This window comes from Bradyrhizobium sp. Kon58, from assembly GCF_055807455.1.
Genome location: NZ_JBVVOT010000002.1, coordinates 107081 through 162427, shown reverse-complemented (window position 1 = coordinate 162427; position 55347 = coordinate 107081). Strand labels below are relative to the sequence as shown.

General features: G+C 63.2%; 58 protein-coding genes and 1 tRNA gene (1 of these 59 running past the window's edge). 41 read left to right on the top strand and 18 right to left on the bottom strand.

Translation table 11 applies throughout. The annotated features are described in order from the left end of the window. A protein-coding gene (locus tag AC0L20_RS04500) for an SDR family NAD(P)-dependent oxidoreductase (protein ID WP_473287585.1) crosses the window boundary here: on the top strand, positions 1 to 575 show its 3' portion. The gene continues 193 nt to the left of window position 1, outside the view; the window shows 575 of its 768 coding nt (coding positions 194–768); its start codon lies beyond the left edge, outside the window; the stop codon is at positions 573 to 575. Positions 576 to 740: 165 nt separating this feature from the next. On the opposite strand, the gene AC0L20_RS04495 is transcribed toward AC0L20_RS04500, so the two are convergent. Next, positions 741 to 1994: a serine hydrolase domain-containing protein gene (locus tag AC0L20_RS04495; RefSeq protein ID WP_473287584.1), complete on the bottom strand. Its 1254-nt coding sequence runs from the start codon at positions 1992 to 1994 to the stop codon at positions 741 to 743. 162 nt (positions 1995 to 2156) lie between these two features. On the opposite strand from AC0L20_RS04495, the gene AC0L20_RS04490 reads away from it, so the two are divergent. Next, positions 2157 to 2232: transfer RNA gene (locus AC0L20_RS04490), tRNA-Trp, on the top strand. Between the two features lie 66 nt (positions 2233 to 2298). Here the strand turns inward: AC0L20_RS04490 and AC0L20_RS04485 are convergent. The 16 genes from AC0L20_RS04485 to AC0L20_RS04410 form a co-directional block, all read right to left on the bottom strand. Next, positions 2299 to 3333 carry a Gfo/Idh/MocA family protein gene (locus AC0L20_RS04485; protein WP_473287583.1) on the bottom strand — a complete coding sequence of 345 codons (1035 nt, stop codon included), beginning with the start codon at positions 3331 to 3333 and terminating at the stop codon, positions 2299 to 2301. A gap of 3 nt (positions 3334 to 3336) precedes the next feature. Beyond that, positions 3337 to 4542, bottom strand: a complete 1206-nt coding sequence (locus AC0L20_RS04480; protein ID WP_473287582.1) for a class I SAM-dependent methyltransferase — start codon at positions 4540 to 4542, stop codon at positions 3337 to 3339. After that, positions 4535 to 5752 carry a class I SAM-dependent methyltransferase gene (locus AC0L20_RS04475; protein WP_473287581.1) on the bottom strand — a complete coding sequence of 406 codons (1218 nt, stop codon included), beginning with the start codon at positions 5750 to 5752 and terminating at the stop codon, positions 4535 to 4537. Before AC0L20_RS04475 ends, AC0L20_RS04480 begins: the two co-directional genes overlap by 8 nt. After that, positions 5749 to 6366 carry a WbuC family cupin fold metalloprotein gene (locus AC0L20_RS04470; protein WP_473287580.1) on the bottom strand — a complete coding sequence of 206 codons (618 nt, stop codon included), beginning with the start codon at positions 6364 to 6366 and terminating at the stop codon, positions 5749 to 5751. The genes AC0L20_RS04475 and AC0L20_RS04470 overlap by 4 nt, the downstream gene beginning before the upstream one ends. After that, positions 6344 to 7009: a class I SAM-dependent methyltransferase gene (locus tag AC0L20_RS04465; protein ID WP_473287579.1), complete on the bottom strand. Its 666-nt coding sequence runs from the start codon at positions 7007 to 7009 to the stop codon at positions 6344 to 6346. The genes AC0L20_RS04470 and AC0L20_RS04465 overlap by 23 nt, the downstream gene beginning before the upstream one ends. Positions 7010 to 7034: 25 nt before the next feature. Further along, a complete protein-coding gene (locus AC0L20_RS04460; protein WP_473287578.1) occupies positions 7035 to 7427 on the bottom strand; it encodes an LIC12192 family sporadic carbohydrate cluster protein in 393 nt (130 codons plus the stop codon). Next, the gene (locus tag AC0L20_RS04455; RefSeq protein ID WP_473287577.1) at positions 7420 to 8226 is read right to left on the bottom strand and encodes a sporadic carbohydrate cluster 2OG-Fe(II) oxygenase; all 807 of its coding nucleotides are present in this window, start codon (positions 8224 to 8226) and stop codon (positions 7420 to 7422) included. Before AC0L20_RS04455 ends, AC0L20_RS04460 begins: the two co-directional genes overlap by 8 nt. Beyond that, positions 8223 to 9341, bottom strand: a complete 1119-nt coding sequence (locus tag AC0L20_RS04450) for a DegT/DnrJ/EryC1/StrS family aminotransferase (RefSeq protein WP_473287576.1) — start codon at positions 9339 to 9341, stop codon at positions 8223 to 8225. Before AC0L20_RS04450 ends, AC0L20_RS04455 begins: the two co-directional genes overlap by 4 nt. Further along, positions 9331 to 10437 (bottom strand): DegT/DnrJ/EryC1/StrS family aminotransferase, encoded by a 1107-nt coding sequence (locus AC0L20_RS04445; RefSeq protein WP_473287575.1) that lies wholly within the window; start codon positions 10435 to 10437, stop codon positions 9331 to 9333. The genes AC0L20_RS04450 and AC0L20_RS04445 overlap by 11 nt, the downstream gene beginning before the upstream one ends. Before the next feature lie 8 nt (positions 10438 to 10445). Continuing rightward, complete coding sequence (locus tag AC0L20_RS04440) at positions 10446 to 11405, bottom strand: transketolase family protein (protein WP_473287574.1); 960 nt, start codon at positions 11403 to 11405, stop codon at positions 10446 to 10448. A 10-nt stretch (positions 11406 to 11415) separates the two neighbouring features. Further along, positions 11416 to 12264, bottom strand: a complete 849-nt coding sequence (locus AC0L20_RS04435; RefSeq protein WP_473287573.1) for a transketolase — start codon at positions 12262 to 12264, stop codon at positions 11416 to 11418. Beyond that, on the bottom strand, positions 12261 to 13289 hold the full coding sequence (locus AC0L20_RS04430) for an aminoglycoside phosphotransferase family protein (RefSeq protein ID WP_473287572.1): 1029 nt from the start codon (positions 13287 to 13289) through the stop codon (positions 12261 to 12263). The genes AC0L20_RS04435 and AC0L20_RS04430 overlap by 4 nt, the downstream gene beginning before the upstream one ends. Beyond that, a complete protein-coding gene (locus AC0L20_RS04425; protein WP_473287571.1) occupies positions 13286 to 13897 on the bottom strand; it encodes an HAD family hydrolase in 612 nt (203 codons plus the stop codon). Before AC0L20_RS04425 ends, AC0L20_RS04430 begins: the two co-directional genes overlap by 4 nt. A gap of 5 nt (positions 13898 to 13902) precedes the next feature. Then, positions 13903 to 14904 carry an NAD-dependent epimerase/dehydratase family protein gene (locus tag AC0L20_RS04420; protein ID WP_027567501.1) on the bottom strand — a complete coding sequence of 334 codons (1002 nt, stop codon included), beginning with the start codon at positions 14902 to 14904 and terminating at the stop codon, positions 13903 to 13905. 27 nt (positions 14905 to 14931) lie between these two features. Next, positions 14932 to 16503 (bottom strand): PfkB family carbohydrate kinase, encoded by a 1572-nt coding sequence (locus AC0L20_RS04415; protein ID WP_473287570.1) that lies wholly within the window; start codon positions 16501 to 16503, stop codon positions 14932 to 14934. An 83-nt stretch (positions 16504 to 16586) separates the two neighbouring features. Then, entirely contained in the window at positions 16587 to 17615 is a 1029-nt protein-coding gene (locus AC0L20_RS04410) for an SDR family oxidoreductase (protein WP_473287569.1), read from the bottom strand. A gap of 161 nt (positions 17616 to 17776) precedes the next feature. Between AC0L20_RS04410 and AC0L20_RS04405 the strand changes: the two genes are divergently transcribed. The 13 genes from AC0L20_RS04405 (at position 17777) to AC0L20_RS04345 (ending at position 37979) form a co-directional block, all read left to right on the top strand. Beyond that, on the top strand, positions 17777 to 18364 hold the full coding sequence (locus AC0L20_RS04405) for an SIS domain-containing protein (protein ID WP_473287568.1): 588 nt from the start codon (positions 17777 to 17779) through the stop codon (positions 18362 to 18364). Between the two features lie 52 nt (positions 18365 to 18416). After that, entirely contained in the window at positions 18417 to 19709 is a 1293-nt protein-coding gene (locus tag AC0L20_RS04400; protein WP_473287567.1) for a methyltransferase domain-containing protein, read from the top strand. Positions 19710 to 20085: 376 nt separating this feature from the next. Then, the gene (gene secE, locus AC0L20_RS04395) at positions 20086 to 20277 is read left to right on the top strand and encodes a preprotein translocase subunit SecE (protein ID WP_007602984.1); all 192 of its coding nucleotides are present in this window, start codon (positions 20086 to 20088) and stop codon (positions 20275 to 20277) included. Next, positions 20277 to 20831, top strand: coding sequence for a transcription termination/antitermination protein NusG (gene nusG, locus AC0L20_RS04390; protein WP_007602985.1), 555 nt, complete (start codon positions 20277 to 20279; stop codon positions 20829 to 20831). Before secE ends, nusG begins: the two co-directional genes overlap by 1 nt. A 130-nt stretch (positions 20832 to 20961) precedes the next feature. Then, positions 20962 to 21390, top strand: coding sequence for a 50S ribosomal protein L11 (rplK, locus tag AC0L20_RS04385; protein WP_007602986.1), 429 nt, complete (start codon positions 20962 to 20964; stop codon positions 21388 to 21390). A gap of 6 nt (positions 21391 to 21396) precedes the next feature. Then, positions 21397 to 22089: a 50S ribosomal protein L1 gene (rplA, locus tag AC0L20_RS04380; RefSeq protein WP_007602988.1), complete on the top strand. Its 693-nt coding sequence runs from the start codon at positions 21397 to 21399 to the stop codon at positions 22087 to 22089. A gap of 88 nt (positions 22090 to 22177) precedes the next feature. Continuing rightward, on the top strand, positions 22178 to 23125 hold the full coding sequence (locus tag AC0L20_RS04375) for a 2-hydroxyacid dehydrogenase (RefSeq protein ID WP_473287566.1): 948 nt from the start codon (positions 22178 to 22180) through the stop codon (positions 23123 to 23125). A 577-nt stretch (positions 23126 to 23702) separates the two neighbouring features. Next, positions 23703 to 24221, top strand: coding sequence for a 50S ribosomal protein L10 (gene rplJ / locus AC0L20_RS04370; RefSeq protein WP_026233178.1), 519 nt, complete (start codon positions 23703 to 23705; stop codon positions 24219 to 24221). 54 nt (positions 24222 to 24275) lie between these two features. Then, positions 24276 to 24653 (top strand): 50S ribosomal protein L7/L12, encoded by a 378-nt coding sequence (rplL, locus tag AC0L20_RS04365; protein WP_007602994.1) that lies wholly within the window; start codon positions 24276 to 24278, stop codon positions 24651 to 24653. Positions 24654 to 25135: 482 nt separating this feature from the next. Next, positions 25136 to 29251 (top strand): DNA-directed RNA polymerase subunit beta, encoded by a 4116-nt coding sequence (gene rpoB / locus AC0L20_RS04360; protein ID WP_007602996.1) that lies wholly within the window; start codon positions 25136 to 25138, stop codon positions 29249 to 29251. Between the two features lie 128 nt (positions 29252 to 29379). Then, entirely contained in the window at positions 29380 to 33576 is a 4197-nt protein-coding gene (gene rpoC / locus AC0L20_RS04355; RefSeq protein ID WP_456769430.1) for a DNA-directed RNA polymerase subunit beta', read from the top strand. Between the two features lie 191 nt (positions 33577 to 33767). Further along, positions 33768 to 35828 (top strand): FAD-dependent oxidoreductase, encoded by a 2061-nt coding sequence (locus AC0L20_RS04350; protein WP_473287565.1) that lies wholly within the window; start codon positions 33768 to 33770, stop codon positions 35826 to 35828. A 132-nt stretch (positions 35829 to 35960) separates the two neighbouring features. Then, complete coding sequence (locus AC0L20_RS04345; protein ID WP_473287564.1) at positions 35961 to 37979, top strand: ABC transporter ATP-binding protein; 2019 nt, start codon at positions 35961 to 35963, stop codon at positions 37977 to 37979. Here the strand turns inward: AC0L20_RS04345 and AC0L20_RS04340 are convergent. Continuing rightward, positions 37910 to 39145: an FAD-dependent oxidoreductase gene (locus AC0L20_RS04340; protein WP_473287563.1), complete on the bottom strand. Its 1236-nt coding sequence runs from the start codon at positions 39143 to 39145 to the stop codon at positions 37910 to 37912. The genes AC0L20_RS04345 and AC0L20_RS04340 overlap by 70 nt on opposite strands. A 640-nt stretch (positions 39146 to 39785) precedes the next feature. On the opposite strand from AC0L20_RS04340, the gene rpsL reads away from it, so the two are divergent. From rpsL to secY, 26 genes are all read left to right on the top strand, one after another. Beyond that, on the top strand, positions 39786 to 40157 hold the full coding sequence (gene rpsL, locus AC0L20_RS04335; RefSeq protein WP_007603006.1) for a 30S ribosomal protein S12: 372 nt from the start codon (positions 39786 to 39788) through the stop codon (positions 40155 to 40157). A 15-nt stretch (positions 40158 to 40172) separates the two neighbouring features. Continuing rightward, positions 40173 to 40643 carry a 30S ribosomal protein S7 gene (gene rpsG / locus AC0L20_RS04330; protein ID WP_007603009.1) on the top strand — a complete coding sequence of 157 codons (471 nt, stop codon included), beginning with the start codon at positions 40173 to 40175 and terminating at the stop codon, positions 40641 to 40643. Positions 40644 to 40673: 30 nt separating this feature from the next. Continuing rightward, a complete protein-coding gene (gene fusA / locus AC0L20_RS04325) occupies positions 40674 to 42746 on the top strand; it encodes an elongation factor G (RefSeq protein WP_027518591.1) in 2073 nt (690 codons plus the stop codon). A gap of 40 nt (positions 42747 to 42786) precedes the next feature. Beyond that, entirely contained in the window at positions 42787 to 43977 is a 1191-nt protein-coding gene (tuf, locus tag AC0L20_RS04320; RefSeq protein ID WP_018456453.1) for an elongation factor Tu, read from the top strand. 82 nt (positions 43978 to 44059) lie between these two features. Further along, complete coding sequence (gene rpsJ / locus AC0L20_RS04315; protein ID WP_002712302.1) at positions 44060 to 44368, top strand: 30S ribosomal protein S10; 309 nt, start codon at positions 44060 to 44062, stop codon at positions 44366 to 44368. A gap of 53 nt (positions 44369 to 44421) precedes the next feature. Next, positions 44422 to 45135 carry a 50S ribosomal protein L3 gene (rplC, locus tag AC0L20_RS04310; RefSeq protein ID WP_007603016.1) on the top strand — a complete coding sequence of 238 codons (714 nt, stop codon included), beginning with the start codon at positions 44422 to 44424 and terminating at the stop codon, positions 45133 to 45135. Position 45136: 1 nt separating this feature from the next. Beyond that, positions 45137 to 45757, top strand: a complete 621-nt coding sequence (gene rplD / locus AC0L20_RS04305) for a 50S ribosomal protein L4 (RefSeq protein ID WP_007603018.1) — start codon at positions 45137 to 45139, stop codon at positions 45755 to 45757. Next, on the top strand, positions 45754 to 46056 hold the full coding sequence (locus tag AC0L20_RS04300) for a 50S ribosomal protein L23 (protein ID WP_007603019.1): 303 nt from the start codon (positions 45754 to 45756) through the stop codon (positions 46054 to 46056). Before rplD ends, AC0L20_RS04300 begins: the two co-directional genes overlap by 4 nt. Before the next feature lie 12 nt (positions 46057 to 46068). Continuing rightward, complete coding sequence (rplB, locus tag AC0L20_RS04295) at positions 46069 to 46902, top strand: 50S ribosomal protein L2 (RefSeq protein WP_473287562.1); 834 nt, start codon at positions 46069 to 46071, stop codon at positions 46900 to 46902. 12 nt (positions 46903 to 46914) lie between these two features. Beyond that, on the top strand, positions 46915 to 47193 hold the full coding sequence (gene rpsS / locus AC0L20_RS04290) for a 30S ribosomal protein S19 (protein WP_007603021.1): 279 nt from the start codon (positions 46915 to 46917) through the stop codon (positions 47191 to 47193). Between the two features lie 10 nt (positions 47194 to 47203). After that, positions 47204 to 47590, top strand: a complete 387-nt coding sequence (rplV, locus tag AC0L20_RS04285) for a 50S ribosomal protein L22 (protein WP_007603022.1) — start codon at positions 47204 to 47206, stop codon at positions 47588 to 47590. Positions 47591 to 47608: 18 nt separating this feature from the next. Beyond that, positions 47609 to 48334, top strand: coding sequence for a 30S ribosomal protein S3 (rpsC, locus tag AC0L20_RS04280; protein ID WP_007603023.1), 726 nt, complete (start codon positions 47609 to 47611; stop codon positions 48332 to 48334). 32 nt (positions 48335 to 48366) lie between these two features. Then, the gene (gene rplP / locus AC0L20_RS04275) at positions 48367 to 48780 is read left to right on the top strand and encodes a 50S ribosomal protein L16 (protein WP_007603024.1); all 414 of its coding nucleotides are present in this window, start codon (positions 48367 to 48369) and stop codon (positions 48778 to 48780) included. A gap of 5 nt (positions 48781 to 48785) precedes the next feature. Then, positions 48786 to 48992 (top strand): 50S ribosomal protein L29, encoded by a 207-nt coding sequence (rpmC, locus tag AC0L20_RS04270; RefSeq protein ID WP_473287848.1) that lies wholly within the window; start codon positions 48786 to 48788, stop codon positions 48990 to 48992. 13 nt (positions 48993 to 49005) lie between these two features. Next, a complete protein-coding gene (rpsQ, locus tag AC0L20_RS04265; protein ID WP_279662106.1) occupies positions 49006 to 49254 on the top strand; it encodes a 30S ribosomal protein S17 in 249 nt (82 codons plus the stop codon). Positions 49255 to 49337: 83 nt separating this feature from the next. After that, positions 49338 to 49706 (top strand): 50S ribosomal protein L14, encoded by a 369-nt coding sequence (gene rplN, locus AC0L20_RS04260; protein WP_007603030.1) that lies wholly within the window; start codon positions 49338 to 49340, stop codon positions 49704 to 49706. Continuing rightward, on the top strand, positions 49706 to 50020 hold the full coding sequence (gene rplX, locus AC0L20_RS04255; RefSeq protein ID WP_007603031.1) for a 50S ribosomal protein L24: 315 nt from the start codon (positions 49706 to 49708) through the stop codon (positions 50018 to 50020). Before rplN ends, rplX begins: the two co-directional genes overlap by 1 nt. Continuing rightward, entirely contained in the window at positions 50013 to 50570 is a 558-nt protein-coding gene (gene rplE / locus AC0L20_RS04250; protein WP_007611607.1) for a 50S ribosomal protein L5, read from the top strand. The genes rplX and rplE overlap by 8 nt, the downstream gene beginning before the upstream one ends. Before the next feature lie 46 nt (positions 50571 to 50616). After that, complete coding sequence (gene rpsN / locus AC0L20_RS04245; RefSeq protein WP_456769434.1) at positions 50617 to 50922, top strand: 30S ribosomal protein S14; 306 nt, start codon at positions 50617 to 50619, stop codon at positions 50920 to 50922. A 14-nt stretch (positions 50923 to 50936) separates the two neighbouring features. Next, positions 50937 to 51335 carry a 30S ribosomal protein S8 gene (gene rpsH, locus AC0L20_RS04240; RefSeq protein WP_007603034.1) on the top strand — a complete coding sequence of 133 codons (399 nt, stop codon included), beginning with the start codon at positions 50937 to 50939 and terminating at the stop codon, positions 51333 to 51335. A 16-nt stretch (positions 51336 to 51351) separates the two neighbouring features. Continuing rightward, positions 51352 to 51885 carry a 50S ribosomal protein L6 gene (gene rplF / locus AC0L20_RS04235; protein WP_007603035.1) on the top strand — a complete coding sequence of 178 codons (534 nt, stop codon included), beginning with the start codon at positions 51352 to 51354 and terminating at the stop codon, positions 51883 to 51885. Positions 51886 to 51896: 11 nt separating this feature from the next. Continuing rightward, entirely contained in the window at positions 51897 to 52259 is a 363-nt protein-coding gene (gene rplR / locus AC0L20_RS04230) for a 50S ribosomal protein L18 (protein ID WP_007603036.1), read from the top strand. 47 nt (positions 52260 to 52306) lie between these two features. Then, positions 52307 to 52894 carry a 30S ribosomal protein S5 gene (rpsE, locus tag AC0L20_RS04225; RefSeq protein WP_007603037.1) on the top strand — a complete coding sequence of 196 codons (588 nt, stop codon included), beginning with the start codon at positions 52307 to 52309 and terminating at the stop codon, positions 52892 to 52894. 25 nt (positions 52895 to 52919) lie between these two features. Next, positions 52920 to 53126, top strand: a complete 207-nt coding sequence (gene rpmD, locus AC0L20_RS04220) for a 50S ribosomal protein L30 (RefSeq protein WP_007603038.1) — start codon at positions 52920 to 52922, stop codon at positions 53124 to 53126. A 73-nt stretch (positions 53127 to 53199) separates the two neighbouring features. After that, positions 53200 to 53685 (top strand): 50S ribosomal protein L15, encoded by a 486-nt coding sequence (rplO, locus tag AC0L20_RS04215; protein ID WP_027518586.1) that lies wholly within the window; start codon positions 53200 to 53202, stop codon positions 53683 to 53685. A 152-nt stretch (positions 53686 to 53837) separates the two neighbouring features. After that, complete coding sequence (gene secY / locus AC0L20_RS04210; RefSeq protein ID WP_027518585.1) at positions 53838 to 55169, top strand: preprotein translocase subunit SecY; 1332 nt, start codon at positions 53838 to 53840, stop codon at positions 55167 to 55169. Positions 55170 to 55347: the final 178 nt, after the last annotated feature.

Below are 55347 nucleotides of genomic sequence, written 5' to 3'. Positions count from 1 at the left end.
CCGCCAACATCTCCTCGAAGGAAAACCTGCAAAACCTGATCGACGAGAGCAACCGCGCCTTCGGCAAGATCGACGTGCTGGTCTGCAACGCCGCGTCGAACCCGTATTACGGCCCGCTCGCCGGCATCTCCGACGATCAGTTCAGGAAAATTCTGGACAACAACATCGTCGCCAACAACTGGCTGATCTCGATGGTGGTGCCGCAGATGATCGAGCGCAAGGACGGCTCGATCATCATCGTGTCCTCGATCGGCGGACTGAAAGGCTCGACCATCCTCGGCGCCTACGCGATCTCGAAAGCCGCCGACATGCAGCTCGCGCGCAACCTGGCCTGCGAATACGGCCCGCACAACATCCGCGTGAACTGCATCGCGCCCGGCCTGATCAAGACCGATTTCGCGAAAGCATTGTGGGACAATCCGGAGAACCTGAAAGCCTCGACCGCGCGTTCGCCGCTGCTGCGCATCGGCATCCCCGACGAAATCGCGGGCGCTGCGGTGTTCCTGGGCTCGAAGGCCGGCGACTTCATGACCGGCCAGACCATGGTGATCGACGGCGGCGCCACGATCAGTTGAAGCCCCAGTAGGTGTCATCGTCCGCGAAGGCGGACGATCCAGTACTCCGCGGCCTTCGTTGGAGAGCTCGCTCTCACCACATCCGCCACGGAGTACTAGATGCCCCGCCTTCGCGGGGCATGACAGAGAGTGTGGAGGTGCGACGCTGCGACCCAGGCGAAGCCCTTAATCGACCGCCGCGTACACCAGATCCCGCACCAGCGTTCGCGTAAAATCGCGCTGCCCCGGGCCCTGGCTCATGAACACGACGAACAGATCCTCCTTCGGATCGATCCAGAAGAACGTCCCCGCGATGCCGCTCCAGAAAAACTGGCCGACGCTGCCGGGGAAGGGCGCGATGCCGGCCTCGCGGCGCACCGCGAAGCCGAGCCCGAAACCATGGCCGGGCGACAGCAGCGTGCCGTTGGTCACGACGTGAGGTCCGAGATGATCGGAGGCCATCAGCTCCAGCGTCTTGCGGCCGATGATCCTGTTGCCGTCGAGCGTGCCGCCATTGCGTAGCATCAGCGCGAAACGGGCATAGTCCATGGTGGTCGAGACGAGGCCGCCGCCGCCGGACTCCATGATTGGCTGCTCGAGCATGTTGAACAGCGCGACCTTGTCGCCGGTCCAGGGATCGGCCGCGAACGGCTCGGCGAGCCGGCCGACATTGGCCTCGGCTGTCGCAAAGCCAGTCTCGGCCATCTGCAAGGGCGTAAGAATGCGCTCAGCGAGGTACGCGCCGAGCGACTTGCCGCTGACCACCTCGATGATGCGACCGAGGATGTCGGTGGAGCGGCTGTAGTTGAACTCGTCGCCGGGATGGCAGACCAGCGGGAAGCTCGCCACCAGGGCGGCGTGCTCGGCATTGGTGATCTTGCGGCTGCGCACCCGCGAGTCCTGGTAGATCTTGTGCACGGGGCCGTCGCCCTGGTGCTCGTAGGTCAAGCCAGAGGTGTGGCGGAGCAGGTCCTGCACCGTCATCGGGCGCTTCGGCGGAACCAGTTCCAGTTTGCCGCCGCTGACCACGCCGACCTTTTGGTCGGCGAACTCCGGAATGAATTTCGCGACGGGGTCGCCAAGAATCAGATGGCCGTCCTCGACCAGCGTCATGATGCCGACCGACACGATCGGCTTGGTCATCGAGAAGATGCGGAAGATCGAATCATGCGCCATCGGCGCCGCGCCCGTCGGGCTCTGCCTGCCGAGCGCCTCGAACCAGCCGACCTGGCCGTGCCGTGCCACCAGCACGGTGACGCCCGGAACGGTTCCCTTGTCGATCTCGCGCTTGAAGGCGTCCGACATGGCCTGGAGGCGAGGGCGCGACAGCCCCAGCGTCTCGGGGCGGGATGCCGGGAGAGGCGGGGTCTTCGGCGAGGTCGAGGGGCGGTGGTCGGCCGTCGCGGACGCTTGGGCAGTCGCAGAGGCTTGGGCAGTCATGGGTACTCCCGGTGCTTATTATTGTTCGGAGCGGACTGTGGCCCAGAAGGCGCGGCACTAACAAGCGAAGCCAGCGCGCTTCACCCTTGCAATCCGGCCTTGCAATCCGGCCGCCCCCTGTGCTTCAAAGCGGCCTGATCCGGGCGGCAACGCAGGGTCCGTAGGAGTGTAGCTCAATTGGTAGAGCACCGGTCTCCAAAACCGGGGGTCGCAGGTTCGAGCCCTGCCACTCCTGCCAGCGAAATCAAACACTTAGCTAGAACGTGGGCGATCAGCCATCGCCCGGATATTGCTGGCGTGAGCCCTAGCCGCTGACCTGCCGTTGCCAGATCGCCTCCGCAAGGGCGATGTCGGCCACGGAATCCTCGCCGGACGCCAGCGGCGTCTTCTGTTCCGCGATATCGGCGACGAATGCATCGGCTTGACGCCGAAAGGCCCAGCTCGTGTCGCGCGACAATCGCGTGCGTTGTCCTTGCTGATCGAGGATGACCTCCGCCTCCTGCTCGGCAAAAGGCGGGGGCAATTCGATGGTCAGTGCGCCCCGTTCGAATTCGATGCTCAGCCCCTCGCGCCAGAGACCTTCGGATCCGTTCGCGAGTTGCAGCGCGCAGGCGAGGCCGTCGAAGTCGAGTGTCGCGGTCGCCGCGCCGGAGGTCTCGACGGTGCTTTCGGCGACCGTCGGCGACGGTCCGAGCATGTAGCGCGCGAGGTTGATGATATGGCTGAACACGTTCAGAAAATTGTCGTAGCCGGGTCGCATCGCGCCCGGCATCCAGTCGGGGCCGTCCTGCCAGAGCTCGAGCCCGTCCGGCCGCACTTCGCCGGTCATGACGAAATTGTCCTGCGACCGGCCAGTGCTGCCGCCGAAGCACCAGCCTCGCGCGCCGACAATGCGTCCAAGCGACTGATCTGCTCGCAGGCGCGCCAACTCGGCAATCGCGCGCGCCACTCCGGCGTCGTGCCGCTTCATGTAGCCGATGCTGTAGACGAGGTCTTGCCGTCGCGCCGCCTCGGCCAGTGAAACGGCCTGAGCCGTGGTGTAGGCCATCGGCTTTTCCGAGAGCACATGGCGACCGCTGTTCAACGCATCCAGCACGATCGGGCCGGTGGCGCGCCGCTTCGTCACGACGACGACGGCGGACACCTCGCTGTCCGCCAGCAATTCCCGGTGCGTACCGTAAACCCGGGCGATGTCGAATTTCTCCGCCGCTGCGGCGGCGAGATCAGGCCTGAGATCCGCAATCGCGACAACGCGGCAGGTGGGGTTGGCGGCGAAATTGGCGAGGTGGCACATCTGACCGACCATGCCCGTTCCGATGATGCCAATGCCTGGCCTCACTTGCTAGGACCCCTCGAAGCGTTTCCGGAGAACGAGGAAATGCGCCGGCTGTCCCCAGGTGTTGATGAACGCCTGATCGGATTGGGTGAGGGCGGTGACTGTGGACACGTCCCTTCGTTCGATCGCGACAAAGATACGATGGAAACTGTCGAGGGTCGCAATGATGGCGTCGATGTCGGACGCATCGTCGGCAAGAATGTCTGTCGCCGGTATCGCCTCGCGCAGTGACGCGAGGCTCGCGATCGCACGGGGCAGGCTGTCGCCGAAGGGATCGTCGATCATCGCATCGACATCGAGAACCAGTGTCTCGATCGAAGCCGAAATCGCGTCGACCGCTTCGGTCTTGCCGGCCAGATAGAGCTTCCGTCCGCCGAGAAAGCTCAGACGGCTGCGGCCGAGGTGGCGTGTCGCGCGCCGCAGCTTCTCGTCGTCGGACAGGACCTTCTTGTGCCAGTAGACGTCCAGGCTGTCGCGATAAGCGGGCCAAGCCGAATGGATATCGAATCCCTGCTCGTGCGCCGCCGTGCACAAGGCGCCCGCGTCGAGGAAGTAGCGGTGCCGGACGAAAGGATTTTCGAGCACGTCCATCAGCCAGGATTCGAAGCTGCGCGTGTGCGGGATGCTGTTCCATTTCGCATCGAACAGCAGCTTCGCCGTTTCGAGTCCGGGACGGCCCGTCAGTGCCTTGCCGGCCGCATGAATCGCCTTGAGCGCGAGCTCGAAGAAGCCGCCGTAGCGCTCGTAGTAGGAAACGACGGCGTATCCGTCCGGATTGAGCAGCCGGTGAAAGATGCCGAGCCAATTTTCGCTCGGCTGCACCGTGTAGATGAACCCTTCGGCATCGATGATGTCGAAACGACGATCGCTGCGAAAGCCTTCGACATCGGACGACACGAGTTCGCGGAGACGTTGGGCCTGGCTGAAATGCGCGAAGTAAGCCTGGATTTTCGCGTGCGCATGCCGGTTCGGCTCGGCGAGAGTCATGTTCGCGCCCCAGCCGGCAAACACCAATGCGTTCTCGCCGGAATCAGGGCCGAATTCGAGCACGTCCGCGTCGCGGAACAACCGCGGCGGCAGCACCAGCTTGTCGGAAAACAACTCGCGCCGCAGGCCGGCATAGGCTTCGAGTTCGGCGGCGGATTTGAAATTCCCGAACGTCGGCAGGACGTCCTGACGTTCGTAATAGTTGAAGAGCTTGTCCTCAGCCATGCCGCGACCCTGCGGCGGCCTCGAGGCGATCGAGCTCGCTCCAGATGTCCGATGGCGCGAAGATTGAAACGATGTGGAGCGGACGCTTCACGTTTTCGCGCAGCCGGCTGCTGACCTTGTCTTCGTTCTCCTGGTTCACCGCCAGAAGACAAACGAGCGGATCCGACTTGCCGGTGAGGTCCTCCGGCGGGCGGATCGGAATGCCGGTGCCTGGCAGGAACAAGCCCTGGCGCTCCTTCTGGTCGTCGACCGAGAGGTCGACGAGATCCGCGAGTTCATGGGCATTGGTGAAGGTGCAGGCGCGGCAGCCGGCGCCGTAGATGGCGATCTCGGCGCCATTGGCGCGGGCCTTGGCGAGGATCGGGCGAAGACGCGCGCCGTACTCCCTGGCGCGCCGGCCGAATTTCTCGCCGGCGCCGGACGGCGCGGATGGGGCCGTCACGTCGTGCGCGGCGCGTCGCGCTGCGATCGCGAGGCTGCCGCCGCTGAAATTGTATTTCTTCACCGAGACCGCGTCGAAGCCGTGGCGCGCCAGCAGCGCGAGCAGCGTCGGCTCGGTGAAGTAGCTGACGTGCTCCTCCCACAGGACCGAGAGATCACCCGCCGTCGAGCCGGGTGCGAAATCAGGCACGTCGATGAACAGCAGCCCGTCGTCGCGCAGCGCGATTTTCACGCAGTCGAAAAAGTTCTCGAAATCGACGATGTGCTCCAGCACCTGTCGCGAGACGACGAGGTCGAACTTGCCGGCCTTGGCAACCGCGTCGTGACACAGCGCCGGGCTGATCATGTCGGCATAGACCTTGACGCCACGCTCGCGGGCGATCTTGCCCGACACCGGGTTGGGCTCGACGCCCACCAAAACCTTCGCACCGCGTTCGCGAAGCTTGTCCATGAACAGGCCATCGTTGCATCCGATCTCGAACACGGATTGGTGGGCCGAGAATTTGGCGATGGTATCGAGTTCGTCGACCTGGTGCGGCTCCGGCTTCCAACTGCTGAAATTGTAGTTGAACTGCCGGTACAGAATGTCGGGATCGATCGGCTTGACGATCTGGGGTAGGCCGCATTCGCCGCAGGCGAACACCTCGAACGGATACCGTTCGTCCTGTTCGTCGCGGCTGTGCCGAAGCCGATGCGCAATCGGCATCTGTCCGAGGTCGATGACCGGGCGCAAATTGGTCGAATGGCAGAGGCGGCAATGATCAGTCATCGAATAGGAACCTCTGCTGGAATGGCTCGTGAGGCATGGCGATGGGCCAGATGCTCCGCGGCGAGCGCACCGGTCCTAGTGACATAGACCTGCACTTCCGCGGCATCGCCGCCATCCGGTGCCCAGTCGGGAAACGCCGTGCGGGAGGGATCGAACGGACCGGCGGTGGTTTCGTGAAACACCAGCCACTCCGAGGTGATCAGGATCGAGTGAAAAACCTGCTCGGGCATCCGGTAATAGCAAAGCGCGCCCCGGCCGTACGGCGCCATCTCGAGCACGTCGCGAATGCGGCCGTCGTCCTCGAAGATCACGACCTGCGCAGTGCCTTCGATCAGGTGAAACGATTCAGGTTTGCCAAAATGCCTGTGAGGCCGCACATAGGCCTCGCGGTGATGCACGATCAGCATCTCGTGCAGGCCGGACGAAGGGTCGGGATGCGTGCACAGCCGGCTGCGCAGACGCGGATTGCCTGCGGCGATGCGCTTCAGCTCCGCGATCGTGGCGTCGTCCGCCGTGACGATGGCGTCGTCCGAATAATACACTTCGGGATTTTGCGCCCGCAACGAGGCCGGTCGGCGCAGGCCCGTTGCTTCATTCGAAGAAGATGAACCCATGGTCGCCCCGGTAGCCGCATTTGTCGTAGATCCAGGCCCACGTCTCCGGACCATGGAAACTCAGGCAGGTGAGCTGCCAGTACAGCAGGTTCGCCTTCTCGCGCTCGTCGCGGAACGATTCCACCATCAGATATTTCGAGGCGCCGCGTCCCACGCGCTCGATCTCCGACACGGCGCGGAAGACGTCCTCGAGCGGAAGATTGTGGAGCACGCCGAGCGACACCACGAGATCGAAGCTGTGGTCGGGGTAGGGGAGCTCGACGGCGCTGCCGACCTTCAATTGCGGTCGCACCTCCTCCTTGGCGTTGGCGATGCCATAATCCGAGATGTCGATGCCGGCGATGGTGAGGCCGGGTACGAGCTGGGTGAATTCGTAGAGCAGATAGCCCTTGCCGCAGCCGACATCGAGCACGCTCATCCCGGATTTGATGCCATAGCGGTCGATCAGGGTCTGCGCGAGCGGGCGCCAGCGTCCGTCGTAGCGGTAACCGCCGTAGCCATAGCGGCGATCGCCGTCCCAGTAGTCGTGTCCCCATTGCCGCGCGACAGTGGCGGATTCCGCCTTGTCGTGCTCGACGACCCGCTGAACATAGTTCCGCTTGGTCGATGCGTGCATCGGCTGGAGCAGGTTGATCTCGGTCATTGTCCTCAACCGGTCCGCGGCGTCGTCACAGGATGGTCGCGAATTTGTTGACGAGCAGGATGTCCTCGACGGCCTGGATGTCGTCGCGCGAGGACAGCGTGATCTCCTCGACGGCCGCGTGCAGGTCGCAGCCCTCGCTCAGCACGCGGTCATAGATCTCCCGCCGCCGTGCCTCGTCGGGCGGCAGCATGAAGATGCTGTAGAGAATCAGGCCGCGCAATCGCGGCAGCTCGTCCAGGATGTCCTCGAGCACCATGTAGCTGCCGGGCATGGTGTGCTCGGCGGCGCTGAGCAGATAATGCAGATTCTTCCGCCGCGCATAGTCGCGGATCACGATGTTCTGGACGTGCTGCGGGGTGCGGCTGCCGTTCAGCGGCCGGGCGCCGATATAGCCGCGATGGCCGGCTCGCTCAGCCATGGAAGCCTCCCGGGAGCTTGTATTGCATGCCGACGCGTGTCGCCGGACGCAGCAGGATCGGTTCGAAGAATTCGCCGAATCGCTTGTCCGCGTAGGGCGACATGATGCTCTTGAAGCGGCAGTTCATGCTCCAGCGCGAGCCGGCTTCCTCGTTGACGCGATTGCCGTGCATCAGGGTCTGGTTGAACAGCATCACGTGACCGTAGGGAATCTCGATGAACGTCGCGTGCGGCTTGATGCTCTGGTAGAGTTCCTCGGCGCTGCGCAGGCTGGCCATCCGGTCCTGCATGTCGCCGTTCAGGGATGGCGGCAGCAGATACATCGATTTGGTGCGGTGGACGTCGACCAGCGGTACCCACACCACGACCTCGAACGGCGAGTCGCCCGACCAGACGTCGGAATGGGTGGCGAGGAGCGACGAATCGTCGCCCGGCAGCTGGATGCTGAGATTGACGCGGCGCTGCATGCAGAGCTCGTTGCCGACGATGGTCTCGATCGTCGAGCGCGCCAGACGGAAATAAGTCGGCCGGAACCAGGGCTCGGCGTTGAGGCCGTTGAAGACGTGCAGCCGCAGGCCGTTGAGATCATCGACGCTCACCCGCGTGTGGATGGTGTCGAGCATTGCGTAGGGGTCGTTGCCGTGTGGCAGCTTCAGATAATCCGCCGCGAGCTCGGCGGCGCGCCGCTGGATCCGGTCGAGCCCGGCGCGATCGTCGGCCGGCGTGGTGACGAAGCCGTCGTCGATGAAGCGTTGCGCCAGTGCCTGCTCATCGGCCTCGAGGAAAGCCGTGTCCGTCATGCAAAATACTCCCGGGCCGTCGCGCAAACATAGCTGATATCCGACGCAGAGAGGAACTGGTTGATGGGAAGCGTGAGGATCTGATCCGCCTGCCGCTCGGTCACCGGGAACGCGCCGCGACCGTGACCCAGATGCGCCGCCGCCTCCTGGAGGTGGATCGGTACCGGATAGTGGATCGCGGTCTCGATGCCCTTGTCGGCAAGATATTTCTGGAGGTCGTCGCGACGGTCCGTCTGCACGACGAAGGTGTGGAAGGTGTTGAACTCGATGTTGCGGCAAACCGGGATGAACAGGGGAAGGCCGGCGAGTTCGGCGCGGTATTGCGCGGCGTTGCGGCGCCGGCGTTCGATGACGGAGGGCAGGTGACGCAAGCGAATCCGGAGCACCTCGGCCTGGACCGTATCGAGGCGTGACACGATGCCCCATTCCTGAACGTCACTGCGATTGATCAGACCGTGATTGCGCAGGCGGCGAATTCTCGCGGCAAGCTCGGCGTCGGCGGTGACGACGAAGCCGGCGTCGCCCGCGGCATTGAGGTTCTTCAGCGGGTGGGCGGAGAAGCAGCCGAACGTTCCGATGGTTCCGCTCATCCGCCCGTCATAGGTCGAGCCGACGGCCTGCGCGCTGTCCTCGATCACGGCGAGAGCATGCTTGGCGGCGATCGCCATCAGCGGGTTCATGTCGGCCATGCGCCCGGTCAGGTGCACCGGCATGATCGCCCTGGTCCGCGGGGTGACGGCGGCCTCGACCGCGGCCGGATCGATATTCTGGTCCGGCAGCACGTCCGCAAATACTGGCGTGGCGCCGACGGCGATGATGGCGGCGGTCGACGCCACGAACGAATTCGGCGGGGTGATCACCTCGTCCCCGGGACCGATGTTGAGCGCCCGCAACGACAGGATCAGTGCATCGGTGCCGGAATTCAGCGTCACCACATGCGGCGAGCCGAGATAGTTGGCGAGCTCCTCTTCGAGCTTCGCAACGGCCGCGCCGCCGATGAAATCGCCGCGCCGGAACACGCCCTCGACCGCCTGCATGATCTCAACGCGCTCTTCCTCGAATTGCGCGGGAAGATTGACGTAACCGATGCGCCGGCGGCCGGTGTCAGCGTCCATGGCAGAACTTCCGAACGATCTCGATGACGCGGTCCTGCTGGGCGCGCGTCAGATGCTGGTCGACGGGGAAGCTGATGACTTCCTGGGCGTGGCGGTCGGTGACCGGGAAGGTGCCCGGCGCGTAGCCAAGGTGCTTGAGGCCTTCCTGCTGGTACAGCGGGATGGGATAGTGGATCTTCGCTTCGATGCCGTTGTCCAGGCAGTATTTGTAGAGCTCGTCGCGGCGCTCGGCGAACACCATGTAGAGATGGTAGACGTGCTTCACGTTGGGCCGGCGCGGCGGAATCCGCAGGCCGGGCAGGCCGGCAAGGCCGGAATCGTAATAGGCCGCGTTCTCGATCCGGCGGCGCGTGATCTCGCTGGTCTGGCCGATCAGCCAGTTGCCGACGACCGCCTGGAGGGAGTCCAGACGCGAATTGCAGCCGAGGATCGCGATCTCGTCGCGATTCTTCATGCCGTGGTTGCGGATCAGGCGAAGCCGCTCGTTCATCCCGTCGTCGTTGGTGACGACGACGCCGGCATCGCCCCAGACGTTGAGGTTCTTGAGCGGATGCAGGGAGAAGCCGGCCGCGATACCGTGGGTGCCGGACCGTTTTCCCGCGAACTCCGACAGGATGCCCTGGCAGGAATCCTCGACCACGGGGATGTTGTGACGCTGGGCGATCGCCATCAGCTTGCCCATGTCGGTGACCTCGCCGGTCAACTGAACCGGCATGATCGCCTTGGTCTTCTCGGTGATCGCGGCTTCGACGTAGTCGACGTTCATGCAGAAGGAGTCGTCGCAGTCGACCAGCACCGGCGTCGCGCCGGTCTCGGCGATGGCGCCGACCGTGGCGATGAAGGTGTTGGCGGCCGTGATGACCTCGTCGCCATGGCCGATGCCGAGCGCCTTGAGCGGCAGCTTGAGCGCATCGGTGCCCGATCCGACCCCGATGGCGTGACGCACGCCGATCAGCTCGGCAAAGCGCCGTTCGAATTCCGCGACCGGCTTGCCCAGGGTGAAGTCACCCGTCGCAACCAGTCGGCCGATCTCGGCCAGGATCGGTGCCGGGTCGGAGAATTGCTCGAGCAGATAGGAATATCGAACGTCGTGCATGGGGCCCGTCAGGTGGAATGAAGTTGCGGAGAGGAGATGAGCGAGGCGGGGAGCGCGCGCGCGATCGAGGTCGCAATGGCGTCGGCGAAAAGTCCGTGCTTCTTCAGCAGCGAGTCCTGCGATCCGTAATTGTGCATGAACCGGTCCGGCAGCGACAACCGCAGCATCGCGGGCAGGCCAGAGCCGAGCTTGTCGATCAGCGCCTCCGCGACCGCGCTGCCAAGGCCGCCCGAGGGCACGTGCTCCTCCAGCGTCGCTACCAGCCTGGTGCCCCGGATCGCTTGCAGCAGCGCCTCGGTATCGAGCGGCTTGACGGTGTGCATGTGCAGGATGCCGGCGCGAATGCCTTGCGCGGCCAGCAAGTCGGCCGCAGCGAGTGCGCGCTGGAGCATGATGCCTGTCGTGACCATGACGACGTCGCCGGGCGGCCGCATCAGGATGGCCTTGCCGATCTCGAAGCCGTGCTCGGCCTTCGAGACCACGGCGTCGCCACCTTTGCCGAGCCGGATGTAGATCGGCCCGGTCCAGTCGAGCGTTTGCTCCATCAGCCGCGCCGCCTCGTCGGCGTCGCACGGGCAGACCACCGTCATGTTCGGCAGCGCCCGCATGATGGCGATGTCCTCGATCGCCTGGTGGGTGGGGCCGAGCGGCGCGTAGACGAGCCCGCCGCCATTGGCGATCAGCCGCACCGGCAGATTGTGCAGGCACAGATCGACCGCGACTTGCTCGTAGCAGCGGCGGGTGAGGAATGTGGCTATGGTGTTGACGTAGGGCACGAAGCCTTCCATCGCGAGACCGGCCGACATGCCGATGATGTGCGCTTCCGAAATGCCTTCGATCAGGTGGCGCTTGGGAAACTCCTTGCTCATCGCGCGCAAGGTACCTGCGCCGGGATCGGAGCCGATGTAGAGCACACGCTCGTCGCGCGCGGCGAGCTTGTGGACCATGTTCATCGCGGTGTTGCGCATGAGGACCCGATCAAAAATCCCCGACGGCGACGCGGATGGCGTCGAGCTCGCTGTCGGTGAGCTTGTTCTTGTGATGCCAATCGGCGTTGGATTCCGCGGCCGGCAGACCCTTGCCCTTGACGGTATGGCAGATGATCGCGGTGGGTTTTCCCGGAACGGCTGGGACCTGCTTCAGGACGTTGCGCAGGGCGCCGACGTCGTGGCCGTTGAGCTCCTGGACGGCAAAGCCGAAGCTGCGCCATTTGTCTGCGAGCGGCTCCAGCGGCAGGACGTAATCGGTGGGCCCGTAGCTCTGCAGCTTGTTGTAGTCGATCAGCGCGACCAGATTGTCGAGCCCGTGCTTGGCCGCGCCCATGGCGGCTTCCCACACCGATCCCTCGTTGATCTCGCCGTCGCCGAGCAGGACGAAGGTGCGGTAGCTGCGCTCGCGCATGCGCGCGGCGAGCGCGAGGCCGACACCGATCGACAGGCCGTGTCCGAGCGCACCCGTCGAGGCCTCGACCCCCGGCACCATTCCGTATTCGGGATGTCCGCCCAGAATGCTGTCGGGGCCGCAGAAACCGTCCAGCTCCGACAGCGGAAAGAATCCGCGATCGGCCAGCAGCGCATAGAGCGCCAGACACCCGTGTCCCTTGCTGAGGATCGCGCGGTCGCGGGCCGGATCGCGCGGGTTGTTCGGATCGATCCGCAGCACGTCGTCGTAGAGCACGCGGACCATCTCGATCAGCGACAACGCCGGACCGACATGTCCGCGCCCCGCGGAGCGGACAGAACTGAGCACCAGTCGGCGCAGATAAAGGCTACGCTCGTCCAGCGTGCAGGTGAGGGCGGCTTCAGCGTGGGGCGAGATCTGGGTCACTTCGGTAAATCGGTTGGGCGAATCGTCTGGTGAAGCCGGCGGGCTTTGTCGAGCTGACCGGCGAGGCGGATCCTAACATCGCCACCTTGCGCAGCGATTGCGCGCCGGGAGCGGCTGTCCGGCAAATAGGCGTTCAGGACAATCAGGCACCAGATTCCCTTGAACACAGGATACAGTACGTCACGGCGGATCGCAAACGCGTCATCGCTCGACTCGAAGGCGCGCGACAGCCGTTCGATCAAGCGATTCGCGCTCGCTTCCGGCAGGTCACTGCCGGGGTGAATGGCGGTGTCGGACACGAGCTTGACCGGGTCGTCCCAGCCAAAATATTCGAAGTCGATGAATCGCAAGCGCCCGTCTTCGGCGCGCAACGCGTTGTGCAGTCCGAAATCGGACGGACTTAGCGCGCGATGGATGGGCGCAAGGTCCGCCGTTGGATCCCAGCCGAGTTCCGCGTAGCGCCGACGGAGCTGCCGAATCGCGACGTCAACGCTGGGAACCAGGCTGCCTTCCATGAACGCGCGCAGGTCGGGATGATCATCCGAGGCTCGCCTCAAAGCGTCCAGGCGCTGTTCGTACTGGGCGATGGCCGCCTCGGGCGAGAAGATGCTGGCTGAGGCGTTGCGCAAAATTTGCGCGCCTTCGGCTTTGCGCAGCTTCTGCAGCTCTATGAGGAAATCGGCGAGTTGGTCGGCGTCGTCGCCCTGGGGACGCAGCGCCGCGGCCTCGCCGTCGAACCATTGGTACAGCGCGCAGAATGCATCTGCGTCCTTCGCGACTGGCTGCGGTGTCGACGTGATGCCGTGGCGCGCCAGGAACGAGAGTGCATCATACTCCTGTCCCAGGCGATCGCGTCCGTCGGACGGATAATGCTTGAGGGCGAGGGGCGGTCCATCCACCATCTCCAGCCGAAACACCCTGTTGTTGCCGCCGGATCGTGCCGGCTGGGCGGACGCAACACGCGCATCGGCCAGGCGGCTGCCGATCGCCATCGCATCCGGCGCGGTGATGTCGGTCTCGCTCATGCCGCAAACACCTCACGGCGGATATCGGCCCATGTCGCGATCGGCTTGCAGTGTTCGGGGTGGGGCGGCCGCGACTGCGTGAACAAGATCGATCGCGTGGCCTTCGGAAAATGCGGTTGCTCGAAGACGTCGATGAGGTCATCGATGAAGACGTCGAGCTTCAGGCTCACGAGCCTCTCGACCTTGGCGGGCAGTGTGTCCTCGAAATAGACATCGCCGATAGCCAGCGCCGCATCCGCAGCGTCGACCAGGTTGGCCCCCCGCAGCCAGCTGCGCGCGGCGTCACGCAGGTCGGTGCGGTCGGGGTCCTGATGACCGAATCGGGTCTTGTGGCTGACGATGCAGACCTTCGCGCCGGCCTCCTTGCACGCCGCCAGGAATTCCCGCACTCCCGGATAGATTTCGGCGCCGCCAATTCCCTTGCCGTAGACGAAGCCTTGCAGTCCTTGCCAGGCGAGCTCGCCGCCCGCGCGGGACCGGAGATGATCCCGTAGGTCGGTCTTAAGCCCCTCCCACCCTTCCGGCACCAGCCCACGCTCACGTGCGACGGCAGCAAAGACCTTGTCGTAGCAGATGATCGTGTTGTCGAAATCGATGCCGATCCGCACGCCGCTCACTTCAGGCTGATGTTCTGCATCATCTTGATGTTGAAGTACCGGGGGTCGTTGAGCGAGTTCGGCAGGCGGCCGCCCTTGAAGGCGTTGACGAGGCCGGACACGGCCTGCTCGATCGTGTGGGTCGGCGCAAAGCCGAGCTCGCGGCGGATCTTCTCCGACGAGACGTGGTAGGAGCGGAGATCGTCGGTCGGCTCGACGACGACGTCGACATTGCTGCCGACCACCGACTTGACGATGTCGGCGATCTTCATCAGCGAATGGTTTTCGTAGCCGATATTGTAGGTCTTGCCGTCGATCTTTGCGTCATCCTGCTGGAGCAGGAACAGATAGGCCGCTGACATGTCCTCGATGTGCAAATTGGGCCGGCGCTGCGTTCCGCCGAACACGCGGATGCGGCCGGTGTTGACCGCGAGATTTGTCAGGATGTTGACGACGACGTCGAGCCGCTGCCGCGGTGCGTAGCCGCAGACGGTGGCGGGACGAACCGTGCAGGTGACGAAACCGGACGCGGCCTCGTCGGCAAGGTCGGTCTCGCACATCGCCTTGAACTTCGAGTAGTCCGTGAGCGGCTCGCAGGATAGGTCCTCGGTCACCTCGGCTTCGTCCTTGATGCCGTAGACGCTGGACGAGGAGGCATAGATGAAGCGCTTGATGCCCGCCTTCTTGGCGGCGCGTACCATCGGCCGGAAGCAATCGTAATTGATGGACTTGCCGAGCCCCGGGTCCAGCTCGAATGACGGGTCGTTGGAGATGCAGGCGAGGTGAATCACGGCGTTGTTGCCGCGCAGGGCCTCGTTGATCGCGGCTTCGTCACGGATGTCGCCCTTGATCAGGCGCAAATCGGGATTGCTGCGGACGGCATCGAACACGTCCTCGCCATACATGAACAGGTCGAGCACGGTGACCTTGTGGCCCGCAGCGAGCAACTGGGGAACCAGCACGCTGCCGACATAGCCGGCACCACCGGTGACCATCACATTCCATTTTTGACCAATCACTGTCGTTCTCCAGTATCTGCCGTCGCGCTACTTCAGCAACGCGGTGACGAACTTGACCAGCGGCACCTTTTCGACCGAGCTGCGGTGGCCGACAATCCCGACCTTGATCGCGCCGGCCGCGTTGCCGATGAAAGCGACGTCCTCGATATTGCCGCCGGCGGCGACCAGCGGCGCGGTGATCGTCAGGAAGGCGTCCCCCGCGCCGACGGTGTCGACGACGGTCTTGGTGAAGGCGGGGACGCGCGTGACGCCGGTTTTCGACGAGAAGGGGTAACAGCCGAAGGAGCCGTGCGTGATAATCATGTTGTCGCAGTCGATCTTGCCATGCAGGCCGGTCTCGATCACGGACGCGATGTCGCTGAACTTGTCGGTTGCAGCCAGACGCGCCTCTGGCGCGTCGATGCAGATGTAGTCGGCCCGCGGATACCTCGTGATCAGGTTGTAGCCGTGATTGCCGCTGTTGCTCTGGGCATTGACCGCCAGGAATCTGGAGTTGGCGATCAGGGTGTCGATCGTGCTCGACGCGATCATGCCGTGACCGAAATCAGTGGCGATCACCACGTCCGCGCTACGCACACGCTCCGTCGTGATACGGTCGATTTCCTTCCGATCGGCCTCGTCGAGCGGCGTGTCGTCCATGGTGTAGACTTCGAAGAGCTTGTGCAGATATCCCAGCTCGACGTACCGCGATTTGCGGGTCGTCGGACGGCCCTGAAGGCGGATCGGCGTCAACGTGACGTTCGGGCGGACATGCGCCCGAATGAACTCCTCGGGGTAGTCGTTGCCACCCAGCGTCGTGACGACCTCCACCGACTTGCAGAAGCTCGCGACATGGTTCGCTGCGGCGATGACGCCGCCGGCAAATTGCTCGCCGCTCTTGAACAGCGTGGCGACGATGTTTTCCTTCGAGGCTTTTCCGAGCGCCGTGACGTACTGGTATTCGTCGATGATGGTGTCGCCGACCAGCACGACGTGCATGTCCTGCACCTTGTCGATCAGCTTCAGCAGGCGATCGGCGCCGCCACCTTCACGGACCTTTTGCAGGTAGTCGCGGAGCGGCGGATCGTAGATGTCGAAATACCGGTTCACCAGCGACGAGGAGCTGAATGTCACGTCACGGGTGAACACGATGCGTCCGCCGTGACGCTCGACGACGTCGCGCTCGCTCCGGATCTTGCCGGTCACGTCGTCTTCGGGGTTTTCGTAGTCGGACCCCTTCACATAGATGTCCGGCCGCACCGTATCCAGGATCGGCTCGGCGCTGGAGGTATGATTGATGCCGACCCAATCCACGGTCGCGAGCGAGGCCAGCATCTCGGCCCGCATGTTTTCGGGGAAGATCGGCCGACCGGGTCCCTTGTTGACGTAACGGTCGGCGGTGATCGTCACCATGACGACGTCGCCCTCGTTGCGCGCCGCCTGGATGTGTCTGATATGGCCGAGATGCACGAGGTCGAAGACGCCGTGGCAGAGTGCAACCTTCCGGCCCCGCGCTTGCGCGGACCGCGCGATCTCGCCCAGTTCCTCGATTGTCTTGATCTTTTCGTGCGCCGCCAGTTGGTCGTTCAACGCGGGAGTGTCGGTCGGAATATTGCCCATGTGAATAACCCAAAGCGCCAGCCGGCCTCAGCCGGGCGGCCCGGAATTGATCGATTCGCGGCAACGATACCCGGCTAACCTGTTCACTGGCTTTCCTTCTGCGGCGCGCCGGACGCCGCGTCGTTGTTGTCCCCGAGATATTTGAACCAGTCCTTCGTGGCGTCCGCGATCTTGTCCACTGTCCATAAGGGGGCGTCCTTGTACTGATCCATCGACTTCAGCATCGTCGCGACCCCGTCCTCAAATTTTACCTTCGGCGTCCATTTCAGGATCCGCTTGATCTTGGTGATGTCGGCATAGGTGCAGTCGGGCTCGCCGGGACGTTTGGGAATGTGGACCTTGTCGCCGCCGAGAAGCTCGACTAGCCGGTTGACACTGTAGGTATTGTCGGAGCCGACGTTGAAAATCTCGTTCGAAACATCGGAGCGCGCGGCGGTCACGAAAGCGTCGGCGACATCGCTGACGAAGGTGAAGTCGCGGGTCTGCTCGCCGTCGCCGACCACCGTGAAGGGCTTGCCGGCGAGCTTCTGCGCCATGAACACGCCGAACACGGCGCCATAGGTGCCCGTGGTGCGATGGCGCGGCCCGTACACGTTGAACAGGCGCAGCGCGACCGCGGGCAGCTTGTAGACCTGGCACCAGTGCATGACGCACTGCTCGCCGAGATTCTTGGTGAGGGCATAGGGATACATCGGCCGGATCTCGGCGCTCTCCGGCGTCGGGTAGACGTCGGGAATTCCGTAGCAGGACGACGACGCGGCATAAATGAAGCGGCTGACGCCCGCCTGCCGTGCAGCCTCGAGAACGTTGACGGTGCCGTCGACGTTTGCGCGGTGATACGGGATCGGGGACTCGATCGAGGGAACGATGTCGGCCAGCGCTGCGAGATGGAATACCCAGTCGATGCCGTCGAAATGCGGCTTGATCGATTCGAGCTCGGTGACGTCGGCCCGCACGATCTTCAGTCGATCAGAATCGACGCGCGAGGCCAGATTTTCAGGGCGTCCGATCACGAAATTATCGAGCGCGATGACCTCGTGGCCATCGTCGAGGAGGCGGTCGACGAGGTGACTGCCGATGAAGCCGGCGCCACCGGTAACGATGCATTTCATAGGAACATCCGTGATGCGAATGCCCAGCGAAACAGGCCCGCCAATGTTGAGTGAAGGTGGAAACCGAATCGGCTGCTGGTCGACTTCGAAGGTAATATACCTTTGCAATCGCTGGTGATAGCCGGTATCAGGGCGTCATGTCGCCGTCGAGCCGCGAGCCCATGCCTGCCGAGTCCGTCGATCCCGATCACAAGGCTTTCCTTGACGACTACGTAGGGCGCCTCCATCGTGCGACGGCAATTGACGACGGGGTTTTCGCCAGGATTTCCGCCACCCGCACGGCCTGGTTGCGCGCGCGCGAGCAGGGCGGCCGCGTCATCTTCATCGGCAATGGAGGCTCGGCCGGCATCGCCTCCCATCTCGCAATCGATCTGGCGAAGAACGCATCGGTGCCCGCACTCTGCTTCAGCGATGCGAGCATGATGTCGTGCCTTGCCAATGATTACGGTTTCGAGGACTGGATTGCGCATGCTGTGAGGTTGAGCGCCCGCGCCGGCGATTGCCTCGTCGCGATCAGCTCGTCGGGACGCTCGAAGAACATTCTCAATGCGGTCGCGCAGGCGCGGGCGATGAATCTCGATGTGATCACGCTGTCGGGCATGAACGCGGGGAACCCGCTGCGCAATCTCGGCGACGTCAATTATTACGTCGACAGCCGCAGCTACAACATTGTCGAGACCACGCATCAGTTCTGGATGATGGCCGCGATCGACCTCATCATCGGTCGCGCGGAATATCCGGCCTCCTGAGGCGGTGCCCTCGATCTGATCACCACGGGATGAGCTTGCCTCGCCCGCTCGCATGTCTCCGTTTTACGGTCCTACGATGAAAAACCTGTTCTACGTCCGTCATACCTGCCGCCTCTGTCATTCGGACAAGCAAGAGCTTGTCGTCCCGATGGCAGGCATGCCCATTGGCACGCCGAACTTCCAGGTGCCGGATGCAAGCGTCGACGATCCCGTCTTTCGGGCCGCGGTGCCGATGGCGCTGCACCTGTGCGCGGACTGCGGCCATCTGCAGATTCTCCACGTCGGCAATCCAGAGATCCAATACCGAAACTACGTTTATACCACCTCGCTCTCGCTTGGCCTGCGGGAGCACTTCGCGGGCTATGCCAACGACGTCGTCAGCCGATTCGCCATCGCGCCGGGCTCGCTGGTCGTCGAGCTCGGCAGCAACGACGGATCGCTGCTCGGTTTCTTCAGGGAGCGCGGCATGCGGGTGCTGGGTGTCGATCCCGCCGTCGACATCGCGCGGCGTGCGACGGAAGCGGGAATCGAGACCATCGGCGATTTCTTCACCGATGCCATCGGTCGTCGCATCCTGCAAAGCCACGGCGCGGCCAGGGTCGTGATCGCCAACAACATGATCGCCAATGTCGACGATCTCGACCCACTGGTGATCGGGGTTCGCGACGTGCTTGCGCCGGACGGGCTGTTCGTTTTCGAAACGCAGTATGGCGTCGACGTCACCGAGAAGAACCTTCTCGACACCGTCTATCACGAGCATCTGTCGTATTTTAACATCAAGCCGCTGACGCGCTTCTTCGCGCGCCTCGGCATGGAAGTGATCGACGTCCAGCACATCGAGACCAAGGGCGGCTCGATCCGGGTGACGGTGCAGCGTGCCGGCGGCGCGAAGAAGCCGTCCGCGGAAGTCGCGCGCTTCATTGCAGAGGAAGACCGGCTCGGCGTCGACCGGCCGGCCTACTATGTGCCGTATGCGAAGAGGATCGCCGCCATCCGCGACGAGCTGGTCGCGATGGCCGATGCCGCCCATGCGCGCGGCCAGCTCGTGGCCGGCTACGGCGTCTCGGTCGGGACCACGACCCTGCTGCCGCAGTTCGGCCTGGAGAACAAGATCGACTTCCTGGTGGACGACGACCCCAAGAAGGGGAACGTGATGGCCGGCCCCGGGTACGACATCCCGATCCTGCCGCCCGCCGCCCTTTACGAGCGCAAGCCGGCGTTCGTCGTCGTCTTCGCCTGGCGCTATGTGGATCCGATCCGGGCCAAGCATGCCGGCTATTTCGCAGAGGGCGGAAAGTTCGTTGTGCCGTTGCCGGGCATTTCGACGATCGACCGGGCCGACTGACCTTGAGGGGTCGCCAAAGGGGCTGCAGGTGAGGGGGGCCCCGGTGGTCTCGTTCTGCGAGGAACCGGCTGAGGCCCTGGGGCGGCGCTTTGCAGGCGGCAGATAAGCCCTTGATCGGCCTGATCTCTAATCGGTCGCCCGCGGAGGTCGGTTTACCCGCGCGGGCCCTCTCTATCTTGACCTTTGGTCCCATCCGCAGTAGATACCGCGCACTCGCAGCCGGCCCGTTAGACGCGGATTTCCGGCGCGGCTTTGAAATCCCCGAACAATCGAGCCCGATTTCCGGCTCATCCTTCGACAGAGGGCTGGGCCAACGGCGGCTGTTCGGATCCCTGAAATTCATTCGCGTCTGTCGACGGACGTTGGACATCAAACGATGGCAGTCAGCCCGTTCAAGTTCTTGCAGGAAGTCCGCTCGGAGACCGCCAAGGTCACCTGGCCGACCCGCCGCGAGACCACGATCACCACCATCATGGTGTTCGTCATGGTCGCCGTGGCCTCGATCTTCTTCTTCGCCGCCGACCAGATCATCCGCGTCCTCATCACCTTCCTTCTGGGCATTCACTGATGGCAACAGCAACGGCTCAATTGTCTGACAAGCGCTGGTACATCGTCCACGCCTATTCGAACTTCGAGAAGAAGGTCGCCGAATCGATCCGCGAGCAGGCCAAGCAGCGTGGGCTCGAGGAGCTGTTCGAGCTGGTGCTGGTTCCGACCGAGAAGGTCACGGAAGTGCGCCGCGGCCGCAAGATCGACGCCGAGCGCAAGTTCTTCCCGGGCTACGTGCTGGTGAAGATGAAGCTGACCGACGAGGCGTTTCATCTGATCAAGAATACGCCGAAGGTGACCGGCTTCCTCGGCGCGGAAAACAAGCCGATGCCGATCTCGGAAGCCGAGGCCATGCGCATTCTGCACCAGGTGCAGGAGGGCGTGGAGCGGCCGAAGGCGTCGGTGTCGTTCGAAATCGGCGAGAACGTGCGCGTGGCCGACGGCCCGTTTGCCTCGTTCTCGGGTGTGGTCGAGGAAATCGACGAGGCGCGCTCGCGCGTGAAGGTCGCGGTGTCGATCTTTGGCCGCGCCACGCCGGTCGAACTGGAATTCGGTCAGGTCGAGAAGGTCTGATCGAGTAGGCGTGAGGCTTCGGTCTCGCGCAACAAGAGGCCGTGGGAGGGAGAGGGCGGTTGCCAGCCGCATCCGACCCAGACCACGAACCTGAAACCGCCGGCCCAGGCCGGCCCAACAGGAGTGATACATGGCAAAGAAAGTGACCGGATACCTGAAGCTTCAGGTCCCGGCCGGTGCGGCGAATCCTTCGCCCCCGATCGGTCCCGCGCTCGGTCAGCGCGGTCTCAACATCATGGAGTTCTGCAAGGCGTTCAACGCCCAGACCCAGAAGGAAGAGAAGAATACCCCCATTCCCGTCGTGATCACGATCTACGCCGATCGTTCGTTCACGTTCGAGATGAAGACGCCGCCGATGTCCTTCTTCCTCAAGCAGGCTGCCAAGATCCAGTCCGGCTCCAAGGCGCCGGGCCGTGACAAGGCTGGCGCGGTGACCAAAGCGCAGGTGCGCGAGATCGCCGAGAAGAAGATGAAGGATCTCAATTGCGACTCGATCGAGTCGGCCATGAAGATGGTCGAGGGCTCTGCCCGTTCGATGGGTCTGGAAGTGGCGGGGTAAGGGCTCATGGCAATCGGAAAGCGTTTGAACAAAGCCCGCGAAGGTATTGATCGCGAAAAGCTTTACCCGCTCGCGGACGCCATCAAGATGGTCAAGGAACGCGCGAAAGCGAAGTTCGACGAGACCATCGAGGTCGCGATCAATCTCGGCGTCGATCCGCGTCACGCCGACCAGATGGTCCGCGGTGTCGTGACCTTGCCGAACGGCACCGGCCGTACGCTCCGCGTCGGCGTGTTCGCCCGCGGCGCCAAGGCCGACGAGGCCAAGGCTGCGGGTGCCGATGTCGTCGGCGCCGAGGACCTGGTCGAGAAGGTGCAGAACGGTACGATCGATTTCGACCGCTGTATCGCAACCCCCGACATGATGCCGCTGGTCGGCCGCCTTGGTAAGGTGCTCGGCCCGCGCGGCCTGATGCCGAACCCGAAGATCGGCACCGTGACCATGGACGTCACCGGCGCTGTGAAGGGCGCCAAGGGCGGTTCGGTCGAGTTCCGCGTCGAAAAGGCCGGCATCCTGCAGGCTGGCGTCGGCAAGGCCTCGTTCACCGAGGAAAAACTGGTCGAGAACATCAAGGCTCTCGCTGACGCTGTCTCCAAGGCCAAGCCGGCCGGTTCCAAGGGCACCTACATCCAGCGCGTTGCGGTGTCCTCGTCGATGGGTCCCGGCGTGAAGGTCGAGCCGGGCACCATTCTCGGCTAAGGTTTGGAAATGACATGAGGCGAGGGGCGGAATTGGGCAACCGATTCCGCCCCTCGTCGTTTGACGGCGTTCACCGGAAACAAGAACAATGACTGACAAGGTCCTGATCTACTCGCGCTTTCCCAAGACGATGATGGCGCGCTTCGCCGAGCGGTTCGAGCTGCTCGACACCGGCGGCAAGCCGGCGCGGGAGATGTTTTCGGCCGATGAGCTCGGCGGCATCCGCGCGGTGCTCACCGCCGGCGGCACGCCGCTGGGCGCGGAGGCGATGGACCTGTTTCCGAAGCTCGGCGCCATCGTCTGCTACGGCACTGGCTATGACGGTGTTGACCTGAAGGCCGCTGCTGCCCGCAACATCGCGGTCGGACATAGCCCGGGCGCCAATGCGGCCTCGGTCGCCGACATCGCGATGACCCTGATGCTCGGGACGACGCGGCGAATCCTGGTTGCCGACCAGTACGTCCGCAGCGGCGATTGGGCGGCGTCAAAGCCCTCGCCGATGATGCGCCCGCAGGCCGGGATGCCGGGCCGCCGCATCGGCGTCTACGGCATGGGCGAGATCGGCCGCAAGATCGCAGCGCGCTGCGCATCCTTCGAGAGCGAAATCGGCTATTTCAACCGCAGCAAATACGATCTGCCCTATCAATATTTCCCGACGCTGGAGGCGCTGGCCGACTGGTGCAGCGTGCTGATGATTGCGGTGCGGGCAGGAGCCGAGACCCAGCATGCCGTCAGCGCCGACATCCTCAAGCGCCTCGGGGCGGACGGCTATGTCGTCAACATCTCCCGCGGCTCGGTGATCGACGAGAAAGCCCTGGTGGCGGCGCTCACCGAGAGGACCATCGCCGGAGCCGGTCTTGACGTCTACGACAAGGAACCGCACGCCCCGGACGCGCTGACGGCGCTGCCCAACGTCGTGTTCGCCCCCCATATCGGCGGCCACACCCTCGAATCGCACGTCGCAATGCAGAGCTGCGTGCTGGCGAACCTGACCGCGTTTTTCGAAGGCAAGCCACTGCCTTACGGGGTCAAATGAGCCTGAATCGGCCCTTGTCGGCCCGGGTCAAGCGCCTGCGGCAACGGATTGGAACTGGTGTGAATTTTGCTCTTGGCAAGCAGGCCCCGAGCGGTTAAAGAACCGCTTCCGGACGTGCCGGCCTCGGCTGGCGCGTTCGTGCACGCATTCCGAAAACAAGCGATGGAGATCATTCCTTTTCAGGGCGTCCGTGAGGATTTGCCGGAAAAGGAGGGAAACCCGTCGGGTGTGGGATGCGGGCAGAGGTCGGGCGGTTCGCCGGCTGACCTTGTCCTGTCCAAGACTGCAGGCGCCCGCGGGGAATTTCGATTTCTCAACGGCTTAATCGCATGGCCTGCATAGACGGGTGAAGACCGAATTTCACGTCGTGACCGCCTTAGGGTCGGTTGCGGAATGGGTTTGGTTCGGACCTCGACACGCCGTGGGCTCCAACGAGCTCCCGGAGGGCAGGCTTTGAATTGTCGTCTTGCCCGGCGTGTCCGATGGGTTTGGCCCTGAGGTTCAGGTTTGGGCGGGACGATGGGTGCAACCCGGCGGTCCCGCTTTCGCGATGGCCGCCAACCGGAAAGAGCTTGCTGTGGAACGAGCGGCAAAAAAGGAAGCGGTCGAACAGCTCAATGGGGTCTTCAAGACCACGAGCGTCGCGGTCGTTGCCCAATATTCCGGCCTGACCGTTGCCCAGATGCAGAAACTGCGCTCGCAGATGAAGCAGGCTGGCGCCTCGGTGAAGGTCTCGAAGAACCGTCTCGCCAAAATTGCTCTTGAAGGCACTGACGTCGTTGCCATCGGCCCCATGCTGAAGGGACCGACCGTGATCGCCACTTCGGACGATCCGGTAGCGGCGCCAAAGGTCGCCGTCGAATTCGCCAAGGCGAACGAAAAGTTCGTCATCATTGGTGGCTCGATGGGAACGACCGTCCTGAATGTCGACGGTGTGAAGGCACTTGCCTCGCTGCCGTCGCTTGACGAACTGCGCGCCAAGATCGTCGGCCTGCTTGTGGCCCCGGCGACCAAGATCGCTCAGCTCGCCAACGCGCCCGCGGGCAAGCTCGCGCGCGTCATCCAGGCTTATGCCTCAAAGAGCGAAGCGGCCTGACGCCCTTCGCAAAACTCAAACCCGAACCAGACTTACATTCAAGGAAACTGAACAATGGCTGACCTGCAGAAGATCGTTGACGACCTCTCGAGCCTCACCGTGCTCGAAGCTGCCGAACTCGCGAAGCTCCTCGAAGAGAAGTGGGGCGTTTCGGCTGCCGCGGCTGTCGCCGTGGCCGGCCCGGCTGGTGGTGGCGCTGCCGCTGCTCCGGCCGAAGAGAAGACCGAGTTCACGGTCGTTCTTGCCGCCGCCGGCGACAAGAAGATCGAGGTCATCAAGGAAGTCCGCGCCATCACCGGCCTGGGCCTGAAGGAAGCAAAGGACCTCGTCGAGGGCGCGCCGAAGCCTGTCAAGGAAGGCGTGAACAAGGACGAAGCCGAGAAGCTCAAGGCCCAGCTCGAGAAGGCTGGCGCGAAGGTCGAGCTCAAGTAAGCAGCGCTTACTGGCACGAGATCCCGGTCAGCATCATCGCAACCGGGATCTCGGTCCACTCCCTGAAGGGGTGGGCCAGATGCAAAAGGCGTGCGACGGAACGACCCGACGCAGGCCGAACACGAAAAAGTGTGGGGATTTGAGGGTTTGTCCCTCGAATCTGCACTAATGTCGCCCCATATCGGGTCGGCAGCACGAAAGCGCGGTGGGCAGGGATGCCGCATTCCCTGTAAGCCGTTGGGAGAGCAAGCTATTTCGGGCTTTTGCAGTCCGTGAAGAGGTTGGTTGTGACGGGCGGGCGCGCTCCTGCGCCCCGCGCGTCGTTTTGCGTTTTGAAGGTCTGAAGAACAGATTCAGGACATTCCTGCCTGAAACTGAGTCTCCGGCCCCCAAGACGGGTTCGAAAAATTCAACCCGGGGAGCGGCGGTCGCCGCGTTCCGGAGGGCGCGCCCAAATCGGGCGACGAAAATGAGAGGCCACGATGGCGCAGCAGACATTCACCGGTCGCAAACGCGTTCGCAAGTTCTTCGGACACATCAAGGAAGTGGCCGAGATGCCGAACCTCATCGAGGTTCAGAAGGCGTCCTATGACCAGTTCCTGATGGTCGACGAGCCCCAGGGCGGGCGGTCGGACGAGGGCTTGCAGGCGGTATTCCGCTCGGTGTTCCCGATCTCGGACTTCTCGGGCACCTCGATGCTGGAATTCGTCCGTTACGAGTTCGAGCCGCCGAAATACGACGTCGACGAGTGCCGCCAGCGTGGCATGACCTTCGCGGCCCCCCTCAAGGTGACGCTGCGCCTCATCGTGTTCGATATCGACGAGGAAACCGGCGCGAAGTCGGTCAAGGACATCAAGGAGCAGGACGTCTACATGGGCGACATCCCGCTCATGACGATGAACGGCACCTTCATCGTCAACGGCACCGAGCGCGTCATCGTCTCGCAGATGCACCGTTCGCCGGGCGTGTTCTTCGACCACGACAAGGGCAAGACCCACTCGTCGGGCAAGCTGCTGTTCGCCGCCCGCGTGATCCCGTATCGCGGCTCCTGGCTCGACATCGAGTTCGACGCCAAGGACATCGTCTATGCGCGTATCGACCGTCGCCGCAAGCTTCCGGTGACGTCGCTGATGTTCGCGCTCGGCCTCGACGGCGAGGCGATCCTCAGCACCTTCTACAAGAAGATCCAGTACAAGCGGATCAAGGAAGGCTGGCGCGTTCCGTTCGACGCCAATCGTTTCCGCGGCTACTCGACCATCAACGACCTGATCGACGCCGATACCGGCAAGGTCGTGCTCGAAGCCGGCAAGAAGCTCACCGTGCGCGGTGCGCGTCAGATGCAGGAGAAGGGGCTGAAGGCGCTGCGCCTGTCGGACGCGGAGCTCGTCGGCAACTACATCGCCGAGGACCTCGTCAATCCCAAGACCGGCGAGATCCACGCGGAAGCCGGTGAAGAGATCACCGACAAGTCGATGAAGGCTCTCAACGAGCAGGGCTACAAGGAGCTGCCGCTGCTCGACATCGACCACGTCAATGTCGGCGCCTACATCCGCAATACGCTCTCGGCCGACAAGAACATGACGCGTGAGGACGCGCTGTTCGACATCTACCGCGTGATGCGTCCGGGCGAGCCGCCGACGCTGGATTCGGCGCAGGCGATGTTCCAGTCGCTGTTCTTCGACGCCGAGCGCTACGACCTCTCCGCGGTCGGCCGCGTCAAGATGAACATGCGCCTCGACCTCGATGCGCCCGACACCCAGCGCACGCTGCGCAAGGAAGACATCCTCTCCGTCATCAAGACGCTGGTGGATTTGCGCGACGGCAAGGGCGAGATCGACGACATCGACCATCTCGGCAACCGCCGTGTGCGTTCGGTCGGCGAGCTCATGGAGAACCAGTATCGCATCGGCTTGCTCCGCATGGAGCGCGCGATCAAGGAGCGCATGTCTTCGGTCGACATCGACACGGTCATGCCGCAGGACCTGATCAACGCCAAGCCGGCGGCCGCCGCCGTGCGCGAGTTCTTCGGCTCCTCGCAGCTCTCGCAGTTCATGGACCAGACCAACCCGCTGTCGGAGATCACCCACAAGCGCCGCCTGTCGGCACTTGGACCGGGCGGTCTGACCCGCGAGCGCGCCGGCTTCGAGGTGCGCGACGTGCATCCGACGCATTACGGCCGCATCTGCCCGATCGAGACGCCGGAAGGTCCGAACATCGGCCTGATCAACTCGCTCGCGACCTTCGCGCGCGTGAACAAGTACGGCTTCGTCGAGACGCCTTACCGCAAGGTTAAGGACGGCCGTGTCACCGACGAGGTCGTGTACCTCTCGGCAATGGAAGAGGGCCGCTACACGGTCGCGCAGGCCAACGTGCCGCTCGATCCGAAGGGCCGCTTCACCGAAGATCTCGTGGTCTGCCGTCACGCCGGCGAAGTCTTGCCGGTGACCCCGGACAAGGTCGACTACATGGACGTGTCGCCGAAGCAGCTCGTTTCGGTCGCGGCCGCGCTGATCCCGTTCCTCGAGAACGACGACGCTAACCGCGCGCTGATGGGCTCGAACATGCAGCGCCAGGCGGTGCCGCTGGTTCGCGCCGAAGCGCCGTTCGTCGGCACCGGCATGGAAGGCGTGGTTGCGCGTGACTCGGGTGCTGCGATCGCGGCGCGCCGTTCGGGCGTGATCGACCAGATCGACGCAACCCGCGTCGTGATCCGCGCCACGGAAGATCTCGATCCGACCAAGTCGGGCGTCGATATCTACCGGCTGATGAAGTACCAGCGCTCCAACCAGTCGACCTGCATCAACCAGCGTCCGCTGGTGAAGGTCGGCGACATCGTCAAGAAGGGCGACATCATCGCCGACGGTCCGTCGACCGATCTCGGCGAGCTCGCGCTCGGCCGGAACGTGCTCGTCGCGTTCATGCCGTGGAACGGCTACAACTTCGAAGACTCGATCCTGCTCTCCGAGCGGATCGTGAAGGAAGACGTGTTTACCTCAATTCATATCGAAGAATTCGAGGTGATGGCCCGCGACACCAAGCTCGGGCCCGAGGAAATCACCCGCGACATTCCGAACGTCTCGGAAGAAGCGCTGAAGAACCTCGACGAAGCCGGCATCGTATACATCGGCGCGGAAGTGCGCGCCGGCGACATCCTGGTCGGCAAGATCACGCCGAAGGGCGAAAGCCCGATGACGCCGGAGGAAAAGCTCCTGCGCGCCATCTTCGGCGAGAAGGCTTCCGACGTCCGCGACACCTCGCTGCGCGTTCCTCCGGGCGTGCAGGGCACCATCGTCGAAGTGCGCGTGTTCAACCGGCACGGCGTCGACAAGGACGAGCGTGCGCTGGCGATCGAGCGGGAAGAGATCGAGCGTCTGGCCAAGGACCGCGACGACGAGCAGGCGATCCTGGACCGCAACGTCTACAACCGCCTTGCCGAGCTGCTCGAAGGACGGCAGGGCATCGCCGGTCCGAAGGGCTTCAAGAAGGACACCAAGATCACCCGTGCGGTGCTCGAGGAGTACCCGAAGTCGCAGTGGTGGCTGTTCGCTTCGCCGAACGACAAGCTGATGGCCGAGATCGAGGCCATGCGGAAGCAGTACGACGAGTCGAAGAAGGGGCTGGAACAGCGCTTCCTCGACAAGGTCGAAAAGCTTCAGCGCGGTGACGAATTGCCGCCCGGCGTGATGAAGATGGTCAAGGTCTTCGTCGCGGTGAAGCGCAAGATCCAGCCCGGCGACAAGATGGCCGGCCGCCACGGCAACAAGGGCGTGGTGTCGAAGATCGTGCCGATCGAGGACATGCCGTTCCTCGAAGACGGTACGCATGCCGACATCGTGCTCAATCCGCTCGGCGTGCCCTCGCGCATGAACGTCGGACAGATCCTCGAGACCCATCTCGGCTGGGCCTGTGCCGGCCTCGGCAAGCGTATCGGCCAGACGGTCGATGCCTATTTGTCGAAGCAGGACATCCGGCCGCTGAAGGAAACCTTGAAGAAGGTCTACGGCGAGGACGAGACGATCAAGTCGCTCAACGACAACGAGTTGATCGAGCTCGGCCACAATCTGAGCCGCGGCGTTCCGATCGCGACGCCGGTGTTCGACGGCGCCAAGGAAGCCGACATCGAGGAGATGCTGAAGCTTGCCGGTCTGGACGCTTCGGGCCAGTCGACCGTCTATGACGGCCGCACCGGCGATGCCTTCGATCGCAAGGTGACGGTGGGCTACATCTACATGCTCAAGCTGCACCATCTCGTCGACGACAAGATCCACGCGCGTTCGATCGGTCCGTACTCGCTCGTTACCCAGCAGCCGCTGGGCGGCAAGGCGCAGTTCGGCGGCCAGCGTTTCGGCGAAATGGAAGTGTGGGCGCTCGAGGCTTACGGCGCGGCGTACACGCTCCAGGAGATGCTGACCGTGAAGTCGGACGACGTCGCCGGCCGTACCAAGGTGTACGAGGCGATCGTGCGTGGCGACGACACCTTCGAGGCCGGTATTCCGGAATCGTTCAACGTGCTGGTCAAGGAAATGCGCTCGCTCGGCCTCAACGTCGACTTGCACAATTCCAAGGTCGGACCGGGGACGGCGGAAGCGGCCGAGTAATACGACCCTCATGCCCGGCCTGAATGGCCGGGCATCGGCGCCCAGTCCTCGAATCGCGAGGGCAGGGCGCCCCGCATAGTGATTTTCGAATTTGCTGCCGGAGGCGACCGGCACGCGAGGAGAAGACGATGAACCAAGAAATTATGAATCTCTTTAATCCGACGACGCCGGCTCAGGTCTTCGACCAGATCCGGATCTCGATCGCGAGCCCCGAGAAGATTCTGTCCTGGTCGTACGGCGAGATCAAGAAGCCGGAAACCATCAACTACCGTACCTTCAAGCCCGAGCGCGACGGCCTGTTCTGCGCCCGCATCTTCGGGCCGATCAAGGACTACGAGTGCTTGTGCGGCAAGTACAAGCGCATGAAGTACAAGGGCATCATCTGCGAGAAGTGCTCGGTCGAGGTCACGCTGTCGCGCGTCCGGCGCGAGCGCATGGGCCATATCGAGCTCGCGGCCCCCGTCGCCCACATCTGGTTCCTGAAGTCGCTGCCCTCGCGCATCGGCCTCCTGCTCGACATGACGTTGAAGGATCTCGAGCGGATCCTCTACTTCGAATATTACGTCGTGCTCGAGCCGGGCCTCACCGCGCTGAAGGACCGTCAGCTCTTGTCGGAAGACGAGTATCTGAAGGCGCAGGACGAGTATGGCCAGGATTCCTTCACCGCCATGATCGGCGCGGAAGCGATCCGCGAGCTGCTCAAGGGCATGGATCTCGAGAAGCTCGAGCTGACCTTGCGCGCGGAGATGCAGGAGACCGACTCCGACATCAAGCACAAGAAGCTCGCCAAGCGCCTGAAGATCGTGGAAGCGTTCCGCCACTCCGGCAACAAGCCGGAATGGATGATCATGACCGTGGTCCCGGTGATTCCGCCGGACCTGCGTCCGCTGGTGCCGCTGGACGGCGGCCGCTTCGCGACCTCGGACCTCAACGACCTCTACCGCCGCGTCATCAACCGCAACAACCGCTTGAAGCGGCTGATGGAGCTGCGCGCGCCGGACATCATCATCCGCAACGAGAAGCGCATGCTTCAGGAGGCGGTCGACGCGCTGTTCGACAACGGCCGCCGTGGCCGCGTCATCACCGGTGCCAACAAGCGTCCGCTGAAGTCGCTCGCCGACATGCTCAAGGGCAAGCAGGGCCGGTTCCGTCAGAACCTGCTCGGCAAGCGCGTCGACTATTCGGGCCGTTCGGTGATCGTGGTCGGTCCCGAGCTGCGCCTGCATCAGTGCGGCCTGCCGAAGAAGATGGCGCTCGAGCTGTTCAAGCCGTTCATCTACTCGCGGCTTGACGCCAAGGGCCTGTCCACCACCGTGAAGCAGGCGAAGAAGCTGGTCGAGAAGGAGCGGCCCGAGGTCTGGGACATCCTGGACGAGGTCATCCGCGAGCATCCGGTGCTGCTCAACCGCGCACCGACGCTGCATCGCCTCGGCATCCAGGCGTTCGAGCCCGTGCTGATCGAGGGCAAGGCGATCCAGCTCCACCCGCTGGTCTGCGCCGCGTTCAACGCCGACTTCGACGGCGACCAGATGGCCGTGCACGTCCCGCTGTCGCTGGAAGCGCAGCTGGAAGCGCGCGTCCTGATGATGTCGACCAACAACATCCTGCATCCGGCGAACGGCCAGCCGATCATCGTGCCGTCGCAGGACATCGTGCTCGGTCTCTACTACGTCTCCATCATGCGCGAAGGCCTGCCCGGCGAGGGCAAGATCTTCGGCGAGATGGCGGAGCTCGAGCACGCGCTGCACGCGAAGGTCATCCACCTCCACACCAAGATCAAGTACCGGTGGGAAGGCATCGACGATACCGGCAAGATCTCCAAGCGTTGGATCGAGACCACCGCTGGCCGCGTCATGCTGGGCAATCTGCTGCCGAAGAACCCGCGTGTTCCCTACGAGATCATCAACAAGCTGATGACCAAGCGCGAGATCTCCGGCGTCATCGACCAGGTCTACCGCCACTGCGGTCAGAAGGAGACGGTGATCTTCTGCGACCGCATCATGGCGCTCGGCTTCTACAACGCGTTCAAGGCCGGCATCTCGTTCGGCAAGGACGACATGGTCGTGCCGCACTCCAAGTGGAAGATCGTCGAGACCACCCGTACGCTGGCGAAGGATTTCGAGCAGCAGTACAACGACGGCCTGATCACCCATGGCGAGAAGTACAACAAGGTCGTCGACGCCTGGTCGAAGGCCACGGAAGAAATCGCCAAGGCGATGATGAAGGAGATCTCCTCGACCAAGAAGACGGCGAGCGGGGCGGATGCCGACATCAACTCGATCTACATGATGGCTCACTCCGGTGCCCGCGGTTCGCCGGCCCAGATGCGCCAGCTCGCCGGCATGCGCGGCCTGATGGCCAAGCCGTCGGGCGAGATCATCGAGACGCCGATCATCTCGAACTTCAAGGAAGGCCTCTCGGTGCTCGAGTACTTCAACTCGACCCACGGCGCCCGCAAGGGCCTCGCGGACACCGCGTTGAAGACCGCGAACTCCGGCTACCTGACCCGTCGTCTCGTCGACGTCGCGCAGGATTGCATCATCACGCAGGACGATTGCGGCACCAAGCTCGGCATCAAGATGCGCGCCATCGTCGATGCCGGCACCGTGGTCGCTTCGCTCGGCTCGCGCATCCTCGGACGCACGGCCTGCGAAGACGTGCGTGACAGCACGGGCAAGGTGATCTTCAAGCGCGGTACGCTGATGGAAGAGAGCCATCTGGATGCCATCCATCAGGGCGGCGTCCAGGAGGTGAAGATCCGCTCGGCGCTGACCTGCGAGCTCGTCAACGGCATCTGCGGCAAGTGCTACGGCCGCGATCTCGCTCGCGGCACGCCGGTCAACCACGGCGAAGCGGTCGGCGTCATCGCGGCGCAGTCGATTGGCGAGCCTGGCACCCAGCTCACCATGCGCACCTTCCACATCGGCGGTGCGGCGCAGCTGAACGAGCAATCTTTCGTCGAATCCAATTTCGACGGCAAGATCGTGATCAGGAACAAGGCCATCGCCCGCAACAGCGACGGCCACCTGGTCGCGATGGTTCGCAACATGGTGATCGCGATCGTCGATGCCGACGGCACAGAGCGTGCGACGCACCGTATTCAGTACGGTTCGCGCCTGCACGTCGACGAGGGCGACATGGTCAAGCGCGGCCAGCGTATCGTCGAATGGGATCCCTACACCCGTCCGCTCCTCACCGAGGTCGAAGGCACCATCGGCTTCGAGGATCTGGTCGAGGGACAGTCGATCTCGGAAACGCTCGACGAGGCCACCGGTATTGCCAAGCGCGTGGTCATCGACTGGCGCTCGATGCGCGGCGGCGGGGACCTGCGTCCCGCCATCGTGATCAAGGGCAAGGACGGCAAGGTGCTCAAGCTCGCCCGTGGCGGCGATGCTCGCTACATGCTGTCGGTCGACGGCATTCTGTCGGTCGATGTCGGCGCCAAGGTCCAGGCCGGCGACATTCTCGCCCGTGTCTCGACCGAAAGCGCCAAGACGCGCGACATCACCGGCGGTCTGCCGCGGGTGGCGGAATTGTTCGAGGCTCGGCGTCCGAAGGATGCGGCGATCATCGCCGAAATCGCGGGCACCATCCGGTTTGGGCGCGACTACAAGAACAAGCGTCGCATCTCGATCGAGCCGATGGACAAGACCGACGAAGCGCGCGAGTACCTGATCCCGAAGGGCAAGCACATCCACCTTCAGGACGGCGACGTCGTCGAAAAGGGCGACTTCATCGTGGAAGGCAACCCGGCGCCGCACGACATTCTGGCGGTCAAGGGCATCGAGGAACTCGCGGCCTATCTGGTCAACGAGATCCAGGAGGTCTACCGGCTCCAGGGCGTGCTCATCAACGACAAGCACATCGAGGTGATCGTCCGTCAGATGCTCCAGAAGGTGGAAGTCACCGACCAGGGCGACACGGACATGATCTCGGGCGAGCAGATCGACAAGATCGAGTTCGACCAGATCAACGCGAAGGCCAAGGAAGAGGGCAAGAAGATCGCCACGGGAACGCCGGTTCTGCTCGGCATCACCAAGGCGAGCCTTCAGACCCGCTCCTTCTTCTCGGCGGCCTCGTTCCAGGAGACCACCCGCGTCCTCACGGAAGCGGCGGTCAACGGCAAGGTCGATCCGCTGGAAGGCCTCAAGGAGAACGTCATCGTCGGCCGGCTGATTCCGGCAGGCACCGGCGCCTCCATGGCGAAGATCCGCGAAGTCGCCGTGAAGCGCGACAAGATGATCCTCGACGAGCGCGAGAAGCAGGCGGCGGTCGTGCCGCCGGCGCCGGAAGTGGAGCCGATGGCGCTGCCACCTGCGGAATGATCGTTCATCCGTAGGAATACCGAGGACACTGAAAAGGCCGGCGAAAGCCGGCCTTTTTGCTGCTTTGTTTCCCTGTTGCGGTGCAGGATCAACCTTTGTTCATCTTTCCTTCAGGCGCAAAAGCGCTTCTGCTAGGGGAGCTTAGACCGGTGGTCCCGTGAAGGGGGCGGGCCGGAGACCACGGAATTCTCATGCTTGATCTCGCAATCGTAGGCGGCGGCCCCGGCGGGCTGATGAGCGCTTGGTATCTGAAGCGCAAGCTCGGCGACCTCTGCCGCGTCACCATCTACGAGGCATCCGACCGGCTCGGCGGCAAGATCGTCACGCGCAAATTCGATTCCGCGCCCGCGATGTACGAGGCCGGCGTTGCCGAGATCTACGACTACTCGATGACCGGGCCGGATCCGTTGCGCGAGTTGATCCAGCATTTCGGCTTGCAGACCATTCCGATGGATGCCGAGCAGGTGCAGTTCGGCGGCGAGCTCCTCAACGACGTCGCGGGCATGCGCCGCAAATACGGTGCCAAGACCGCAGCCGCGATCGAGGCGTTCCGTAAGCGCTGCGCCGAGACGATGACGCCGATCGAGTATTACGAGGGCGTCGGCGCGCACGACAACGAGAACCCCTGGGCCTACAAGACCGCCGAACAGGTGCTCGACGAGGAGGTCGAGGACGACACCGCAAAGCGATTCTTCAAGGTGATGGCGCGCTCGGACCTCGCGACCGAGAGCCACAACACCAACGGGCTCAACGCGCTCAAGAACTACCTGATGGATGTCGACGGCTATATTGGCCTCTATTCCATCCAGAACGGCAACGAGCAGCTCATCGAGTGCCTCCAGTCCGAGGTCAATGCCGACATCCAGCTCAATCACCGCGTCCTCACGGTCGGCAAGGCGCCGACCGGCCGCTATCAGCTCAAGATGATGAACGGCAAGGGGCCGGAGACGCGCGACTTCGACCTTGTGCTGGTCTGCTTGCCGCATTCCTGGCTCGGGACCGTCGGCTGGGAGGGCGAACAGCTCCGCAAGTCGATGGTCAAGCACGTCTCGTACTTCGACCGTCCCGCGCACTATCTGCGTGTCTCGATCCTGTTCGACACGCCGTTCTGGGGCGACAAGATCGCCGGCGCCTGGTTCATGTCGGAAGCCTTTGGCGGTTGCTGTGTCTACAACGAGGGCGCGCGCCATGATGTGGGCAAGCACGGCGTGCTGAACTGGCTGATTCCCGGCTCCGACGCGCTGGCCTTTGCGAATCTCTCCGACCGGGAGCTGATCGATGCCGCACTGAAATCGCTGCCGGCATCGCTCGGCGATGCGCGCGCGCATTTCATGGAAGGCAAGATCCACCGCTGGCTGTCATCGGTGAACGCGATTCCGGGCGGCTTGCCCGTGCGCGATGTCATGACCAATCACCGGCCGGAGCCGAAGGAACATCCCGGAATCGTGGTGGTCGGCGACTATCTGTTCGACTCGACGCTGAACGGCCTGCTCGATTCCTCGGACGCGGCGACCGACATCATCTTGACCGAGATGATGCGCCTGCGTCGCGAGCGTTCGCAGGACGACAAGCCGCTCTCGGACAAGATCGATCGCGACTATTTCGACAATTATCGCGGCCAGGGTCCCTACAGCGAAGTGTGGCAACACTTCACGGATCCCGACTATCTCACAAAACTGATCGGCATTGTCTGGGGCAAGGCCAAAGGCACGAAGCTCTTGATCGCGGGCTCGGCCAGCGGCGAGCTTGTCGGCGCGCTGCGCGATCGCGGCATCGATGCCTGGGGCATCGAGAACAACCGCACCATTCACGCCAGAACGCCGAAGGCGCTGAAGAGGTACAACAAGCTCGGTTCGATCACCGACATGCCGTTCAAGGACGGTGCATTTGACTTCGTGTTCGAGACCAGCCTCTGCCATGTTTCCCCGAGACAGGTGGTCCGTGCGATCAGGGAGCTGAACCGTGTGGTCAAGACCGGGCTCGTGTTCGGGTCGGTCACCTCGGACATGGCGCCGGCACTGATCGACCGCTACGACCTCCTGCGTGGCGTCAAGAAGCTCGGCACCTGGTGGGAATGGTCCGAACTGTTCTTCGGCAACGGCTTCGAGCTGTCGATGCACCGCAAGGACTGCACCGACGCGCTCTGGGAGACGACGCTCGCCGCCAACAAGGGGCCGGGCCAGTGGTACGCCGACGCCGATTCCCTGCGCTATTCCTTTTTCGACAAGGTCGAGGACGGGGAAGACGACTAGCCGCCTGAAACGGACGCCTTCGCCAATTGTTTTGCCGAATTCATCCTGATCGCATAGAATCGATGCAATAGCGGTTTCCGCTATTTCCTTCTTTCTCTACGGTCATGCCGGCCGTCAGCATCGGTTGGTTTCATGGCGTCCAAGCCCCTCCCGCCCGACAAACAGAAGCTCGCCGCGGAAAAGGCGGCCGAGCTTGACGACAAGCTCGTCCCCACCGTCAAGCCGGACCTCGAAGACGACGAGGACGATGAAGACGAGGAGGATGGCGGGCTGGAGCTCGATGACGATGATGAGGACGAGGACCTCGTCGTCTTTACCGCGCGCGAAGCCGCCGGCGCGCTCGCGACCATCCTGGGCTTCGTCAAACCCTTCCTGGTCAACTACAAGCAGATGCTGTCCTTCGTGGCGTTCGGCGTCTTCGTCGAGACGCTCTTCAACGTCATCATGCCGCTCAGCCTGAAGTACCTGATCGACGACGCGCTCGGCGAGGAGGATTTCCAGGCGCTGTACAAGATCCTCGGCGTGCTCGCGGTCGCGGGCATCTTCACCTCGATCGTCGCGGTCTGGTACGAACGCTGGGATGCGAGGCTCGCGGCGTGCATCATCTCCGACGTCCGCAAACGGCTGTTCGAGCACGTCCAGGACCTGCCGGCGGCCTATTTCGGTCGCACCAAGCGCGGCGAGATCCTGTCGCGCTTCTCCGTCGACCTCGCGGCCTTCGAGGGCTCGGTCAAGACCTTCGCCAACAGCGCGGCATTGCCGTTCCTGGAGTTGATCGCGGGCATCATCCTGATGGTGTTCCTGAACTGGCAGCTCGCCGCGGTTGCGCTGCTGGTGTTTCCGATCACGCTGATCGGTCCCCGCATGCTCACACCAAAGGCTGTTCAGGCGAATTACGAGCAGAAGCTCAACGAGTCCGCGCTGCTCGGCATGGTGCAGGAGAACGTGGCGGCGCAGGCCGTGATCAAGGCGTTCAGCCTGCAACGCAGGATGTTCGGGTTCTTCAAATTCCGCAACGACGAGACGCGAAACAAGATGGCCTCGGCGGCGTTCCTGTCGACCATGGTGGAGCGGACGGTCACCATCTCGGTGCTGCTCCTGCATCTCGTCGTGCTCGCGATCGGCGCGTATCTGGCGACCAAGGGTCAGATCACGATCGGCACCTTCGTCACCTTCGAGAGCGCGTTCTGGGAGGTGTCCTACAATATCGCCCATGTGATGCATTTCATCCCGGTGTCGATCTCCTCGGCAGCCGCGATTCGTCACATGCAGGAGCTGCTCGACGAGCCCACGCGCAGCGCCGATCGTGCCGGCGCGCCCGATCTGCCGCGCATCACCAACGACATCACCTTCGACCACGTGACCTTCCAGTACGAACGCAGCCAGACGCCGGTGCTGGACAATCTCAGTCTCAAGCTCAGTGTCGGCAAGCGCATTGCCATCGTCGGTCCCTCGGGCTCCGGCAAGAGCACGCTGCTGAATCTGATCCTGCGGCTCTATGTGCCGGACGAGGGGCGCGTCGCCATCGACGGCGTCGACGTCCGCAAGGTGACGCTGGATTCGCTGCGCCGGAGCATGGCGGTGGTGTTCCAGGAGAACATGCTGTTCAACATGTCGATCCGGGAGAACATCCGGCTCGGCAAGGAGGGCGCGACCGACGAGGAGGTGGAGGAGGCGGCCAAGAAGGCCGAGATCCACCGTTACATCATGAGCCTGCCGCAAAGATACGACACGCCGGTGGGCGAGCGCGGCGATACCTTGTCGGGCGGCCAGCGCCAGCGCATCGCGATCGCGCGCGCGGTCATCCGTAATCCCTCCGTGCTGCTGCTGGACGAAGCCACTTCGGCGCTCGACCAGACCACGGAAGCTGCGATCAACCGCACGCTGCTGAAGGTTGCCAAGGGCCGCACCATGATCTGGTCGACCCACCGCCTGACCTCGGTGGTTGAGATGGACGAGATCATCGTGATTTCAGGGGGCAGGGCGATCGAGCGCGGCTCTCATGCCGAACTGCTCGCCAAGAACGGCACCTATCGCAAGCTGTGGAACGACCAGATCCACCAACCGCATGGCGCGCCAGCTCACGTCGACGAGGACAGCGACGATGACGAGGATGAAGACGACGTCGACGAGGACGATGAGGAGGAGTGACCGAGGAAGTTCGGCTCCAGATCGAAGGCTCCTCCAAGCGGCCGCAATAGCCCCTGAACCGACCAGGCAATGAAGCGTGCCCAGCGCTGCGCCGTCCAATAGGGGTTGGTCGCAATGGAGACTGAGCGGAAGTCGAATGCCTTCGCCGCCGACCAATCGTCGCACGCCCGCTTGACCGGATCTGCGTAGAAGGTGGCAATCTTGCTTGTATCCATCCCGTCGGAGGCCAGCCATCGCGGGATGTAGAGGTTGCAGAGCCGCTCGACGTCGGTGAAGACCTTGTCGCACCCTGTGCCGGCGGCCGGGCAGGAGGTCGAGAAGGCATCGCCCACCAGCACGAGGCCGGGTTGGCCGCTTGCATCGTTCACATAGAGATCGACCGGGCGGATTTTCAGCTCACCGGGAATGTCGAATGGTCCGGTGATGCGCTTGAGCCGTGGCAGCGCGGCGTTCAACGTCTCGGCGGGCGCGCGGCGCAGCTCAAGCAGCCAGGGATCGTCGAAGCTGCGGTAGACGAACAGATTGGCGCGCATCCGCGTCCCGATCGGAAAAAGCGTGAGATAGGGGATGCGGTCGCTCGGCCGTTCCGAGAAATAGGTCAGCGCCGGGAAGTCGAACGAGTCCCGTCCCGCGGGCACCACGTCGAACCCGATCGAAATCGAATGGCAGGCACTGACGACTTTTCGCGTGATTCCCAGTTGGTGGCGCAGGCCGACGTTGAGGCCGTTGGCGAGCACGACCAGCCGGGCGGAGACCATCTCGTCGTTGGAGAGAGTGACCCTCTGCCGCTCCGCACTCGTCTCGACCAAGATGGCCTTGGCGCAGATGCGCTCGACGCCGACAGGAATTTCGTCGCGGACAGCGTTGACGAGGGAATCGTAGAGGATGTTGAACTGTCGGCTCGGCGCCTTGTCGAGAAGGCGGCCGAAGCGCGCGATCCAGTTCTCGCCCACAAAGGTCGCGCGGCGCAGCACCGATTCGGCGATTCCCGTCTGCAGGAATCGCCCGACCTGCACGTGACCACTGAGTTTTTCGACTCGAAAGTCGGCCGAATAGCTCTCATGCGGATCGATCAGGATGGTCGAAATGCCGCTACGGCCGAGCATCGCGGCGGCGGTCGAGCCGGACAATCCCCCGCCGATAATGGCAATGTCGGTGTACCGCATGGTGCTAATCTCTGCCCAAGGCGGCACATTGGCGCTCCAACTGGAAAGAAAGCCTTAGCCAAAGGTTACAAAAGTATATTTAACCCGGGTATAAACTGGATTCGAGGCGGCGGAACGCGCTCTTCGTTTCCATATCGCGAAGGTGCAGCGAGCGGCCCGTGAAGCGATTTCGGCAGGCGCGGGAAGCGCTTCTGACTGACGTTTCGCCTTGACTTGACCGACTCCCACTTATAGAACCCCCTCACTTAACGACAGGCGGTGAGCATCGCCAACGTCGGAACGGGCCACCTGTTTGATCCCCTGGGATCGCCAAGACAGGCACCAACCTCGACGAATGCCGCTCAAACGCTGTCGATCATAGCTAGGCAATGCCAGTGCGATTTTAGGTCTCGTGAGCATGTTCTCTCGAGATCGAATTCGGATGCATGACCTCGGTGCGCGGACCGCAGCTTCAAGCTGACCGGTTCAACTACTGCGGTCCTCTGTGGCGTCGAAGCGCTTTCCGCCCGTTGATGGGTGGTTGGCGCGATTTCGCTTTGTGCGGATTGTTCCGCGCAAGACGGCCTCGTCGGGCGGGTAGCTCGAAAGAATTTGCGGACCCGGCGACGGGCCGCGGCAGAACACAAAGGGTAATGCCAGGATGCCGACGATCAACCAGCTGATCGCTCAACCGCGGGAAGTGCAGAAGTCGCGCAAGAAGGTGCCGGCACTGCAGCAGTCGCCGCAGAAGCGCGGTGTTTGCACGCGCGTTTACACCACGACCCCGAAGAAGCCGAACTCGGCGCTTCGTAAGGTTGCCAAGGTGCGCCTGACCAACGGCTTCGAGGTGATCGGCTACATCCCCGGTGAGGGCCATAACCTCCAGGAGCACTCGGTGGTCATGATCCGCGGCGGTCGCGTCAAGGACTTGCCCGGCGTGCGCTACCACATCCTCCGCGGCGTTCTGGATACCCAGGGCGTCAAGAACCGTAAGCAGCGCCGTTCGAAGTACGGCGCCAAGCGTCCGAAGTAAGCGGGAACCAGGTCCATGTCTCGTCGCCATTCTGCCGAAAAGCGCGAAGTCCTTCCCGATCCGAAGTTCGGGAACATCATCGTCACGAAGTTCATGAATTCGGTGATGTACGCCGGAAAGAAGTCGGTCGCCGAAGGCATCGTCTACGGCGCGTTCGGCCTCATCGAAAGCAAGACCAAGCAGAACCCGCTCGGCGTGTTCGAGCAGGCACTCGAGAACGTCATGCCGACGATCGAAGTGCGCTCCCGCCGCGTCGGCGGCGCGACCTATCAGGTTCCGGTCGAAGTTCGCTCGGTGCGCCGTCAGGCGCTGGGCATTCGCTGGCTGATCTCGGCTGCGCGCGATCGCAACGAGAAGACGATGACCGAGCGGCTCTCTGCGGAGCTCCTGGACGCGTCGAACAACCGGGGTAACGCCGTCAAGAAGCGCGAAGACGTGCACCGGATGGCGGAAGCCAACCGCGCCTTCTCGCACTATCGCTGGTAACGGCGACACACGGAATCTAAGGAACACTCCATGCCCCGCGTTCATGCCATAGAGAACTACCGTAACTTCGGTATCATGGCGCATATCGATGCCGGCAAGACCACGACCACCGAGCGCATCCTCTATTACACCGGCAAGAGCCACAAGATCGGCGAAGTGCACGAAGGTGCCGCGACGATGGACTGGATGGAGCAGGAGCAGGAGCGCGGCATTACGATTACGTCGGCCGCGACCACCGCGTTCTGGGAAGGCAAGCGTCTCAACATCATCGACACTCCCGGCCACGTCGACTTCACCATCGAAGTCGAGCGCAGCTTGCGCGTGCTCGACGGCGCGGTGTGCGTGCTCGACTCGAACCAGGGCGTCGAGCCCCAGACCGAAACGGTCTGGCGCCAGGGCGACAAGTACAAAGTTCCGCGCATCGTCTTCGCCAATAAGATGGATAAGACCGGCGCCGACTTCTACAAGTGCATGCAGGATATCGTCGACCGCCTCGGCGCGAAGCCGATCGCGATCCAGCTTCCGATCGGTTCCGAGAACAACTTCAAGGGTCTGGTCGATCTCGTTCGTATGAAGGGCGTGGTCTGGGAAGAAGAGAAGCTCGACGCCAAGTTCGTCGACATCGATATTCCCGAGGACATGGTCGAGAAGGCCAAGGAATATCGCGAGAAGCTGTTGGAAGCCGCCGTCGAGCTCGACGACGAAGTTCTCGCCGCTTACCTCGACGGCAAGGAGCCCGACGAGGCGACGTTGAAGCGCTTGATCCGCAAGGCCGTGCTGACTGGCGCGTTCTTCCCGGTATTGTGCGGCTCGGCGTTCAAGAACAAGGGCGTGCAGCCTTTGCTCGACGCGGTCGTGGATTATCTGCCGTCGCCGGTTGACGTGCCCGCCATCAAGGGCGTCGACGAAGACGGCAACGAGGTCGTTCGCCTGCCGGACGACAAGGAGCCGCTGGCTCTGTTGGCCTTCAAGATCATGGACGACCCGTTCGTCGGCACCATCACCTTCTGCCGCATCTATTCCGGCACGCTGCTGTCGGGCACCGGCGTCATCAATTCGACGCGCGACCGCAAGGAGCGCATCGGCCGCATGTTGCTGATGCATGCGAACAACCGCGAAGACATCAAGGAAGCCTATGCCGGCGACATCGTCGCACTGGCTGGCCTGAAGGAAGCGCGCACCGGTGACACGTTGTGCGATCCCGACAAGGCGGTGATCCTCGAGAAGATGGAATTCCCCGAGCCGGTCATCGAGATCGCGATCGAACCCAAGTCCAAGGCCGACCAGGAAAAGCTCGGCGTGGCGCTGGCGAAGCTCGCTGCGGAGGATCCGTCCTTCCGCGTGTCGACCGACCAGGAGTCCGGCCAGACCATCCTCAAGGGAATGGGCGAACTCCATCTCGACATCAAGGTCGACATTCTCCGCCGCACCTACAAGGTCGATGCCAACATCGGCGCCCCGCAGGTGGCGTTCCGTGAGCGCGTCACCAAGCGGGCCGAGGTCAAGTACACCCACAAGAAGCAGACCGGCGGTACCGGTCAGTTCGCGGAAGTGTCGATCGTGGTCGAGCCGAACGAGCCCGGCAAGGGCTACGAGTTCGAGTCCAAGATCGTCGGCGGTGCGGTTCCGAAGGAATACATCCCCGGCGTCGAAAAGGGCCTCAACAGCGTGATGGGCTCTGGTGTCGTCGCGGGCTTCCCCGTGGTCGACGTCAAGGTTCAGCTCGTCGACGGCAAGTATCACGACGTCGACTCGTCGGCGCTCGCCTTCGAAATCGCATCGCGTGCTGCATTCCGCGAAGCCTTGCAGAAGGGCAAGTCCGTCCTGCTCGAGCCGATCATGAAGGTCGAAGTGGTGACCCCGGAAGATTACACCGGCTCCGTCATCGGCGACCTGAATTCCCGGCGCGGTCAGATCCAAGGTCAGGACATGCGCGGCAACGCCAACGTCATCAACGCGATGGTGCCGCTCATGAACATGTTCGGTTACGTGAATAACCTGCGCTCGATGAGCCAGGGTCGCGCAACTTTCACCATGCAGTTCGACCACTACGCAGAAGCGCCGGCCAACGTGTCGGCAGAAGTCCAGAAGAAGTTTGCCTGATTGTCGTCGGTCTCGAACTGACGATTGAACGGAGAGTCAAATGGCCAAAGCAAAGTTTGAACGTAACAAGCCGCACTGCAACATCGGCACCATCGGTCACGTCGACCATGGCAAGACGTCGCTGACCGCGGCGATCACCAAGGTCCTCGCCGAAGCCGGCGGCGCGACGTTCACGGCGTACGACCAGATCGACAAGGCGCCGGAAGAGAAGGCGCGCGGCATCACGATCTCGACGGCGCACGTCGAATACGAGACCAAGAACCGCCACTACGCGCACGTCGACTGCCCCGGCCACGCCGACTACGTGAAGAACATGATCACCGGCGCCGCCCAGATGGACGGTGCGATCCTGGTCGTGTCGGCCGCCGACGGTCCGATGCCGCAGACCCGCGAGCACATCCTGCTCGCCCGCCAGGTCGGCGTTCCCGCGCTCGTCGTGTTCCTCAACAAGTGCGACATGGTCGACGATCCGGAACTGCTCGAGCTCGTCGAGCTCGAGGTTCGCGAGCTGCTCTCGAAGTACGAATTCCCGGGCGACACCATCCCGATCATCAAGGGCTCGGCGCTCGCCGCCCTCGAGGATTCCGACAAGACGCTCGGCCATGACGCGATCCTCGAGCTGATGAAGCAGGTCGACGCTTACATTCCGCAGCCGGAGCGTCCGGTCGACCTTCCGTTCCTGATGCCGGTTGAAGACGTGTTCTCGATCTCGGGCCGCGGCACCGTCGTGACCGGCCGTGTCGAGCGCGGTATCGTCAAGGTCGGCGAGGAAATCGAGATCGTCGGTCTGCGCGCCACGCAGAAGACCACGGTCACCGGCGTCGAAATGTTCCGCAAGCTGCTCGATCAGGGCCAGGCCGGCGACAACATCGGTGCGCTGCTTCGCGGTACCAAGCGCGAGGACGTCGAGCGCGGCCAGGTGCTGTGCAAGCCGGGTTCGGTCAAGCCGCACACCAAGTTCAAGGCTGAGGCTTACATCCTCACCAAGGAAGAGGGCGGCCGCCACACCCCGTTCTTCACCAACTACCGTCCGCAGTTCTACTTCCGCACCACCGACGTGACCGGTGTCGTGCATCTGCCGGAAGGCACCGAGATGGTGATGCCGGGCGACAACATCGCGATGGAAGTGCACCTGATTGTGCCGATCGCGATGGAAGAGAAGCTCCGCTTCGCGATCCGCGAAGGTGGCCGTACCGTCGGCGCCGGCGTCGTCGCCTCGATCATCGAGTAATTACGAGAATAGGGATCGGCGAATAGCGAATGTGAAATTCGCTATTCGCTATTCGCCACCCCACTGAAGAAAGACCACGGCAATGAACGGCCAAAACATTCGTATCCGTCTCAAGGCGTTCGACCATCGTATCCTCGATACGTCGACCCGCGAGATCGTGAACACGGCGAAGCGCACCGGCGCGCAGGTCCGCGGACCCATTCCGCTGCCCACCCGCATCGAGAAGTTCACCGTCAACCGTTCGCCGCACGTCGACAAGAAGAGCCGCGAGCAGTTCGAGATGCGCACTCACAAGCGCCTGCTCGACATCGTCGATCCGACCCCGCAGACCGTCGATGCTTTGATGAAGCTCGACTTGGCCGCCGGTGTCGACGTCGAGATCAAGCTCTAAGATTTTTGGATCACGTTCGCCACTAGCGGACAGAAAGAACAGGAAGCACGCCGATGCGCTCCGGAGTGATCGCACAAAAGGTCGGGATGACGCGGGTCTTTACAGAGGCCGGCGAACATATCCCCGTGACCGTGCTGAAGCTCGGCAATTGCCAGGTCGTAGGCCACCGCACCGAAGAGAAAAACGGTTATGTCGCGCTCCAGCTTGGTTCTGGCAGCCGCAAGACCGTGTACATGCCCAAGGCGGAGCGCGGCCAGTTCGCGGTCGCCAAGGTCGAGCCGAAGCGGCAGGTCGAGGAATTCCGCGTCTCCGCGGATCAGATGATCCCCGTCGGTGCCGAGATCCTGGCCGACCACTTTGTCGTCGGTCAGTTCGTCGACGTCACCGGTACTTCGGTCGGTAAGGGTTTTGCCGGCGGTATGAAGCGCTGGAACTTCGGCGGTCTGCGCGCCACCCACGGCGTCTCGGTCTCGCACCGTTCGATCGGTTCGACCGGTGGCCGTCAGGACCCGGGCAAGACCTGGAAGAACAAGAAGATGCCCGGTCACATGGGTGTCGACCGCATCACCACGCTCAACCTTCGGGTCGTCCAGCTCGATGTCGAGCGCGGTCTGATCCTCGTCGAAGGAGCCGTTCCCGGTTCCAAGGGCGGCTGGATCCGCGTGCGCGACGCCGTCAAGAAGCCGCTGCCTAAGGAAGCTCCGAAGCCCGGCAAGTTCAAGGTTGCTGGCGAAGCGGACGCTGCTCCGGCTGCGCAGGAGGCGTGAGATGGAATTGAAGGTCACCACCCTCGAAGGTAAGGAAGCCGGCTCGGTCCAGCTTTCCGACACCATTTTCGGCCTCGAGCCGCGCCAGGACATCATTGCACGTTGCGTGCAGTGGCAGCTCAACAAGCGCCAGGCCGGTACGCACAAGGCCAAGGGCCGCGCCGAGATCTGGCGCACCGGCAAGAAAATGTACAAGCAGAAGGGCACCGGTGGTGCTCGTCACGGCTCGGCCCGCGTGCCGCAGTTCCGCGGCGGTGGCCGTGCCTTCGGTCCGGTGGTGCGTTCGCACGCCACCGACCTGCCGAAGAAGGTCCGTGCGCTCGCCCTCAAGCATGCGCTCTCGGCCAAGGCCAAGGACGGCGATCTCATCGTGATCGACAAGGCCGCGCTGGAAGCCGCAAAGACCAAGGCGCTGCTCGGTCATTTCTCCGGTCTGGGTTTGACCAATGCGCTGATCATCGACGGCGCCGAGCTCAACAACGGCTTCGCCGCTGCAGCCCGCAACATCCCGAACATGGACGTGCTGCCGATCCAGGGCATCAACGTCTATGACATCCTGCGCCGTCGGAAGCTTGTTCTGACCAAGGCCGCCATCGATGCGCTGGAGGCGCGCTTCAAATGACGAAGAACATCGAGCCTCGCCACTACGACGTGATCCTGTCGCCGGTCGTGACCGAAAAGGCCACGATCGCCTCGGAGCACAACAAGGTGCTGTTCAAGGTGGCCGCGAAGGCGACCAAGCCGCAGATCAAGGAAGCGATCGAGAAGCTGTTCGACGTCAAGGTCAAGAGTGTCAACACGCTGGTCCGCAAGGGCAAGACCAAGATCTTCCGCGGCAATCTCGGCTCGCAGTCGAACTCCAAGCGCGCGATCGTGACTCTCGAAGAGGGTCACCGGATCGACGTGACCACCGGTCTGTAAGGTCGTACGACGATGGCACTGAAGACATTCAATCCCACGACGCCGGGCCAGCGCCAGCTGGTCATGGTCGATCGTTCGGCCCTCTACAAGGGCAAGCCGGTCAAGGCGCTTACCGAAGGCAAGCACTCCTCTGGCGGCCGCAACAACACCGGTCGCATCACCGTGCGCTTCCGCGGTGGTGGCCACAAGCGGACGTTGCGTACCGTCGATTTCAAGCGCGACAAGGTCGATACGCCCGCGACGGTCGAGCGGCTGGAATATGATCCGAACCGCACCGCGTTCATCGCGCTGGTCAAGTACGAAGACGGCACCCAGGCCTATATCCTGGCGCCGCAGCGCCTGGCCGTCGGTGATTCCGTCGTTGCCGGCAACTACGTCGACGTGAAGCCGGGCAATGTCATGCCGCTCGGCAACATGCCGGTCGGCACGATCATCCACAATATCGAGGTCAAGATCGGGAAGGGCGGCCAGCTCGCTCGTTCCGCGGGCACCTACGCCCAGCTCGTCGGTCGCGACCAGGACTACGTGATCGTCCGCCTGAACTCGGGCGAACAGCGCCTGGTGCACGGCCGTTGCCGCGCCACGATCGGCGCGGTGTCGAACCCGGATCACATGAACACGTCGATCGGCAAGGCCGGCCGCAACCGTTGGCTGGGCCGCAAGCCGCACAACCGCGGCGTTTCGATGAACCCGATCGACCATCCGCACGGCGGTGGTGAAGGTCGTACCTCGGGCGGTCGCCATCCGGTTACTCCGTGGGGCAAGCCGACCAAGGGCAAGAAGACCCGCTCCAACAAGTCGACCAACAAATTCATTCTCCTAAGCCGCCACAAGCGGAAGAAGTAAGGAACGCCGGACATGGTTCGTTCAGTCTGGAAAGGCCCGTTCGTTGAGGGTTCTCTGCTCAAGAAGGCAGATGCCGCGCGCTCGTCCGGCCGTCACGACGTCATCAAGATCTGGAGCCGTCGCTCGACGATCCTGCCGCAGTTCGTCGGCCTGACCTTCGGCGTCTACAACGGTCAGAAGCACGTGCCGGTGGCCGTCAACGAGGAAATGGTCGGTCACAAGTTCGGCGAGTTCTCGCCAACCCGGACCTTCCATGGCCACTCCGGGGACAAGAAAGCCAAGAAGGCTTGAGGATTAAACGATGAGCAAACCTAAGCGCGAACGGAGCCTCGCCGAGAACGAGGCCAAGGCGGTCGCCCGGATGCTGCGGGTGAGCCCGCAGAAGCTCAACCTGGTCGCCCAGCTCATTCGCGGCCGGAAGGCGGCTGCTGCGCTCGCCGACCTGCAGTTTTCGCGGAAGCGGATCGCGGTTGACGTGAAGAAGTGCCTGGAATCGGCTATTGCCAACGCCGAGAACAACCATGACCTCGACGTCGACGATCTCGTCGTGGCGCAGGCCTTCGTCGGCAACGGCCTCGTGATGAAGCGCTTTGCCGCCCGCGGCCGTGGCCGTTCGGGCCGTGTCTACAAACCATTTTCACAGCTGACGATCATCGTTCGTCAGGTCGAAGCCGCAGCAGCGGCTTAAGGGACGCAGGAGAACACGATGGGTCAAAAGATCAATCCGATCGGTCTGCGTCTCGGCATCAACCGGACCTGGGATTCCCGCTGGTACGCGGGCAAGCAGGAATACGGCAAGCTGCTGCACGAGGACGTCAAGATCCGCGAGATCCTGCACAAGGAGCTCAAGCAGGCGGCCGTCGCCCGCATCGTGATCGAGCGTCCGCACAAGAAGTGCCGCGTCACCATCCACTCGGCTCGCCCGGGCGTGGTGATCGGCAAAAAGGGTGCCGACATCGACAAGCTGCGCAAGAAGGTCGCGGACATCACCGCGTCCGACGTCGTCATCAACATCGTCGAAATCCGCAAGCCGGAGCTCGATGCGACGCTGGTGGCCGAGTCGATCGCGCAGCAGCTGGAGCGCCGCGTGGCGTTCCGCCGCGCCATGAAGCGCGCCGTGCAGTCGGCGATGCGTCTCGGCGCGGAAGGCATCCGCATCAACTGCTCGGGACGTCTGGGCGGTGCGGAAATCGCGCGCATGGAGTGGTACCGCGAAGGTCGCGTGCCGCTGCATACGCTGCGCGCAGACATCGACTACGGCGTTGCGACCGCGTTCACGACCTTCGGCACCTGCGGTGTCAAGGTCTGGATCTTCAAGGGCGAGATCCTCGAGCACGATCCGATGGCCCAGGACAAGAGAATGGCCGAAGGTGAGACTGGTGGCGGCGGCGATCGCGGCGGCCGGCAGCGCCGTGACAACGCTGCAGCCTGACGCCAGCACAGAGAATTTGAGGGCTTGAAGCCATGATGCAACCTAAGAAAACGAAGTTCCGGAAAGCGCATAAGGGCCGTATCCACGGCGTTGCGTCTTCGGGCGCGACGTTGGCCTTCGGCCAGTTCGGTCTGAAAGCGACCGAGCCTGAGCGCGTCACTGCGCGCCAGATCGAAGCCGCTCGCCGCGCGCTGACCCGCCACATGAAGCGCGCCGGCCGCGTCTGGATCCGCATATTCCCCGACGTTCCCGTGTCGAAGAAGCCTGCCGAAGTCCGCATGGGTTCCGGCAAGGGTGCGCCGGAATTGTGGGTCGCGCGCGTCAAGCCGGGCCGGGTGCTGTTCGAGATCGACGGCGTCAACACCCAGACGGCGCGTGAAGCGCTGACCCTGGCGGCAGCCAAGCTGCCGATCAAGACGCGCTTCGTCGAGCGCATTGCGGAGTAATGGCCATGGCCCAGATGAAAATCGAAGACATCCGCGCATTGAGCCCCGATCAGCAGGATGACGCCATCCTGAACCTGAAAAAGGAGCGCTTCAACCTGCGCTTCCAGCGCGCCACCGGGCATCTCGAGAACACCTCGCGCCTGCGCGAGGCCCGCCGTGACATCGCCCGGATCAAGACCGTCGCCGCGCAGACGCGCGCGAAGAAGAAGTAAGAGGCTTACGAAGATGCCGAAACGTACTTTGCAGGGCGTGGTCGTCAGCGACAAGCAAGCCAAGACCATCGTGGTGCGCGTCGATCGCCGCTTCACGCACCCGATCTACAAGAAGACGATCCGCCGTTCGAAAAACTACCACGCGCACGACGAGAGCAGCGAGTTTAAGCCGGGCGACATGGTGTGGATCGAGGAATCGAAGCCGATTTCGAAGTTGAAGCGCTGGGTCGTGATCCGGGGCGAACACAAGAAAAGCGCCTGATCTGTTGGCTTTAGCCGACTGACTTCAGGTAAATGTTGAGCGCCGGCTGGGCTGGCGCAAAGAGAAGAGGACGAGGTGCATCAATGATTCAGATGCAGACCAACCTCGACGTGGCCGATAATTCTGGCGCACGCCGTGTCATGTGTATCAAGGTGCTCGGGGGCTCCAAGCGCCGCTACGCCACGATCGGCGACATCATCGTTGTCTCGATCAAGGAAGCAATTCCGCGTGGCAAGGTGAAAAAGGGCGACGTGATGAAGGCCGTCGTGGTGCGCGTCCGCAAGGACATCCGCCGCGCCGACGGTTCGGTCATCCGCTTCGACCGCAACGCCGCCGTTCTGATCAACAATCAGTCCGAACCGGTCGGTACCCGTATCTTCGGGCCCGTGCCGCGCGAGCTGCGCGCCAAGAACCACATGAAGATCATCTCGCTCGCGCCGGAGGTGCTGTGATGGCTGCGAAGATCCGCAAGGGCGACAAGGTCGTCGTGCTGACCGGCCGCGACAAGGGCCGCACCGGCGAGGTGTTCGAAGTGCGTCCCGACGCCGGTACGGCGCTGGTGCGCGGCATCAACATGGTCAAGCGTCACCAGAAGCAGACGCAGGCCCAGGAGGGCGGCATCATCTCGAAAGAGTCGCCGATCCAACTGTCCAACATCGCGTATGTCGGCAAGGACGGGAAGCCGACCCGCGTCGGATTCAAGATTCTGGCGGACGGCAAGAAGGTCCGCATCGCCAAGAGCTCGGGAGCTGAGATCGATGGCTGAGGCCGCTTACACGCCGCGCCTGCGCGCGGAATACGACGCGAAGATCCGGACGGAAATGACCGAGAAGTTCGGTTATGAGAACGTCATGCAGGTTCCGCGCCTGGACAAGGTCGTGCTGAACATGGGCGTTGGCGATTCCGTCAACGACCGCAAGAAGGCGGAGAACGCCGCTGCGGAATTGACCCAGATCGCCGGCCAGAAGGCGATCGTGACCTATTCGCGCGTCGCCATCGCGACCTTCAAGTTGCGTGAGAACCAGCCGATCGGCTGCAAGGTCACGCTGCGCAAGGCCCGCATGTACGAGTTCATCGATCGGCTGGTGACGGTCGCGCTGCCGCGCGTCCGCGACTTCCGCGGCTTGAACCCGAAGAGCTTCGACGGCCGCGGCAACTACTCGCTCGGCCTCAAGGAACACATCATTTTCCCCGAGATCGACTTCGACAAGGTCACGGAATCCCGCGGTATGGACATCACCGTCTGCACCACGGCCAAGACCGACGACGAGGCGAGGGCCTTGTTGACCGCTTTCAATTTCCCGTTCCGGCAGTGAGACGCTGACCTAAAGCCTCTCAAACGCGGATACCCAGGAGCCAAACATGGCAAAGAAGAGTTCAGTCGAGAAGAACAACCGGCGCAAGCGGATGACGAAGAACGCCGCCCCGAAGCGCGAGCGGTTGAAGGCGATCATCGCCGACAAGACGTTGCCGATGGAGGAGCGGTTCGCCGCGACCCTGAAGCTGGCGGAAATGCCGCGCAACTCGTCGGCGACCCGCATCCGTCTGCGTTGCGAGCTGTCGGGCCGTTCGCGCTCGAACTATCGCTTGACCAAACTGTCCCGCATCGCAATGCGGGACCTTGGCTCCAAGGGCATGGTCCCGGGCCTCGTGAAGTCCAGCTGGTAAGGAGGGTCGTTTAGATGTCTACGCACGATCCAATCAGCGATCTGATCACCCGCATCCGCAACGCGCAGATGCGCTCCAAGAACAAGGTCTCCACGCCTGGCTCGAAGATGCGCGAGAACGTGCTCGAGGTGCTGAAGAGCGAAGGTTACATCCGCGGTTACGCCACGCTCGAGCACTCCTCGGGCCGCAGCGAGATCGAGATCGAGCTGAAGTATTTCGACGGCGAGCCCGTTATCCGCGAGATCGAGCGTGTCTCCAAGCCCGGGCGTCGCGTTTACGCCTCGGTGAAGAACCTGCCGCGGGTCAATAACGGACTCGGCATTTCGGTGTTGTCGACGCCGAAGGGAATCATGGCTGACCACAGTGCGCGTGAAGCGAACGTGGGCGGCGAAGTTCTCTTCACGGTGTTCTGAGAAGGATTTTTGATCCATGTCACGTGTTGGCAAAAGGCCGGTAGCGGTGCCGTCGGGTGTGACCGCGACCGTCGACGGGCAGACCGTCAAGATGAAGGGGCCGAAGGGCCAGCTTCAGTTCGTCGTCCATAACGACGTCGAGGTGAAGCTCGACAACGGCCAGGTCAAGGTGAACCCCCGGGTCGAGACCAACCGCGCGCGGGCCCTGTACGGGACCGCTCGCGCCCAGGTCGCGAATCTGGTCGAAGGCGTCACCAAGGGTTTCGAGAAGAAGCTCGAAATCACCGGCGTCGGTTACCGCGCCGCGCTGCAGGGCAAGAACCTGCAGCTCGCGCTCGGCTACAGCCACGATGTGGTCTACGCGATCCCGGAAGGGATCACGATCACCGTGCCGAAGCCGACGGAGATCACGGTGACCGGCAGCGACATTCAGCGCGTCGGCCAGGTCGCCGCCGAGATTCGCTCCTATCGTCCGCCGGAGCCCTACAAGGGCAAGGGCGTGAAGTATGTTGGCGAATTCATCTTCCGCAAGGAAGGCAAGAAGAAGTAACGGAGCCGGTCATGTCGAAAGCCAAGGTTACGAATGCCCGGCGCAAGCGCAGTGTACGTCTGAAGCTGCGCCGCTCGGGTGGCGGCCGTCCGCGCCTGTCGGTGTTCCGCTCGTCCAAGCACATCTACGCCCAGGTCATCGACGACCTGAAGGGCGAGACGCTGGCCTCTGCCTCGTCGCTCGAGAAGTCGATGCGCGATGGCGGCAAGACCGGCGCCGACATCGATGCGGCGAAGGCGGTCGGCAAGCTGCTAGCCGAGCGCGCCGCCGAGAAGGGTGTCAAGGAAGTCGTGTTCGATCGCGGCAGCTATCTCTATCACGGGCGCGTCAAGGCTCTTGCCGACGCGGCGCGTGAGAGCGGGCTGAGCTTCTAACAGAATTTGAGGATTGAGGCGTAAGCCTCTGAAGGACTGGAAAAACCATGGCAGAACGCGAACAACGTGGTGGACGCGATCAACGCGGCGGCGGACGTGAACGCAGGGAAGAGCGCGACAGCGAGTTCGTCGACAAGCTCGTCCACATCAATCGCGTCGCCAAGGTCGTCAAGGGCGGCAAGCGCTTCGGTTTCGCAGCGCTGGTCGTGATCGGCGACCAGAAGGGCCGCGCCGGCTTCGGTCACGGCAAGGCGCGCGAAGTGCCCGAGGCGATCCGCAAGGCAACCGAATCCGCCAAGCGCAACCTGACCCGCGTGTCGTTGCGCGAGGGCCGCACGCTGCATCACGACATCGCCGGCCGTCATGGCGCGGGCCGTGTTTACCTGCGCGCAGCTCCGGCCGGTACCGGGATCATCGCCGGCGGTCCGATGCGCGCCGTGTTCGAGACGCTCGGCGTCCAGGACGTGGTTGCGAAGTCGATCGGCTCGTCGAACCCGTACAACATGGTTCGCGCGACGTTCGATGCGCTGAAGCATCAGGATTCGCCGCGTTCGGTCGCTGCCCGCCGCAACATCAAGGTGTCCACCCTCCAGTCCCGCCGTATCGGTGGCGACGCCGAGGCGGTTGCCGAATAACGGAAGCTTTTCGGAGTAGACGCCCATGGCCAAGAGTGCCGTTACGACCGCAAAGACGATCAAGATCGAGCAGACCGGCAGCGCGATCCGCCGCCATCACTCGCAGCGCTCGACGCTGATCGGGCTCAAGCTCAACAAGATCGGCCGCACCAGCGAACTGCCGGACACCCCGGCAGTGCGCGGCATGATCTTGAAGGTTCACCATCTCGTTCGCATCGTCGACGAGAAGTAAGCAAAGGCGCACGATCCCGAAGCGGAGACCCGTTTTCGGTGAAGGTCATGCGCAAGAAACAAGGAGCAGGGCGATGAAGCTCAGCGATATCGCCGACAATGCCGGCTCGCGCAAGAAGCGTATGCGCGTCGGCCGCGGCATTGGTTCGGGCAAGGGCAAGCAGGCCGGCCGCGGTGGCAAGGGCCAGACCGCGCGTTCGGGCGTGCGCATCAAGGGTTTCGAAGGCGGCCAGATGCCCTTGCATCGCCGTCTGCCCAAGCGCGGCTTCAACAACATCTTCCGCGTCGAGTTCGCCGAGATCAATCTCGACCGGCTCCAGGACGCGGTCGATGCCAAGAAGATCGACGCCGGCAGCGTCGTGAACGTCGAATCCCTGGTCAAGGCCGGCGTGCTGCGCCGCGCCAAGGGTGGCCTGCGGCTGCTCGGCCGCGGCGAGTTCAAGGCCAAGCTCAACATCGAAGTGCACGGCGCCTCGAAGACCGCGATCGCGGCAGTCGAGAAGGCCGGCGGCTCGGTGAAGATCCTCGCGCCTGCCAAGGAAGAAGGCGAGGCGGCGTAACAACTGCGTCATCGGCCCGCAGCTCGCGGGCCTTTACGCATGCGGGACGATGGACTTATCGAAGCCGTAGCCCCAGATAATGTCCGGTGTCCGGTATAATGTAGCCCGGCCGCGGGCATGACGGCGCAAAAGGCGGCGGGAGAAAGTCCAAGATGGCCTCTGCAGCGGAACAACTGGCAGCCAATCTCAATTTCGGTGCGTTTGCCAAGGCCGACGAACTGAAGAAGCGCATCTGGTTCACCCTGGGCGCGCTGCTCGTTTATCGGCTCGGGACCTACATCCCGCTGCCCGGCATCGATCCCAACATCTGGGAGCAGGTATTCCGCTCCCAGGCGGGCGGCATCCTCGGCATGTTCAACATGTTCGCCGGCGGCGGCATTCACCGCATGGCGATCTTTGCGCTGAACATCATGCCGTACATCTCGGCCTCCATCATCATCCAGCTCCTGACCACCGTCTCGCCGCAGCTCGAGGCGCTGAAGAAGGAAGGCGAGTCCGGCCGCAAGCTGCTGAACCAGTACACCCGTTATCTCACGGTGATCCTGGCCGCGTTCCAGTCCTACGGCATCGCGGTGGGCCTCGAAGGCGCCGGCAACGTCGTCAGCGACCCCGGCATGTTCTTCCGTCTGTCAACGGCGATCACGCTGACCGGCGGCACCATGTTCCTGATGTGGTTGGGCGAGCAGATCACCTCGCGCGGCATCGGCAACGGCATTTCCCTGATCATTCTCTCCGGCATCGTCGCCGAGCTGCCCGCGGCGCTCGCCAACATGCTCGAGCTCGGCCGTCAGGGTGCGATGTCGACCGGCCTGATTCTCGTCGTCATCGTCATGGCGGTGGCCGTGATTGCCTTCATCGTGTTCGTGGAGCGCGCCCAGCGCCGGCTCTTGATCCAATATCCGAAGCGCCAGGTCGGCAACAAGATGTTCGAGGGGCAGTCCTCGCATCTGCCGCTCAAGCTCAACACCTCAGGCGTGATCCCGCCGATCTTCGCGTCCTCGCTGCTGCTGCTGCCGACCACGGTTGCGAACTTCAACGCGGGCAGCGGGCCGGAATGGTTCCAGTGGATCAACACCCAGCTCGGCCACGGCCGTCCGCTGTTCTTGATCATGTATCTGGCACTGATCGTGTTCTTCGCCTTCTTCTATACCGCGATCGTGTTCAATCCGACCGAGACTGCGGACAATCTGAAGAAGCACGGCGGCTTCATTCCGGGTATCCGTCCGGGCGAGCGCACCGCGGAATATATCGACTACGTGCTGTCGCGCATCACCGTGCTCGGCGCGGTCTATCTGGCGATCGTCTGCTTGATTCCGGAAATCCTGATCTCCTACGCCTCGGTGCCGTTCTACTTTGGCGGTACTTCGCTGCTGATCGTCGTCAGCGTCACCATGGATACGGTGGCGCAGGTGCAGGGCTATCTCCTGGCGCATCAGTACGAAGGTCTGATCCGGAAGTCGAAGCTGCGCGGCCGGCGCCGTTAAGCGCGGCGTCCTCTCAGGCGGCGCAATTGCGCCGCCGATTCGCCGCGCGTGCAACGCGCGGCACCTGCGGGAGCGGCCAGCCAGCCATGCGGTGGCATCGGCAGAGCCACTCGCACTGAAGCGCAATCACTGATCTCAAAGGCTTCTTGGCGTCCGGCCATTTGCTCCCCTATGATAT

Excerpts from the sequence above, each read along its gene's own strand:
- AC0L20_RS04495 (WP_473287584.1), bottom strand. The coding sequence starts at position 1,994 with ATGACTGCCCAAGCCTCTGCGACTGCCCAAGCGTCCGCGACGGCCGAC.
- AC0L20_RS04480 (WP_473287582.1), bottom strand. The coding sequence starts at position 4,542 with ATGGCTGAGGACAAGCTCTTCAACTATTACGAACGTCAGGACGTCCTG.
- AC0L20_RS04475 (WP_473287581.1), bottom strand. The coding sequence starts at position 5,752 with ATGACTGATCATTGCCGCCTCTGCCATTCGACCAATTTGCGCCCGGTC.
- AC0L20_RS04470 (WP_473287580.1), bottom strand. The coding sequence starts at position 6,366 with ATGGGTTCATCTTCTTCGAATGAAGCAACGGGCCTGCGCCGACCGGCC.
- AC0L20_RS04465 (WP_473287579.1), bottom strand. The coding sequence starts at position 7,009 with ATGACCGAGATCAACCTGCTCCAGCCGATGCACGCATCGACCAAGCGG.
- AC0L20_RS04460 (WP_473287578.1), bottom strand. The coding sequence starts at position 7,427 with ATGGCTGAGCGAGCCGGCCATCGCGGCTATATCGGCGCCCGGCCGCTG.
- AC0L20_RS04455 (WP_473287577.1), bottom strand. The coding sequence starts at position 8,226 with ATGACGGACACGGCTTTCCTCGAGGCCGATGAGCAGGCACTGGCGCAA.
- AC0L20_RS04450 (WP_473287576.1), bottom strand. The coding sequence starts at position 9,341 with ATGGACGCTGACACCGGCCGCCGGCGCATCGGTTACGTCAATCTTCCC.
- AC0L20_RS04445 (WP_473287575.1), bottom strand. The coding sequence starts at position 10,437 with ATGCACGACGTTCGATATTCCTATCTGCTCGAGCAATTCTCCGACCCG.
- AC0L20_RS04440 (WP_473287574.1), bottom strand. The coding sequence starts at position 11,405 with ATGCGCAACACCGCGATGAACATGGTCCACAAGCTCGCCGCGCGCGAC.
- AC0L20_RS04430 (WP_473287572.1), bottom strand. The coding sequence starts at position 13,289 with ATGAGCGAGACCGACATCACCGCGCCGGATGCGATGGCGATCGGCAGC.
- AC0L20_RS04415 (WP_473287570.1), bottom strand. The coding sequence starts at position 16,503 with ATGGGCAATATTCCGACCGACACTCCCGCGTTGAACGACCAACTGGCG.
- AC0L20_RS04410 (WP_473287569.1), bottom strand. The coding sequence starts at position 17,615 with ATGAAATGCATCGTTACCGGTGGCGCCGGCTTCATCGGCAGTCACCTC.
- AC0L20_RS04405 (WP_473287568.1), top strand. The coding sequence starts at position 17,777 with ATGCCTGCCGAGTCCGTCGATCCCGATCACAAGGCTTTCCTTGACGAC.
- AC0L20_RS04400 (WP_473287567.1), top strand. The coding sequence starts at position 18,417 with ATGTCTCCGTTTTACGGTCCTACGATGAAAAACCTGTTCTACGTCCGT.
- secE (WP_007602984.1), top strand. The coding sequence starts at position 20,086 with ATGGCAGTCAGCCCGTTCAAGTTCTTGCAGGAAGTCCGCTCGGAGACC.
- nusG (WP_007602985.1), top strand. The coding sequence starts at position 20,277 with ATGGCAACAGCAACGGCTCAATTGTCTGACAAGCGCTGGTACATCGTC.
- rplK (WP_007602986.1), top strand. The coding sequence starts at position 20,962 with ATGGCAAAGAAAGTGACCGGATACCTGAAGCTTCAGGTCCCGGCCGGT.
- rplA (WP_007602988.1), top strand. The coding sequence starts at position 21,397 with ATGGCAATCGGAAAGCGTTTGAACAAAGCCCGCGAAGGTATTGATCGC.
- AC0L20_RS04375 (WP_473287566.1), top strand. The coding sequence starts at position 22,178 with ATGACTGACAAGGTCCTGATCTACTCGCGCTTTCCCAAGACGATGATG.
- rplL (WP_007602994.1), top strand. The coding sequence starts at position 24,276 with ATGGCTGACCTGCAGAAGATCGTTGACGACCTCTCGAGCCTCACCGTG.
- rpoB (WP_007602996.1), top strand. The coding sequence starts at position 25,136 with ATGGCGCAGCAGACATTCACCGGTCGCAAACGCGTTCGCAAGTTCTTC.
- rpoC (WP_456769430.1), top strand. The coding sequence starts at position 29,380 with ATGAACCAAGAAATTATGAATCTCTTTAATCCGACGACGCCGGCTCAG.
- AC0L20_RS04350 (WP_473287565.1), top strand. The coding sequence starts at position 33,768 with ATGCTTGATCTCGCAATCGTAGGCGGCGGCCCCGGCGGGCTGATGAGC.
- AC0L20_RS04345 (WP_473287564.1), top strand. The coding sequence starts at position 35,961 with ATGGCGTCCAAGCCCCTCCCGCCCGACAAACAGAAGCTCGCCGCGGAA.
- AC0L20_RS04340 (WP_473287563.1), bottom strand. The coding sequence starts at position 39,145 with ATGCGGTACACCGACATTGCCATTATCGGCGGGGGATTGTCCGGCTCG.
- rpsL (WP_007603006.1), top strand. The coding sequence starts at position 39,786 with ATGCCGACGATCAACCAGCTGATCGCTCAACCGCGGGAAGTGCAGAAG.
- rpsG (WP_007603009.1), top strand. The coding sequence starts at position 40,173 with ATGTCTCGTCGCCATTCTGCCGAAAAGCGCGAAGTCCTTCCCGATCCG.
- fusA (WP_027518591.1), top strand. The coding sequence starts at position 40,674 with ATGCCCCGCGTTCATGCCATAGAGAACTACCGTAACTTCGGTATCATG.
- tuf (WP_018456453.1), top strand. The coding sequence starts at position 42,787 with ATGGCCAAAGCAAAGTTTGAACGTAACAAGCCGCACTGCAACATCGGC.
- rpsJ (WP_002712302.1), top strand. The coding sequence starts at position 44,060 with ATGAACGGCCAAAACATTCGTATCCGTCTCAAGGCGTTCGACCATCGT.
- rplC (WP_007603016.1), top strand. The coding sequence starts at position 44,422 with ATGCGCTCCGGAGTGATCGCACAAAAGGTCGGGATGACGCGGGTCTTT.
- rplD (WP_007603018.1), top strand. The coding sequence starts at position 45,137 with ATGGAATTGAAGGTCACCACCCTCGAAGGTAAGGAAGCCGGCTCGGTC.
- AC0L20_RS04300 (WP_007603019.1), top strand. The coding sequence starts at position 45,754 with ATGACGAAGAACATCGAGCCTCGCCACTACGACGTGATCCTGTCGCCG.
- rplB (WP_473287562.1), top strand. The coding sequence starts at position 46,069 with ATGGCACTGAAGACATTCAATCCCACGACGCCGGGCCAGCGCCAGCTG.
- rpsS (WP_007603021.1), top strand. The coding sequence starts at position 46,915 with ATGGTTCGTTCAGTCTGGAAAGGCCCGTTCGTTGAGGGTTCTCTGCTC.
- rplV (WP_007603022.1), top strand. The coding sequence starts at position 47,204 with ATGAGCAAACCTAAGCGCGAACGGAGCCTCGCCGAGAACGAGGCCAAG.
- rpsC (WP_007603023.1), top strand. The coding sequence starts at position 47,609 with ATGGGTCAAAAGATCAATCCGATCGGTCTGCGTCTCGGCATCAACCGG.
- rplP (WP_007603024.1), top strand. The coding sequence starts at position 48,367 with ATGATGCAACCTAAGAAAACGAAGTTCCGGAAAGCGCATAAGGGCCGT.
- rpmC (WP_473287848.1), top strand. The coding sequence starts at position 48,786 with ATGGCCCAGATGAAAATCGAAGACATCCGCGCATTGAGCCCCGATCAG.
- rpsQ (WP_279662106.1), top strand. The coding sequence starts at position 49,006 with ATGCCGAAACGTACTTTGCAGGGCGTGGTCGTCAGCGACAAGCAAGCC.
- rplN (WP_007603030.1), top strand. The coding sequence starts at position 49,338 with ATGATTCAGATGCAGACCAACCTCGACGTGGCCGATAATTCTGGCGCA.
- rplX (WP_007603031.1), top strand. The coding sequence starts at position 49,706 with ATGGCTGCGAAGATCCGCAAGGGCGACAAGGTCGTCGTGCTGACCGGC.
- rplE (WP_007611607.1), top strand. The coding sequence starts at position 50,013 with ATGGCTGAGGCCGCTTACACGCCGCGCCTGCGCGCGGAATACGACGCG.
- rpsN (WP_456769434.1), top strand. The coding sequence starts at position 50,617 with ATGGCAAAGAAGAGTTCAGTCGAGAAGAACAACCGGCGCAAGCGGATG.
- rpsH (WP_007603034.1), top strand. The coding sequence starts at position 50,937 with ATGTCTACGCACGATCCAATCAGCGATCTGATCACCCGCATCCGCAAC.
- rplF (WP_007603035.1), top strand. The coding sequence starts at position 51,352 with ATGTCACGTGTTGGCAAAAGGCCGGTAGCGGTGCCGTCGGGTGTGACC.
- rplR (WP_007603036.1), top strand. The coding sequence starts at position 51,897 with ATGTCGAAAGCCAAGGTTACGAATGCCCGGCGCAAGCGCAGTGTACGT.
- rpsE (WP_007603037.1), top strand. The coding sequence starts at position 52,307 with ATGGCAGAACGCGAACAACGTGGTGGACGCGATCAACGCGGCGGCGGA.
- rpmD (WP_007603038.1), top strand. The coding sequence starts at position 52,920 with ATGGCCAAGAGTGCCGTTACGACCGCAAAGACGATCAAGATCGAGCAG.
- rplO (WP_027518586.1), top strand. The coding sequence starts at position 53,200 with ATGAAGCTCAGCGATATCGCCGACAATGCCGGCTCGCGCAAGAAGCGT.
- secY (WP_027518585.1), top strand. The coding sequence starts at position 53,838 with ATGGCCTCTGCAGCGGAACAACTGGCAGCCAATCTCAATTTCGGTGCG.